Source organism: Oceanobacillus sp. FSL K6-0127, from assembly GCF_037983385.1.
GTDB lineage: Bacteria > Bacillota > Bacilli > Bacillales > Amphibacillaceae > Oceanobacillus > Oceanobacillus profundus.
Map to the genome: position 1 here is coordinate 288,358 of NZ_CP150287.1, position 57,671 is coordinate 346,028.

Annotated in this window: 49 protein-coding genes (2 of these 49 only partly in view); 10 read left to right on the forward strand and 39 right to left on the reverse strand. The window is 39.2% G+C overall.

The window, feature by feature from the left end:
• The 4 genes in view from dcd to MHH64_RS01405 are tightly spaced (at most 20 nt apart) and all read right to left on the reverse strand, a layout consistent with a single transcriptional unit that may run on beyond the window.
• Positions 1-185: the start of a dCTP deaminase gene (gene dcd, locus MHH64_RS01390; RefSeq protein WP_095310363.1), read on the reverse strand. The gene continues 364 nt to the left of window position 1, outside the view; only the first 185 of its 549 coding nucleotides appear in the window; it begins with the start codon at positions 183-185; the stop codon falls past the left edge of the window.
• A 20-nt stretch (positions 186-205) separates the two neighbouring features.
• Positions 206-1,408, reverse strand: a complete 1,203-nt coding sequence (locus MHH64_RS01395) for a GTP-binding protein (RefSeq protein ID WP_340002538.1) — start codon at positions 1,406-1,408, stop codon at positions 206-208.
• An 18-nt stretch (positions 1,409-1,426) separates the two neighbouring features.
• Entirely contained in the window at positions 1,427-3,094 is a 1,668-nt protein-coding gene (locus tag MHH64_RS01400; protein ID WP_340002539.1) for a nucleoside recognition domain-containing protein, read from the reverse strand.
• Complete coding sequence (locus MHH64_RS01405; protein ID WP_340002540.1) at positions 3,084-4,199, reverse strand: NAD(P)/FAD-dependent oxidoreductase; 1,116 nt, start codon at positions 4,197-4,199, stop codon at positions 3,084-3,086. The genes MHH64_RS01400 and MHH64_RS01405 overlap by 11 nt, the downstream gene beginning before the upstream one ends.
• A gap of 536 nt (positions 4,200-4,735) precedes the next feature.
• Between MHH64_RS01405 and MHH64_RS01410 the strand changes: the two genes are divergently transcribed.
• From MHH64_RS01410 to MHH64_RS01420, 3 genes are read left to right on the forward strand one after another with little or no spacing between them, the layout of a single operon-like run.
• A complete protein-coding gene (locus MHH64_RS01410; protein WP_340002541.1) occupies positions 4,736-5,791 on the forward strand; it encodes an ABC transporter substrate-binding protein in 1,056 nt (351 codons plus the stop codon).
• Between the two features lie 9 nt (positions 5,792-5,800).
• On the forward strand, positions 5,801-6,568 hold the full coding sequence (locus MHH64_RS01415) for an ABC transporter ATP-binding protein (RefSeq protein WP_303447014.1): 768 nt from the start codon (positions 5,801-5,803) through the stop codon (positions 6,566-6,568).
• Between the two features lie 6 nt (positions 6,569-6,574).
• Entirely contained in the window at positions 6,575-7,369 is a 795-nt protein-coding gene (locus MHH64_RS01420) for an ABC transporter permease (protein WP_095310351.1), read from the forward strand.
• Positions 7,370-7,427: 58 nt separating this feature from the next.
• Here MHH64_RS01420 and MHH64_RS01425 read toward each other — a convergent pair whose 3' ends face one another.
• Positions 7,428-7,703, reverse strand: coding sequence for an acylphosphatase (locus tag MHH64_RS01425; protein ID WP_118888320.1), 276 nt, complete (start codon positions 7,701-7,703; stop codon positions 7,428-7,430).
• 59 nt (positions 7,704-7,762) lie between these two features.
• Entirely contained in the window at positions 7,763-8,332 is a 570-nt protein-coding gene (locus MHH64_RS01430) for a TetR-like C-terminal domain-containing protein (RefSeq protein ID WP_118888319.1), read from the reverse strand.
• A gap of 147 nt (positions 8,333-8,479) precedes the next feature.
• On the opposite strand from MHH64_RS01430, the gene MHH64_RS01435 reads away from it, so the two are divergent.
• The 3 genes from MHH64_RS01435 to MHH64_RS01445 all read left to right on the forward strand — a co-directional run bounded on the left by MHH64_RS01435 (position 8,480) and on the right by MHH64_RS01445 (position 13,509).
• Positions 8,480-10,555: an MMPL family transporter gene (locus MHH64_RS01435; protein WP_251660150.1), complete on the forward strand. Its 2,076-nt coding sequence runs from the start codon at positions 8,480-8,482 to the stop codon at positions 10,553-10,555.
• Complete coding sequence (locus MHH64_RS01440) at positions 10,539-12,368, forward strand: YhgE/Pip domain-containing protein (RefSeq protein ID WP_340002542.1); 1,830 nt, start codon at positions 10,539-10,541, stop codon at positions 12,366-12,368. Before MHH64_RS01435 ends, MHH64_RS01440 begins: the two co-directional genes overlap by 17 nt.
• A 154-nt stretch (positions 12,369-12,522) precedes the next feature.
• Complete coding sequence (locus MHH64_RS01445; RefSeq protein WP_118888316.1) at positions 12,523-13,509, forward strand: diaminopimelate dehydrogenase; 987 nt, start codon at positions 12,523-12,525, stop codon at positions 13,507-13,509.
• Between the two features lie 356 nt (positions 13,510-13,865).
• Here MHH64_RS01445 and MHH64_RS01450 read toward each other — a convergent pair whose 3' ends face one another.
• The 15 genes from MHH64_RS01450 to MHH64_RS01520 form a co-directional block, all read right to left on the reverse strand.
• On the reverse strand, positions 13,866-14,822 hold the full coding sequence (locus MHH64_RS01450) for a carbohydrate kinase (RefSeq protein ID WP_340002543.1): 957 nt from the start codon (positions 14,820-14,822) through the stop codon (positions 13,866-13,868).
• 23 nt (positions 14,823-14,845) lie between these two features.
• Positions 14,846-15,340, reverse strand: a complete 495-nt coding sequence (locus MHH64_RS01455) for a PTS glucose transporter subunit IIA (RefSeq protein ID WP_118888315.1) — start codon at positions 15,338-15,340, stop codon at positions 14,846-14,848.
• A 15-nt stretch (positions 15,341-15,355) separates the two neighbouring features.
• Positions 15,356-16,819 (reverse strand): glycoside hydrolase family 32 protein, encoded by a 1,464-nt coding sequence (locus MHH64_RS01460; RefSeq protein WP_340002544.1) that lies wholly within the window; start codon positions 16,817-16,819, stop codon positions 15,356-15,358.
• A 12-nt stretch (positions 16,820-16,831) separates the two neighbouring features.
• Positions 16,832-18,232 carry a sucrose-specific PTS transporter subunit IIBC gene (locus MHH64_RS01465; protein ID WP_340002545.1) on the reverse strand — a complete coding sequence of 467 codons (1,401 nt, stop codon included), beginning with the start codon at positions 18,230-18,232 and terminating at the stop codon, positions 16,832-16,834.
• Positions 18,233-18,372: 140 nt separating this feature from the next.
• Positions 18,373-19,356, reverse strand: a complete 984-nt coding sequence (locus MHH64_RS01470) for a LacI family DNA-binding transcriptional regulator (RefSeq protein WP_118888312.1) — start codon at positions 19,354-19,356, stop codon at positions 18,373-18,375.
• 158 nt (positions 19,357-19,514) lie between these two features.
• The gene (locus MHH64_RS01475; protein WP_340002546.1) at positions 19,515-20,495 is read right to left on the reverse strand and encodes a hypothetical protein; all 981 of its coding nucleotides are present in this window, start codon (positions 20,493-20,495) and stop codon (positions 19,515-19,517) included.
• Between the two features lie 127 nt (positions 20,496-20,622).
• On the reverse strand, positions 20,623-21,690 hold the full coding sequence (locus MHH64_RS01480; RefSeq protein WP_340002547.1) for a GntG family PLP-dependent aldolase: 1,068 nt from the start codon (positions 21,688-21,690) through the stop codon (positions 20,623-20,625).
• Between the two features lie 35 nt (positions 21,691-21,725).
• Positions 21,726-23,246, reverse strand: a complete 1,521-nt coding sequence (locus MHH64_RS01485) for a tripartite tricarboxylate transporter permease (protein ID WP_095310337.1) — start codon at positions 23,244-23,246, stop codon at positions 21,726-21,728.
• A gap of 15 nt (positions 23,247-23,261) precedes the next feature.
• On the reverse strand, positions 23,262-23,711 hold the full coding sequence (locus MHH64_RS01490) for a tripartite tricarboxylate transporter TctB family protein (protein WP_118888309.1): 450 nt from the start codon (positions 23,709-23,711) through the stop codon (positions 23,262-23,264).
• 293 nt (positions 23,712-24,004) lie between these two features.
• Positions 24,005-24,997 carry a tripartite tricarboxylate transporter substrate-binding protein gene (locus MHH64_RS01495; protein ID WP_095310335.1) on the reverse strand — a complete coding sequence of 331 codons (993 nt, stop codon included), beginning with the start codon at positions 24,995-24,997 and terminating at the stop codon, positions 24,005-24,007.
• 461 nt (positions 24,998-25,458) lie between these two features.
• Positions 25,459-26,148: a response regulator gene (locus MHH64_RS01500; protein ID WP_340002549.1), complete on the reverse strand. Its 690-nt coding sequence runs from the start codon at positions 26,146-26,148 to the stop codon at positions 25,459-25,461.
• A 170-nt stretch (positions 26,149-26,318) separates the two neighbouring features.
• Positions 26,319-27,905 carry a sensor histidine kinase gene (locus MHH64_RS01505; RefSeq protein ID WP_303447156.1) on the reverse strand — a complete coding sequence of 529 codons (1,587 nt, stop codon included), beginning with the start codon at positions 27,903-27,905 and terminating at the stop codon, positions 26,319-26,321.
• 239 nt (positions 27,906-28,144) lie between these two features.
• Positions 28,145-30,859, reverse strand: coding sequence for an aconitate hydratase AcnA (gene acnA / locus MHH64_RS01510; protein ID WP_340003248.1), 2,715 nt, complete (start codon positions 30,857-30,859; stop codon positions 28,145-28,147).
• Between the two features lie 34 nt (positions 30,860-30,893).
• Positions 30,894-32,033: a PrpF domain-containing protein gene (locus MHH64_RS01515; RefSeq protein ID WP_339315873.1), complete on the reverse strand. Its 1,140-nt coding sequence runs from the start codon at positions 32,031-32,033 to the stop codon at positions 30,894-30,896.
• Positions 32,034-32,197: 164 nt separating this feature from the next.
• Positions 32,198-33,091 carry a LysR family transcriptional regulator gene (locus MHH64_RS01520; RefSeq protein WP_095310328.1) on the reverse strand — a complete coding sequence of 298 codons (894 nt, stop codon included), beginning with the start codon at positions 33,089-33,091 and terminating at the stop codon, positions 32,198-32,200.
• Between the two features lie 140 nt (positions 33,092-33,231).
• Between MHH64_RS01520 and MHH64_RS01525 the strand changes: the two genes are divergently transcribed.
• The 3 genes from MHH64_RS01525 (at position 33,232) to MHH64_RS01535 (ending at position 35,901) form a co-directional block, all read left to right on the forward strand.
• Positions 33,232-33,846, forward strand: a complete 615-nt coding sequence (locus tag MHH64_RS01525; RefSeq protein WP_251660154.1) for an RraA family protein — start codon at positions 33,232-33,234, stop codon at positions 33,844-33,846.
• 309 nt (positions 33,847-34,155) lie between these two features.
• Positions 34,156-34,887, forward strand: coding sequence for a LysM domain-containing protein (locus tag MHH64_RS01530; protein ID WP_118888305.1), 732 nt, complete (start codon positions 34,156-34,158; stop codon positions 34,885-34,887).
• A gap of 180 nt (positions 34,888-35,067) precedes the next feature.
• The gene (locus MHH64_RS01535) at positions 35,068-35,901 is read left to right on the forward strand and encodes a metallophosphoesterase (protein WP_118888304.1); all 834 of its coding nucleotides are present in this window, start codon (positions 35,068-35,070) and stop codon (positions 35,899-35,901) included.
• A gap of 122 nt (positions 35,902-36,023) precedes the next feature.
• On the opposite strand, the gene MHH64_RS01540 is transcribed toward MHH64_RS01535, so the two are convergent.
• From MHH64_RS01540 to MHH64_RS01590, 11 genes are all read right to left on the reverse strand, one after another.
• Positions 36,024-36,857 carry a carbohydrate ABC transporter permease gene (locus MHH64_RS01540; RefSeq protein ID WP_251660155.1) on the reverse strand — a complete coding sequence of 278 codons (834 nt, stop codon included), beginning with the start codon at positions 36,855-36,857 and terminating at the stop codon, positions 36,024-36,026.
• Between the two features lie 6 nt (positions 36,858-36,863).
• Positions 36,864-37,733 (reverse strand): sugar ABC transporter permease, encoded by an 870-nt coding sequence (locus MHH64_RS01545; RefSeq protein ID WP_095310323.1) that lies wholly within the window; start codon positions 37,731-37,733, stop codon positions 36,864-36,866.
• The gene (locus MHH64_RS01550; protein WP_251660156.1) at positions 37,730-38,821 is read right to left on the reverse strand and encodes an ATP-binding cassette domain-containing protein; all 1,092 of its coding nucleotides are present in this window, start codon (positions 38,819-38,821) and stop codon (positions 37,730-37,732) included. Before MHH64_RS01550 ends, MHH64_RS01545 begins: the two co-directional genes overlap by 4 nt.
• A gap of 73 nt (positions 38,822-38,894) precedes the next feature.
• On the reverse strand, positions 38,895-40,199 hold the full coding sequence (locus tag MHH64_RS01555) for an ABC transporter substrate-binding protein (RefSeq protein ID WP_251660157.1): 1,305 nt from the start codon (positions 40,197-40,199) through the stop codon (positions 38,895-38,897).
• Positions 40,200-40,696: 497 nt separating this feature from the next.
• Positions 40,697-41,524 (reverse strand): HAD-IIA family hydrolase, encoded by an 828-nt coding sequence (locus MHH64_RS01560; protein ID WP_095310320.1) that lies wholly within the window; start codon positions 41,522-41,524, stop codon positions 40,697-40,699.
• Between the two features lie 328 nt (positions 41,525-41,852).
• Positions 41,853-42,443: a glycerol-3-phosphate responsive antiterminator gene (locus MHH64_RS01565; protein WP_095310319.1), complete on the reverse strand. Its 591-nt coding sequence runs from the start codon at positions 42,441-42,443 to the stop codon at positions 41,853-41,855.
• Entirely contained in the window at positions 42,436-45,057 is a 2,622-nt protein-coding gene (locus tag MHH64_RS01570; RefSeq protein WP_340002550.1) for a YfhO family protein, read from the reverse strand. The genes MHH64_RS01565 and MHH64_RS01570 overlap by 8 nt, the downstream gene beginning before the upstream one ends.
• On the reverse strand, positions 45,057-45,419 hold the full coding sequence (locus tag MHH64_RS01575; RefSeq protein ID WP_095310317.1) for a GtrA family protein: 363 nt from the start codon (positions 45,417-45,419) through the stop codon (positions 45,057-45,059). Before MHH64_RS01575 ends, MHH64_RS01570 begins: the two co-directional genes overlap by 1 nt.
• A complete protein-coding gene (locus MHH64_RS01580; protein ID WP_340002551.1) occupies positions 45,416-46,435 on the reverse strand; it encodes a glycosyltransferase family 2 protein in 1,020 nt (339 codons plus the stop codon). The genes MHH64_RS01575 and MHH64_RS01580 overlap by 4 nt, the downstream gene beginning before the upstream one ends.
• 295 nt (positions 46,436-46,730) lie before the next feature.
• Complete coding sequence (locus MHH64_RS01585) at positions 46,731-47,459, reverse strand: DUF4386 domain-containing protein (RefSeq protein WP_095310315.1); 729 nt, start codon at positions 47,457-47,459, stop codon at positions 46,731-46,733.
• Between the two features lie 62 nt (positions 47,460-47,521).
• Positions 47,522-48,127, reverse strand: a complete 606-nt coding sequence (locus tag MHH64_RS01590) for a Crp/Fnr family transcriptional regulator (RefSeq protein ID WP_095310314.1) — start codon at positions 48,125-48,127, stop codon at positions 47,522-47,524.
• 338 nt (positions 48,128-48,465) lie between these two features.
• On the opposite strand from MHH64_RS01590, the gene MHH64_RS01595 reads away from it, so the two are divergent.
• Positions 48,466-48,873, forward strand: coding sequence for a hypothetical protein (locus tag MHH64_RS01595; protein WP_340002552.1), 408 nt, complete (start codon positions 48,466-48,468; stop codon positions 48,871-48,873).
• Positions 48,874-49,046: 173 nt separating this feature from the next.
• Here MHH64_RS01595 and MHH64_RS01600 read toward each other — a convergent pair whose 3' ends face one another.
• From MHH64_RS01600 to MHH64_RS01630, 7 genes are all read right to left on the reverse strand, one after another.
• Positions 49,047-50,408, reverse strand: a complete 1,362-nt coding sequence (locus MHH64_RS01600) for a cyclic 2,3-diphosphoglycerate synthase (RefSeq protein ID WP_095310312.1) — start codon at positions 50,406-50,408, stop codon at positions 49,047-49,049.
• 166 nt (positions 50,409-50,574) lie between these two features.
• A complete protein-coding gene (locus MHH64_RS01605) occupies positions 50,575-51,504 on the reverse strand; it encodes a DnaA N-terminal domain-containing protein (protein WP_340002553.1) in 930 nt (309 codons plus the stop codon).
• 283 nt (positions 51,505-51,787) lie between these two features.
• The gene (locus MHH64_RS01610; RefSeq protein WP_340002554.1) at positions 51,788-52,405 is read right to left on the reverse strand and encodes an RraA family protein; all 618 of its coding nucleotides are present in this window, start codon (positions 52,403-52,405) and stop codon (positions 51,788-51,790) included.
• Entirely contained in the window at positions 52,402-53,274 is an 873-nt protein-coding gene (locus MHH64_RS01615; protein ID WP_303447040.1) for a LysR family transcriptional regulator, read from the reverse strand. The genes MHH64_RS01610 and MHH64_RS01615 overlap by 4 nt, the downstream gene beginning before the upstream one ends.
• Before the next feature lie 29 nt (positions 53,275-53,303).
• Complete coding sequence (gene acnA / locus MHH64_RS01620; protein ID WP_340002555.1) at positions 53,304-56,000, reverse strand: aconitate hydratase AcnA; 2,697 nt, start codon at positions 55,998-56,000, stop codon at positions 53,304-53,306.
• 158 nt (positions 56,001-56,158) lie between these two features.
• Complete coding sequence (locus MHH64_RS01625) at positions 56,159-57,031, reverse strand: LysR family transcriptional regulator (protein ID WP_303447042.1); 873 nt, start codon at positions 57,029-57,031, stop codon at positions 56,159-56,161.
• A 172-nt stretch (positions 57,032-57,203) separates the two neighbouring features.
• On the reverse strand, positions 57,204-57,671 hold the 3' portion of the coding sequence (locus MHH64_RS01630) for a DUF421 domain-containing protein (RefSeq protein WP_095310304.1). The gene runs 393 nt beyond the window's last position; the window shows 468 of its 861 coding nt (coding positions 394-861); the start codon falls outside the window, past its right edge; it ends in the stop codon at positions 57,204-57,206.

Sequence of the window (57,671 nt, forward strand, 5' to 3'; positions counted from 1 at the left end):
ATATCACGGTAGGAAGCTCTCTCACCCATGGATAATTTACCTGTGCTATATTCATTTAATGTCATAAAATGGCTGCCAAGCGATAGATCGACGGACGCCGGCTGAAGGTTAGCCTGATTAAAAGGTTCGACAGCTAGCTCATCTTTCTCTAGCTTTTTGAGAATGGTTTGACTCGATAAAATCATTTCTATTCCCCCGTTTTTATTTAATTGTGATTTCTCAACTCCCAAATAAATGGATCTCCCATCTCAGACCATTCCATATCCATCTCTTCTGGTGTAAGCAGACATTTGTCAAGCTCCCGAATAATCGTTCCTTTTTCCAAATCAACGCCAATAAATACAAGATTTGTCTTTCGATCCCCAAATTCCGAATCCCAATCGTTTAGTATGTTAGGATTTTGCTTAATTGTGTGTTCTTTTTGTGCATCTGGAAGTGAAGCTACCCAATAGGAGACTGGTTCAATAGCGACCGAAGGACCAGCTTGGGAGAGAAGGAGTGCCAAATCATTCCTTGTCGCACACCACGCAATTCCTTTCGCACGGACAATTGACATCGGCATTTGCCTAATCCAATCATAAAAACGCTTCGAGTTAAATGGAATTCTTCGACTATACACAAAGGAGTTAATTCCATATTCCTCTGTTTCTGGCGTATGCTCTTCCGGCCCTGCCATTAATTCTTTTAGCCATCCAGCTGCTTGACTAGCCGTTTCAAAATTAAACCGACGGGTGTTTAAAATTTCTGTTGGATTAACCTTGCCAAATGTTGTATGAATAATTTTGGCATCGGGTTGCAAAGTTTGAATAACTTTCGTCAATGAACGAAGTTGTTTTTCCGTCACCATATCGCATTTATTCAATAGAAGAACATCACAAAATTCAATTTGGTCGATTAGTAAATCTGCAAGATTACGATCATCTGCTTCTCCAACTGCTTGCTTTCTATCAAGCAGCCGATCACCAGATTCATAATCATGCCAAAAACGGTATGCATCAACAACAGTAACCATTGTATCAAGGCGGCAAAACTGGGTAAGATCGATACCTAGTTCCTCATCAATATAGGAAAATGTCTGAGCAACTGGTACAGGTTCACTTATTCCAGTAGATTCGATGATGATATAATCGATATTGCCTGCCTTCGCGATTTTTTCAACCTCTATCAGCAGATCCTTCCTTAACGTGCAGCAAATACACCCGTTAGACATCTCAACTAAGTTCTCTTCCGTCCTTGAAAAATGACCCCCCTTCTCTACTAAATCGGCATCGATATTAATTTCACTCATATCGTTTACAATCACAGCCACTTTCAGTCCATTATGATTATTTAATAGATGGTTTAGCAGTGTTGTTTTTCCCGACCCTAAATAGCCACTCAAAACGGTAACAGGTATTTTCTTTTCCATACGCTTCTTCCTCCACATTTAATTAAAATAAGTATATAAAACGATAGCTAATAGCAACGTACTTATGATGGACGTAATCATTTGTTTTCCCAGCAGTTCTACAGCGTGTCTCCCGCCTAATTCTTTGTAAATCGTGAACAGAGTTACTAAACAGGAAGATAAGGTTGAAGCTAAATATACGGTTATAAATAGCTGCCATGTCTCCAAACTCTGAAGCAGGGAACCTTGTCCCTCGTTCAATACCATCATCCCATCTTTTCTAAAAACAGAAAAAATCACACCAGGAGCAACATCCGCTGGTAAGGAAAACAACCCTAATATAGGCGTAATCAAAGCAGATAAGCCCTTCATTACATGCAAATAATCAAAAATAGAAGCGACTAAACAAATTAAGATAAAAATCGGCATCGCTTGTGTAAAGAATTGTTTTAGCATTCCTTTTAAACGAAAAACAGTTCCCCTCCATGTTATAGACTGCAAGTAGGGCAAAGAAGATACTGTAGTTAGCGGTAAAGAGTTCTTATTCCATACCCTTGTATGAATGGCACCTATAATAAACAAAATCAGTATATAAGGGAAAAATAATATTGGTTTTCCTGCAGAACCGAACAAGGATAAAGTTGCCCCAATTTGATAACTACAAGCAGAGCCAAACGAAATCATGGAGATGCATGAAGCCCTCGTACAGCTACTGCAGCTTCTGCTTTGCATAACAGCTACAACATTACAGCCATAGCCAGTTAAAACTGGTATCAAGTCTCTTCCAGTTAGCCCGATTTTCCTCAGCCATGGATCTAATGCATGTGTTATATGTTCCTGTATACCTGTTTCTTCTGTAACTGCAACACTAAGACCGATGAAAAGGACTACTGGAAATGCCCATAAGAAGGAATACCATCCAAGGGTTAATGCGCCATAGTCTCCAATTAATAAAACTTGGAAAAAAGCAGGAAAATGAACGGCGTATTCCTTTAATGGAACTATCATCATCTTTTCTGAAAAGGGTTCTACGTAACTTGAGAACAGGTATGCAAGAAATACCGGAGAAGCAAACATACTTATGATTAGAAGCAGAGCAAATAAAGGTCCAATCACCTTTTGACGCAGTACTGTTTCCAGCCAATTTTTATTTTCTGCTTCATGATCTGAAGGCAGAAAATGGAGTAAACTGCTGTTTAGCTTCCATGTTGAAGCATCTTGTATAGCCTCCCATAATTCATCTTGTTCTGTTTCTTTCATAGAACGGCTATTACACCAGATAACCGGTACATTCAACAGATCCTTTACAAAATGCTTTTCTTCATCACTCGGTTCATAAATATCCTTGTGAGTAGCTATAACTGTAACTTTTTTCCCTCTCAGATGGAGCTGTTCTTCTAATAACAGAAGATCATTCTTTAAATGAGGAGATTTCACAACTATAATAACCTCTTCCAAAAACTTAATTTCCTCCAAGGTCAATTTCGTAGTCATGCTATCATCTTTAAAACGAATCCCCGGTGTATCAACTAGCTCTACTTCAACATTTCGTTTTAACCCTCTGCGCGTAAGAACGACAGTTGACCCTTTTACATTGGTTTCAATTCCTGTTTGATGACCAGTCATATGTCTGAATAATGCAGACTTTCCTACAGATTCAAGACCTACTAAGGCGATCAATTTATCCGTTTTGTTTTTAACACTCACAGCGCTCTCCACAACCTGAAAGATCGTCCAGATAAAAATTTTCCTTCTGATATAATTCAAGAATATCCATATTAAGGTTTAGTCGAGAACCGATTGCTTCAGCAAGTACTGCATATCGTTGTCGAAACTTATATATATAACAAAACACATGACTGCCATGTCGCAATTCAGGTCCACAAAGAAATAATCCTTGGCAGTAAGTCGATTCATCCTGTTCATTAACTAACGGCTTTCCATGTTCCCCAAACTCAAAAAGCTGTGAGATCATGGACGTACTACCTTTATAGCCCGTTGCTAGTACAGGAGGCGTACATGTGGTAAATTGTTCGCCTTCTCGTGTTTCCACATAATAAGAATTACCTTCCTTTCTCACAGAGCTAACAGTCAGGTTCTCATACATCTCGATTCTGTCATCAGCAAGCGCTTCTTTCATCCGACCGTATGTATATGGGGATATAACAATACTCGGGTCACTGCTATCGATTTCCCATGTGGCGGTTTTAGCCAAAAGTCGAGTTTTTTTGTTAAGTCTATTCAGTTGATACAATGCATCAATTCCACTTTCATACCCGCCTATCACAAGATAATCATCTGCTTTCATCTCCTCCCAAGAATGAATTTGACTACTATGAATACAGTGTTCTGCTCCCGGGAAAACGTCAAAATCGGGGTATTGATACTCCCCGGCTGCCCACACAATAAATTTACTGCATAATTTCCCTTTAGAAGTTACTACCTCAAACAATTGGTTGTTGTGCTTCCTTATTTCTTTTACTTCCACTTTAGTTCGTAACGGTAATTGGTAATGATCTGCCAGCACTTCTAGGTATTCTGCATATTCTTCACCAGTAGGGTGTTCTTCATCTAGCGTATAAGCAGGTGAGGTCTTAGGAGCTACAGCGTTAAGGTCTGTCTGGCCAAATCCTTGAGATGGAAAAGAAGGAGTTATAAACCTCATTTCTTTTGGCCACCTGCGAAATGTTTCTCCTATATCCCCCTTGTCTATCACGCAAAAATTTTCACAACCCATCTGCTTTAGCACTATTCCTACCCCAATTCCAGAAGCCCCAGCACCAACTATAAGAACATCAACATGCTTATTCATGGAGTTCTCCTTCCCTAAATCGTAATGATTACGATTAAGATTCAAAAATTTTTTGATTCATGCATATTTACGGAACAGATTAGTAAGTCTCTCTTTTCTCTTTACGAAAGTTCTTCCTTTAGAAACGAAACTAACTATCATTATGATTTACAGATTAAAAGAGCTTACTTCTATTAAATGATTAAAGCGATCTACCACTATCCCCTGCCCTAAATGAATTCACTCTTCCTCTCCTCAATAATTTTTCTATAACACTTAAATCGTAATGATTACGCATTATATCACTTTAGGCAAAAGATGCAACCATAAACCCTTTGCTCCATAAAATTTCAGTACACCATCGACACGTAATCTCCAAATAATCCAATAAACCAACAAAATTTCTATTTTTTCAATAATTATATGGAATGATTGATTTATTTGTGCTATCCTTATAAAAATCTAATTAAACTAGCACGGTGATTAAGTCGGCATTCGCCTGTGCTTTTTTAATTTTCTTTTTATTAAGACATTTACAAACTAAAGGGGGAATAGAATTGAGAAAAAGAACTGTTATTGCACTTATTTCTGTATTATTTTTAGCATGTTTACTAGCTGCATGCGGACAAGAGGAAGCAAACAATTCTTCTGAGGGAGCAGCTGACTCAAATGGCGACCATGCTTCCATTGAAATCGGTATGTTGAAGCTGACGAGCTCCGCACCGTTATTTATCGCACTTGAGAAAGGCTACTTTGAAGAGGAAGGCATTGATGCACAGGCTAGCTGGTTTGAAGCAGCACAGCCAATTGCCGTAGCAACCGCCGGCGGTGACGTTGATGTCGGCGCAACTGGAATTACAGCGAGTCTTTACAATATGGTTGCTGGCGGTGAAGAACTTGTCATTGTTGCGGACAAAGGAAGAGAACAGGAAGGCTATTCCTCAACGGCATTATTAGTACATAGTGACTCAGATATCGAAACAATTGAAGATTTAAAAGATAAGAAGGTTGGTATTACACAAACGGGATCAACCTTCCATTATATGGCTGGTCGATTATTGGAGGAACACGGTCTAACGTCAGCTGACGTAGAGCTTGTCCCTGTTAACAGTATTCCTGGTCTAATGGAAACATTGCAAAGCAAGCAAGTGGATGCTGTTTTATTAAACGAACCAAATATCACAATGGTGTTAGATGAAGGGTATGGCAAGGTGATTAAACAAGTAGGCGATGTGATCGACTATCAAACCTCTGGGATATTCTTCTCAAAATCGTTTGCTGGCGATACAGAAACAGCGACTAAATTTCTTAAAGCATATGCAAAAGCAACACAATACTATTATGACGCTGTCCTGACAAAGGAAAATGGCGAGATTGTACCAGGAGAAAACTATGATGAAGTAATTCAAATTATCGCTGAATACACGGATCAGGAACCAGCTGTTATCGAGCGTGGTCTGCCATACATGGATCGTGATGGTAAGCTTCTCGCATCCGATATCCAAACCCAAATCGATTGGTATGCAAAGGAAGAGCTTATCGGAGCACCGGTTGATGCAGACAAAATCGTGAATACAAACCTTCTCGACCAAGCTTTAAAAGAATTGGAGTAGTGAACAACTATGAGCATCGTCATCGAGAATGTAGAAAAAACCTTTATAGATTCGAAAAAGAATGAAGTAACAGCACTAAAAAATATTAATTTTACGATTCATGAAGAGGAATTTGTTGTCCTTGTTGGTCCAAGTGGATGCGGGAAATCAACGCTGCTTAATATCGTTGGTGGGTTATTGTCCCCTACAAGTGGCAGTGTTTATTTTGATGGAATTAAAGAGAACCCAACCTTAGGAATTGTTTTTCAGGAAATTGCTCTTTTCCCATGGCGTACTGTTTTTGAAAATGTCGTTTATGGTTTGCAAGAAAGAGGCGCCTCCAAAAAGCAACAGCAGGAAATCGGCAATCACTATATTGATATGGTCGGATTAACTGACTTTAAGGACGCATACCCTAAGCAATTATCAGGTGGAATGAAGCAGCGTGCTGGCATTGCAAGAGCATTAGCAGTGGAACCAGATCTATTATTAATGGACGAACCTTTTTCTGCACTGGATGCCCAGACCCGAACCCTCATGCAAGAGGAACTGCTTACCATTTGGAATCGGACGAGATTAAGCACGCTTTATGTGACACATAACATTGAAGAAGCAGTTTATTTGGCTGATCGCGTCATCGTATTATCGAGACATCCAGGTCAAATTAAACAGATCATTAACATTGATTTACCGAAAACGGGCAGAAACGATGAAAAATACCGTGAACAATCAAGCAAGTATGCAGATGAAATTTGGCAGCTTATTCGGCATGATGCCGAAGCGGCACTGAAGGAGTGATAGTAAATGGAAAAACAAAAACAAGTCATTACGAATCGTGTTGCCTTTCTTGATAAAAAAGTTCCATTCTACACTTCCTTTCTAGGTATCGCTGGTATCTTAATCCTGTGGGAAATCGTCTCTCGAATTGGAATTGTTTCTCCATTATTTCTACCGGCACCATCTAACATTGTAATAACAGGTTGGGAGATGCTTGTAAGTGGGGAAATCTACGGGAATCTGACTGCCAGTCTCTACCGAATTGTCCTAGGGTATGCCATTGGTGCGGCCTTCGGTATTTTAATTGGTCTGATTCTGGGATTCTTCCGAGTCGCAGATGCGATCGGAACACCTATTGTTTATTCGATTTATCCAATCCCGAAAATTGCTTTACTGCCTTTATTTATTTTATGGTTAGGGATTGGTGAATTATCAAAGGTAACGATTATCGCATTAGGGGTTTTCTTCCCTGTTGTTATTAATACTTTTTCCGGTGTGAAAAGTGTTGATCCGATGCTTGTGAAAGCTGCCGTCACATTTGGGTCTAATCGAATCAATGTGATTCGCAAGGTAATTTTACCTGGGGCTCTCCCGATGATATTTGCCGGGCTGAAGCTCGCAGCTGGAACATCCCTCCTGTTACTCGTATCGGCAGAAATGATCGCTGCCCAGGAAGGAATAGGTTCCATGGTGCTCCATTACGGGAATTTAATGATTACGTCGAAGCTCATGGTCGGGGTACTTATTCTGTCTCTCCTTGGCTTAATCTTTAATCGAGCTTTAAGGTGGTTGGAGAATAAACTGATTCCGTGGAAAGAATAAACAATTGAAAAAGGATTAGCTATGTGTGTAATACACACATAGCTAATCCTTTATAAATCTAATATTTAATTTTAAAAGCTTTAAATTTCGGACCCTCATCTAAGGTTATGACATCCATATCACGGACGTTAGCGAATCGAGAAGGCCCTTTTTTTATCAGCTCTAAAAACCGGGACATATCTTCTTCGTTGCCTTGGGCTTCTATATGCACACTACCGTCGTTTTCGTTTTTCACCCAGCCCGTAATATTACACTCCACTGCTCTGTGCTGCGTAAAAGAACGAAATCCGACACCTTGTACACGACCATGCACATTGACACTTACGTATTTCATTCATTTCACCTCTTGAGCCTATGTTAACATACAGCTGATGAATTCTCCTACCGTTCTACTTATGTATAGTGTAGCATCCCGTGATTACTGATTTCCGTAATAATTTTTGTCATTTCTTCTGCGGATTCCTGCATGCCACTACTTAGCCATTTTTCAATGATATGGATACTGCCGCTAATAACAAACAACGTAATATAGTTTAAATGATTTTCCCCGATCTGCTGACTCCCCTGTTCCAAGTTTGACCGTATATGAGCTTGCGCCGATTCCATAACACGGTGCTGGAACCCCTTGCTCCCATGATCACCAAAGAGAATGCGCAAATGCTCGCTTCTGCTCACGACGTAATCTAGTAAGTATTTTGTCATTGCAAGCATTTCTTTTTCCTTTTTATAGTCATATTGAAGCAGTGTTTGATCCAACTCTTGAATAATTTCATCCTCGATTTTATTCAATAAATCATACTGATCCGTATAATGACTATAAAAAGTCGAACGATTGATATCTGCAAGCGCACATAGTTCCTTTATTGTTATGGATGAAATTGGTTTATCGTTTAATAGCTCCAATAAGCTTTCCTTTAAAACCATTCGTGTATATTTTTTTCGGCGGTCTAATTTTCCTTCCATTGTAAAACCCTTTCATTACCCGTTTTCCAACAAATTTTCAATATATGTTGCGCAAATAACACGATTTACGCAACTGTTTGTTGTGTAACTAACATGATGTATATATAATAATAAAGTAAAAGCACTAAATCATCAAGATATGGGGAAATGACATTGACAAATATAATCATACGTTTCAAAAAGTCCGTCGTTATTCTTTTTCTAACATTAACGGTACTGTCGGCAATTGCTTTCTTTTTTGTAGATGTAAATTATAACATGCAAGATTATCTACCTGAGAAAGCAGAATCAACAGTTGCCTTAAATATGATGGAGCAGGAATTCTCCAGCGGTGTTCCGAATACACGAGTCATGATTGAGGATGTTACCATTCAAGAGGCAATAACCTATAAGCATGAGCTGGAAGCAATTGATGGTGTTACAGAGGTTCAATGGCTGGATGATGTAGTAGATCTGAGAACTCCTATCGAGTTTGCGGATGAAGCAACCGTTGAAAATTATTTTCAGGATGAAAAGGCACTTTATTCTGTAACAATAGAAAGCGGAAAAGAGGTCGAAGCGACCAATCAGATTTACGCTCTGATCGGAGACGAAAACGCAATTACTGGTGAAGCAGTAAATACAGCTACACAGCAAGAGATGACCGGTCAGGAGACGATGTATGCTGCGGCATTACTAGTCCCGATTATTATTATCATCCTAGTATTATCAACGAATTCATGGGTAGAACCAGTGTTATTCTTGACCGCAATTGGGGTTTCTGTTCTTATTAACCTTGGAACAAATATCTTCATTGGAGAGGTTTCTTTTATTACGCAATCCGTAGCGCCAATTCTCCAGCTGGCCGTCTCGCTGGATTATGCGATCTTCCTGCTTCATAGTTTTCAAGACTACCGAAATAAGGAATACAAGCCCGGAGAAGCTATGAAACTAGCGATAAAAGAATCACTACCAGTAATAAGCTCCAGTGCACTAACTACATTCTTTGGATTTACTGCACTAATGTTTATGGATTTTGAGATTGGTTCGGATTTAGGACTAAATCTAGTTAAAGGGATTGTATTCAGCTTTATTAGTGTTGTTGTATTTTTACCAGCACTGACATTAGTATGCTACAGCTGGATTGACAAAACAAAGCACAAAACACTTATCCCACCAGTATTTAAAGGTGTTGGTGCGAAGCTATTGAAGTTAAAGATACCTGCGATTGCAATTGTACTTCTCTTAACAGTACCGAGCTTTTTGGCACAAAATAGCACCTCCTTTACATATGGTATGGGCGAGCAGCCAGAGGACACTCGATTAGGCATGGATATTAAGCAAATTGAGGAAACGTTTGGTGAGACAACAGCAATCGTATTATTGGTTCCGAATGATGATATAGGAAAAGAGCTGGAAATGACCCAAGAAATAGAAAATATGGATCATGTCTCTTCTGTCATTGGCTATGCTAATATGGTTGGAAGTACGATTCCACAGGATTTCTTAGAAAAAAATGTTACGGAAGAATTCTTGTCGGAAAACTATAGTCGGATTATTATCAATACCGACGCTGGAACAGAAGGAGATATTCCGTTCCAGCTCGTAGACAATATACGTGAACTATCAGCCTCTTATTATGGAGAGGACGCACTGACCCTTGGGGAAAGTGTTGCATTATTTGACATGAGAGAAACCGTGACACAGGATAATCAAATAGTAAACATTCTTACAGTAGCAACGATTGGGCTGGTATTACTGTTTACCTTTCGATCTATTTCTATCCCAGTCATTTTACTGCTTACGATTCAATCAGCGGTTTGGATTAACTTAGCGGTTCCTTACTTTACGGATACATCCTTAGTCTTTGTTGGCTATTTAATAGTTAGTACCGTTCAGCTAGCCGCAACGGTCGACTATGCCATTTTGCTAACCGAAACGTATAAACACCACCGACAGAAAATGACTAAATTACCTGCAATTAAAAAGACAATTGATGAAAAGCTGTTTTCAATTGCAGTATCGGCATCCATTCTTTCAAGTGTTGGGTTTATTCTGTGGCTGACCTCATCGAATCCAATTGTCGGTTCGATCGGATTACTGCTGGGAAGAGGTGCGCTGCTTGCGTTTATACTCGTTATCACCTTCCTGCCAGCTATGCTTGTCACATTAGATAGAATCATTGAGAAGACTTCGTTTCGGATGAAATTTTACAAGGAGGATCACCATGAAGAAGGCAATTAAATGGATATGGTTAACACTAGCAATCTTTTTCTTTCCTGTACTCACAACGTACGCCTCTCCAAATACATCAGAGGAGCGAGCAGATGAAGAGCAGAAAATTGGAGAAATTGCTAGTAAGAATGAAGTTATTTACGCAAATTTGCAATCCGGCGGTAATCTTAAGGGGGTCTACGTTGTCAACTCCTTTGAACTAACCAAGCCGGGCATCATCGATGACTACGGTGATTATACAGAAATTAAAAACTTAACCGATACATCTGCGATTGAACAGGATAACAACAACGTACGTATCAACGCAGAGACCGATAATTTCTTTTATCAAGGTAATCTTGAAGAAAAAAAGGAGTTACCTTGGCAATTTACAATTGACTATTACATCGATGGCAAAGAGGTTAATCCAGATGATATCCCTGGCATGACAGGAGATGTCGAAATAACCATCGATGTGAAACAAAATAAAGACGTTGCCGCAACCTTCTTTGAAAATTATATGCTGCAAATTTCGGTTCCTTTAAATACCGACTATTTTCAAGATATCAAAGCAGAAGATGCGACGATTGCAAATGCTGGGAAGAACAAACAAATCTCCTTTACGATGATGCCAGATGAAGAAAAGAAATTTTCCATTGAAGCAACAACTGATCAATTTGAAATTGACGGTATCGAAATAGCTGCTTTACCACCTTCCATGGCTGTGGATGCACCAGATACCGATGAATTAACAGAGGAATTCCAGTCATTGACAGATGCAATTGGTGAAATTGATAATGGTGTCGGTGAATTACGTGACGGAATGGACGGGTTAGCTTCCGGACTTCATCAGCTGGAAGATGGCTCTGCTCAATATAAAAATGGAATGGACGAATTGAACGGGTCCAGCAGTCAATTGACAGATGCCTCTTCACAGATTAATGATGCACTTGCAACTGTACAAGAAGAGGTTGAAAAGGCAAGTGGCATAACAGCTCTAGAAGAACTAGAAGACTTAGATCTAGCAGTCTCTGAAATGATATCCGGCTTGGAAGAGCTTGCTGATGGAATGGATCAATTTGGTTCAAACTATGAAAAAGCAAACCAAGCATTGCAGGATGCAATGAAGCAAATCCCTGAGCCAAGCATTACGGAAACAGATATTGCGGCATTGTACGAAAGTGATGCAGATCAAGAAGTAATCGAAGAATTAGTAGCTACTTATCAAGCTGCCCAAACGGTTAAAGGTGCATACGATGCTGCATCAGAAGCATTCGGATCAGTTGGACCAAGCCTCCATACCTTTAGTGAGTCGACTCGAGAAGCAGCCAATTATTTACGAGCACTCACAGCTGGTCTTGAAGAGTCCATCAGCCAAATCGATGTGGATGAAAGTGTCAATCAATTAATCACCGGCGTTGAAGAGATGGCCACCAACTACAATCAATTCCACGAAGGATTGATTGCTTATACAAATGGAGTCAATGAATTAGCTACTTCCTATCAAGGGATCCATGATGGAATCGGAGAGTCTGCAGATGGTGCAGACCGACTGACAGATGGAGCTGGTGAGCTTCGTAACGGAACAACACAGCTGCATGATGCTACCTCTAACATTCCAGAAGAAATGCAGGAGGAAATCGATTCCATGCTTTCTCAATACGATAAATCAGACTTCGAGCCTATTTCCTTTGTATCGAAAAAAAATAATGAGCTAACCGATTCGGTACAGTTTGTCATTCGTACCGATAGCTTAAAGCAAGAGCAAGAGACAGAAACAGCAGATGATGCACCTGAAGAAAAAGAAGGATTTTTTGAAAAGCTGAAAAATCTATTTCGTTAAATAACTGCCGGGAAAAGGGGTTACTTCAGTATGAAGTGCCCCTCTTTTCCTGCCCAACTCCCTTTTCGAAATAGTTCAATAAAGTTGTATAGAATAATCAAAAAGGGTAGTATAAAGGGAATAGAAAAACAGTGAAATCATTGGAGTGTGACAAATGGAGAATACGATAAAAATTGGCATTGTAGGCTATGGAAATCTAGGTAGAGGCGCTGAAGCTTCCATTATGCAACAACCAGATATGGAGCTCGTTGCCGTATTTACTAGAAGAAATCCAGAAAGCGTACAGGTCTTAAACAGTAATGTGAAAGTATTACATATTGATGAAGCACCAAATTATAAAGAGGATATCGATGTCATGCTAATTTGTGGTGGCTCTGCAACAGACTTACCAGAGCAGGTCCCATATTTTGCTCAACTTTTTAATACAGTGGATAGCTTTGACACCCATGCAAAAATCCCTGAATTCTTTGCATCCGTTGACAAGCCTGCCAAAGAAAGCGGGAAAACAAGTATCATTTCTGTAGGCTGGGACCCAGGCATGTTTTCCATTAATCGCGTGCTCTCAGAAGCACTATTGCCACAAGGTGAAACATACACATTCTGGGGCAAAGGCTTAAGCCAAGGCCACTCCGATGCTGTTCGCAGAGTCGATGGTGTCAAAAATGGAGTTCAGTATACGATCCCTTCTGAAAAGGTAATCGAACAAGTGCGAAATGGGGAAAATCCAGACGTATCCAAAAACGACCGTCATGTACGCGAATGCTATATTGTCGCCGAGGAAGGCGCAGACAAGCAGAAGATTGAACATGAAATCAAAACAATGCCAAATTACTTTGCAGATTACGATACTACCGTTCATTTTATTTCAGAAGAAGAATTGAAACGCGAGCATTCTGCAATGCCACATGGCGGATTTGTTATTCGCAGTGGTGAAACTGGAGAAGGCAATAAGCAAATCATTGAGTACAGCTTGAAATTGGAAAGCAACCCTGAGTTTACCGCAAGTGTACTAACTGCTTATGCACGTGCTGCACACCGCTTAAATAAAGAAGGACAAACCGGTGCAAAAACAGTTTATGATGTGGCCCCAGGCTATATTTCACCGAAAACGGCTGAAGAATTGCGCAGAGATTATTTATAAAATCCAAAAATGACTTTTCTCGAAATAGTCCACTTAGGAGTAGCAACCAGAGTGGACTACTTTTTGATACAAAGTTCCAACATATTGATTCTAAAATGAATAGCATGAGAACTGAACTAGAATTGAAAATGGTTAACATGAGAACTGATTTAGAAGCCAGAATGGACAGAGGTTTTAATCATTTAGGCAAAAAGATCGATGGAATTTGAGTACATTTAACAGAAACCAAGATACTACTTATCCCAATATATTAAAAGTCCCTCGCTGCACTACTACTGTAATGAACGAGGGACTTTATTATGAATCTATTATCTTTTGAGACATGAATTAACAACCAATCGCTACACTATCATTCACTACTCCATCAACGTTTTAATTTCTTCTATACCAGGTAACGCACTAATCGCGCCTTGCTTTGTCGTAACTAAAGCTGCAGCTGCGTTAGCAAACCGGCCAATTTCAGCCAACTCCCCTATGGTAAGGTCGATAACATCTTTTTCCATTGTAGCGAAATGATATAAAAAAGCACCAATAAAGGAATCCCCTGCACCAGTCGTATCAACAGCTTTCACTTTGAACCCTTCCACAGACACGTCATCCGTATTCGTATAAAAGCTTACGCCATCCTTACCTCGAGTAACGATCACCAATGAAGCAGATCCAGCTAAAAGTGAGCGAATCGCTTTCGTTTCTTCTTCCTCGCCTGTGATAAACGCTAGTTCATCCACACTCACCTTTAGAATATCTGCATAAGGGATAAACTGCTGGATCGTCTTTTGATAAGCATCCAGGTCGTCCCACAAATTTTTCCGGACATTTGGATCGAAACAAACCGTTCCCCCTACATCCTTGATGTTACGAATGACCTCTACATGTGCATACTTCACATCAGCTTCAATTAAATCGACCGAGCAAAAATGCAAAATATCATCTACAGAAAACCCAACTTCCTGCACATCAGCTCTATTTAACAGCATATCAGCACTCGGTTTTCGGTAAAAGACGAATTCCCTTTCTCCCTCTTCCTTCAGTGCGACAAATGCGAGTGCGGTATTGGCTTTATTTGTATGAAGCACATGGCTTACATCCACACCATTTTTAGATAAAATATCCTTTAAATAGTATCCAAAATGGTCCTCACCGACCTGACCAATGAAACTACTGCGACCACCTAGCTTGGCAACGGTGGCAGCAACATTAGCAGGAGCTCCCCCTGGCATCTTCTTAAAACTTGCAACCTCTTCAATAGGGACTCCTATTTCATGTGGAATAAAGTCAATTAACGCTTCCCCAATCGTATAGACCTTTTTCATGTTTTTCAACATCCATTTCTATATTATTTCGTCACTTGTAGAATTTCATCTTGTCCAGCAATTACTTCTTTTATCGTCTTAGCTTCAATATTGCTCATATCATCCGTATTCGTAATGATAATCGGTGTTACAGTACTTTTTGCTTTCTCACGTATAATATCCATATCAAAGTGAATCAGTTTATCCCCTTGCTTCACCTGATCGCCTTCTCCAACATATGAAGTGAATCCTTCTCCATCAAGGCTAACCGTTTCAAGACCAATATGAATTAAAATTTCCGCTCCATTTTCAGCGCGAATTCCAACCGCATGTTTTGTTGGAAACACTTGAATGATTTCCCCGATTACGGGAGAAACAACCTCCCCATTTGTCGGTTTAATCGCGACCCCATCTCCCATCATTTTTTCGGAAAACACGGGATCCGGAACCTCCTCTAATGCTACAACTTCACCGCTAACCGGTGCATTTATAGAAACATCGGTTACTTCTTCTTTTTTCTTAAATAGTTTTCCAAACATAATCAAACCTCCAACTTAATATTCGGTAACTCTCTTGATATTCCATTTCTTTACGTCGATTTTAACATGTCCAGCTTTAGCAATGAAACGGATTTCGTCAACGTCTGGGTTATCAAACACTCTCGAAGTAAAAACTTCTTCACCATTATTGATAAAAATCTCAATGGAAGAGGTATCTTTAAATATCTGGATATTTTGCAAGCTTTCCAATACGCAGTGCCTACCTTCTACACCATTCTTTGAAAATTCCCCTCGTTGAAACGTACAAATTTGTGTTTTAGCATCATAACGGAAGCTGCTCTTCTCACCTATTTCCACGGAAAATTCCGCAGCTGCTAAATCCTTGATAGCTATTTCCAACTCGAACACCTGACCATTTACACGAGGAAGGTCCACAGCCTCCTCCCAAACGACCACGTCAGTATGATGAACGCCATCTTCACGTAACAATTGAAGTTCTTCTACGGGATGTTGATGCAGTTTTCCATCCTTCCATTGAAGTTCTCTCGGTAATGTCAGTGCATGAATCCACTCATGTTTTATAGTTGGGTGGATGGAGTCTCCCTCGTCTGCATTTCCCATCCATCCAACTAAAATTCTTCTTCCTGAGGGGTCCGCTGTCGTTTGTGGGGCATAAAAATCAAATCCCCTATCCAATTCTACAAAATTACCATGGTCAAATAAAATTTTCTCATAATCTACCTTCCCGGCAAAATAGCCTGATTGGAAAATGTTATTATACGCAAAGCCTTTTGGCGACAGTCCTTGTGGACATACAGCCAAAATATCCTGCCCATCCAGTTCAAATAAATCTGGGCATTCCCACATATAACCGAAATCCGAAAGACCATTATGCCCACTTCCTGCTAAGACACCTTGGAAACTCCAATTTGCCAGATTAGCAGACGTATAGATCACGGCCTCGCCCTGCTCATCCTCTGTTTGTGCGCCTAACACCATGTACCACTTACCGTCTTTCTCAAACACTTTGGGATCACGGAAATGCATGGTATAGCCCTGGGGCACATGAATAATTGGCCCTTTTTTTTCAAAATGAATGCCATCTTCCGAAACCGCTAGACATTGATAGGATTCTCTTTTCCCATGTTCATTTTTCACATTGCCTGTATAAAAAACATATAATTTTTCCTGAAAAACGACCGCACTCCCGGAATAACAACCGTTCTTGTCGTACCACTGATCTGGTGCTAATGCTATCGGGGCTTCCTCCCAATGGACCAAATCATCAGATACAGCATGCCCCCAAAATTTAGCTCCATGCTCTGTCTGAAACGGATTCCACTGATAAAACATATGGTACTGTCCTTTGTAAAAGACGAAGCCATTCGGATCATTTAATAACCCAACTAGTGGCATGATATGAAAGTGCAGCCGGTAAGGGTCACGAGCGACAGTCTTTTTCCTATCATCTATGTTTTTGTATGCACGCTGCTTTAATTCACTAAATGATTGTTTCATAAACATCTCCTATTATGCATGTTCCTTTTGTGTGTCTTTATCTGCGTAACCAAACATCCATGTTAAAACGAAAGCAACCGCAATTGCTACAAGATTAACTAAAATATAAAGCAAAAGCTGTCCATCCAAGTATAAGAGCGCACCAGGTATTACAGTAATTGCCATACCAGACCCTGCAAGCTTCAGAATCGCCGCAAGGAAACCACCAGCAGCTCCACCAATTAGCCCCATTAAGAATGGCTTTCCATAGCGCAAGTTGACGCCGAAAATTGCTGGTTCCGTTATTCCTAAGAATGCCGATAAAGATGAAGGCATCGCTAACGCTTTTAGTTTCTTATGCTTTGTTTTTAAACCAACTGCCAGCGCTGCTCCACCTTGTGCTGCAACAGCCGAAGTAATAATAGCGTTATACGGATTATTCCCGAGATTTTCCAGTAACTGAATTTCCAACATGTTAAAAATATGATGCACACCAGTAATAACAATAATTTGATTAAAGAAACCTAGCAGAATTCCAGCTAAACCAAACGGTAATCCCAATACAAACAATGCAGCATCAAGAATATACGTTTCAACAATATGAAAGATTGGTCCGATGATGAATAAGGAAGCAATACTCATGAGTAATAACGTAAGAAAAGGTGTAACAATTAAATCAAACGTCTCCGGTACACGCTTACGTATTGCCTTTTCTAATTTTGCACCTATGATACCAGCGATAAATGCAGGTAGTACTGCACCTTGATATCCGACAACCGGAATAAATCCAAAGAACATCAGTGGCTCTGCACCTGTCGCAACACCCCACGCATTCGGTAATGCAGGGCTAACAAGCATCAGTCCAAGTACAACACCAATAATCGGTGTCCCACCAAACACACGGAAGGTCGACCAAGCTATTAAAGCTGGTAAAAAAATAAACGCCGTATCCGTTAAGATTTCCGTATACAATAGGAAGTTAGCGGATATATCATCTGTGGTCAATCCAAAAAGAGCCAGGATTTCTTCCTGCATGATGAGTCCACGAAGCCCCATAAATAGTCCTGTTGCAACTAGAACCGGAATAATTGGAACAAACACATCTCCAAACGTACGAATAGCTCGTTGTAGCTTGTTGCCTTTCTTACCAGCCTCTTTCGATTGCTCAGACTTTGTAGACGTTTTCAAATCAAATTTAGCTATTTCCTCATATATCCGATTCACCGTACCTGTTCCAAAAATAACTTGGTATTGTCCAGAGTTGAAAAAAGCACCTTTTACCTTGTCAATTTCCTCTACGCCTTCTTTATCAACTTTTTCTTCATCTCGAATAATGAATCGCATTCTCGTCGCACAATGGGTAACGGATTCAATATTTTCAGGACCCCCAACAGACTTAATTAGATCTTCTGCTATTCTTTTATTTTCAGACATAAACTATTCACTCTCCTTTTTCAAATTGTGGAATCGATTCCACATTGTTCATAAAAATAGAAACCATATAAAAACGCATTAAGAAAAAGTATATGGAATCGATTCCACACTAATCAGCGTGAAATCGGTTTCCAAATTAATTATACACTTCCCCGAATAATTAGTCTATAGTCCATCACTAATTTTTCCTGAAACGGTCTGGATTCAATGCTGGCTAAAATTTGCTTAGCCCCTTCCTCACCGGCTTTTTCATTTTGATAATCAACTGTTGTTAAAGGCGGTTCCATATACTGCGACATTTCCGATGCACCAATTCCCGCGATTGCCATGTCTGTTGGAATTTCCAATCCTTGCTCCTTTAAATAGCTCATCGCTCCAATTGCTAAACGATCTGTAACAGCAATAGTTGCAGTCGGCTTGTTCGCATATTTTAGGATTTCCCCCATCGCTTCATGACCAGAGGCAATATCAAAAATCGCTTTTTGAACCCATGTTTTTTCGACAGACAACCCCTGCGCTGCCATTTCATCTAAAAAACCCTTCTTCCGATAATATCCGACTGCCCGATCCGATTCATCTACACCAATAAAGGCAATTTTCTCATGCCCTTTTTGGATGAAAAGCCTTGTCAACTCTCGTACTGCACGATAATCATCATAGGTAACATGTATGACATCCTCTGCTTCCTGTCCAATCACGACTATCGGAATATTGATTTCTTTTATCTTTTTCATCAGCTTCGCATCGGCATTTGTAGCAATCAAGACTATCCCATCTACTTGTCTCACTTTCAACAAATCCAAATACTCCAGTTCCTTTTCTTTATCATGGTCGGTATTTGCCAAAAGAATTTGATAGCCGTGCTTTGAAAGCTCTCGCCCTAAACCAGTCACGATTCTACTCGGCGTTTCCGTTTGAATCGTTGGCAAAATCACCCCAATGACCTTCGTTTTCTTCGTTCTTAGCGACTTCGCATATTCACTCGGTGCATAGCCAGTCTCTTTAACCACACTCTCTACGCGCTTCCTTGCATCCTCACTGACATAACCAGAGTCATTCAGCACTCTGGAAACCGTGGACCGGGAAACATTCGCCATCTCTGCAATATCTTTAATCGTTATCAAATCAAATCCTCCTAAGAGAGATAGACAGATCCTTATCTATCGTTCTTTAGCTCTTCCATTTCGTTAAGGTACATCAAAGCAATCCCTAGATTTCCCATTATACCACGATATATAGATGAGAAATAGGGATGGTTCGTTGAAGTGAAGGCCAATATAAATTATGGAGGAAAGGAGTCCAATGGAGGAGATTTCTTCCTCACTGGCCAATAGCTTCCCGTCTTCTTCTTTCTTCTCATCAAGAAAGCGGCGTAAATTAATAGCAGCGTGAGTACAATTGTAAGTATGTATAAGATCAACGCATTGAAATAGAAAAAGCTATCACTCACCTTAATGCCATCCATATAAACCCGATATGGGTTCTCTTCTGGATAATTGATTTTAACCGAAAAATCGTTATTGTTAAAAATGCTTGGAGACACAGCTTTTGTCAGATGGATCATACTGCCCTCCTGATCTTCAAAGGCAAGTGCAAGATAATAATAACTGCGCCAATAACCTTTATAGCTGTAGCTGTGATCTTCGTATCTATCCGTAATCAATGCAGTTGTCTCCTGCTGGTTACCATGATGAGCCTGAACAGTACTGACGATGTCCTTTGCCATCGAAACATAGGAAAATAAAAGCCCAATACAAAGACTCGCGATAAATATCCCGGAAAATAACCGACTTAACCATTTATCATGGCTGTTTGTCCATCTATTCACTGATGGAATATGAATCAACTGATAGATAATAAAAAAGGTTGGATAGATAAGAGCGATAGCCATCAGTAGAAGATGTTCATAAATTTGGGAACGTATATCCTCCTTGCTAAACGCTGCACCGGTTAAGGTGCCCTTTAGCGTATCACCAATTTCAAGTGCATCAAATTCACTCTTTGGGATCTCTGCATAGTCCCTAGCCTCACTATTATAGATCACATTTTCCTCAGCCCCATCGGTTAACACGGCATAATAGGTTAGTTTTCCAAACAGACCGTTATGTACAGCTTTACCTTGTACAGTTTCTTCCAGCTGTTCATCGCTTTGCTGCTGAATCAATTGATAAAGTTCTTTCGATTCAACAATAAACCCATTCACAAACGCAACGAACACAACGATACCAACCATATACAGACTGATCCGCTTAAGTAATTCCATAACTTTCCCTCATTCGCAGAGACAATTTTGATATAAAATAATTATACCATTCAATCAAATATTTCAACTTGACTTTTTCCGTCTCTTCTAGCTAAAGGCTGGTTATAAGAACCAGCCCTTACTTACTCTATTCTATGTCAGAATCAACTTCCTTTAAATTATGGCAGTACTGATTGAAAATAACCGCTGCTTTTTCTACATTCTCCGTACTTATGCCATGGTATGTTGTCATTCTTATATGGTTATTTGACACGGCTTTCACATATAACCCACGCTCTGCAAGTTCCATTTCAAATTTCGCAGCTGAATAACCACTGTTCGAAACATCTATGATGACAATATTCGTTTGCACATTTTCGAGATTTACCTTTATCTTTGTGTTTCCGACAATCTTGCTAGCAAGTAAATAAGCGTGTTCATGATCTTCTTTTAACCTCTGTGATTGAATTTCTATACCAATAATACCCGCAGCAGCAATAATACCCACTTGCCGCATGCCACCGCCTAGTAGTTTTCTCGTTGATCTTGCCTGCTTTATAAATGCTTTACTTCCACAAAGCAGTGATCCAATTGGTGCACCTAAACCTTTTGATACGGAGAACATAACGGAATCAACTGGAGCCACTAGATCGCTTACTGGCAGATCATAATATGCTGCGACATTGAATATTCTCGCCCCATCTAAATGGACTGAAACGCTATATTCGTTTGCAAGTTCACAAATTGCTTTCGTCTCTTTAGCCGACATACATGCACCGCCGAAAAAGTTATTGGAATTCTCCAGGCATAATAGGTTCGTATTTCTTTTTCTAAAAAGAGATGCTAGGCTATCCACCCTTGGAACGCCTCGATTATCTGCCTCATACAGAACCGGATCGAGACCAAAGTAAGATTCCATGAAGGGAGATTTTTCGCTTTTGTATAAATGGCTGTTTGCTCCTACAGCTACAAGGTCCCCTCTCGTACAATGCGTCATTAAAGCAATTATATTTCCGATTGTACCGCTGTTACAAAACATCGCATCTTCTTTTCCCGTTACTTTTGCAGCCAGATCTTCAAGCCGATTGACGGTAGGATCCTCACCTTTTCCATCCCGACTAGTTCTTCCGTCATCTCCAACTACCGCATCAAACATGGCTTGCCTCATTGAATCGATAGGTTTTGTCAGCGTATCACTCCGTAAATCAATTAGCATTGCTCTCCTACTTTCATCATTCACAATTTGCCGTGTCACATCGAATTATATTTTTGGTCTACTGAATCTTCATCAATTTTTTTCCTGTTTCTATTCCTTAAGATAGGAACAATGAATGACAGAAATGCGATGACAATTAATGTCAAAGCGATTGGTTTTTCCACAAAAATAAACAGGCTGCCGTTCGATATGGTTAAGGACTGACGCAACGATTGTTCCATCATCCCACCTAATATAAAAGCTAGCAGCATGGGAGCAGCAGGAAATTTGAACCGTGCCATAAAGAAACCAACAATACCAAATAATACCAACAAATATAAATCGAACGTGTTATAACTTACTCCGAAAACACCGATGATACAGAAGACGATGACGAGTGATATAAGTAATGGACGAGGTACTTTAAGTATTTTTGATATATATGGTATTAATGGTAGGTTCAGAACGAGCAAAATAACATTTCCTATATACATACTTGCAATCACTCCCCAGAATATATCCGGGTGCTCAGTCATCAGTAATGGTCCGGGCTGGACACCTAATACAATCAAAGCACCTAACATCACCGCAGTTGTTCCGGATCCCGGGATACCTAAACTTAATAATGGAACAAAAGAACCACTGGAAGCACTGTTATTTGCTGCTTCTGGTGCAGCAAGTCCAGCAATCGATCCTTTACCGAACTCCTCGGGTTTTTTGGATAACTTCTTCTCCGAAATATATGCTAAGAAAGAAGCGATGGTACCACCTGCGCCAGGAAGAATACCGATTAAAAAACCAATTAGGGATTGTCTCCCCGTTGGGCCTGCCATTTCTTTGACTTCATTTTTTGACAACTGCAAGCTTCCTAATTTTTTCCCGAAGACGCTCTTTTCTTTTCGCTCAAAAATTAATGAACTAACCTCGGCCAAAGCAAATAAACCAAGGGCGATAACAAGAAAGTCAACACCTTCAAGTAAATTGGCATTACCAAAGGTATATCTCGTCGTCCCTGTTTGTCCATCAATACCAACGGTTGCAATCATAAATCCAATTGTAGCTGATATTAAAGCTTTTACCGTGGACCCATCAGCGAAACTCGACACTGCGAGCAACCCGAACAACATCAAGGCAAAATATTCAGCAGGACCAAAAGATACCGCCACACTTGCAAGCACGGGTGCAAAAAGTGTTAGAAGAATGACACTTATGGTACCTCCCACAAACGAAGCTATGGCTGAAATCGCTAGAGCTTTACCAGCTTTCCCTTGTTTTGCCATTGGGTATCCATCGAAGGTAGTCGGAACAGACATCGATTCACCTGGTGCGTTCAGCAGAATGGAGGAAGCCGCTCCACCATATGCTGCTCCGTAATAAACCCCAGCCATTAACAATAGCGCCATAGCAGGATCCATTCCATACGTGATTGGGATCATAACAGCAATAGCAGTGATGGGTCCTAATCCCGGAATCATTCCAATTAACGTCCCAGTTACCGCACCAATAAATACAATTAATAGCCCTTGGAAACTTAATGCTACCTGAAATCCAGTTATTATTCCGTCAAAAATATCCACATTATTCCCTCCCCTCTAAAATGGTAATATTCCACTAGGTAATGAGATTTGCAAAAACGAATCGAATAAAAAATAAATACTAAGCGGTAAAGCTAAAGATACAATGACATTGGGAAGCCATTTTTTAAATCCAAGGAATAATGAATTAAAAAATATAAATAATGCGGTTGTTAATACAAAACCTATTATTTCAAAAAAGAAAACATACAGAATTACGAAACCTAATACAGATAAAATCACCTGCGTTTCGCCCTTTGGCAGTCTTCTTTCCTCTTTTTTACTCTCATCCTTACTGAAATATAGAAAGATTGATAAGAGCAAAAGAATGAATCCAAGTGTAATTGGCACGGCATCAGAATCTACTGGAACGTACGGATAATCCGGCAAACGAAAACTGAATAGTAAATAGCAAGCAGCAAGGATTGCTAATAAAAGAGCTAATTTTTTATTTAGTGTATTTAACATATCTGCACCACCTTTGGGAAAGAGCCAGTGAATCGTTATTCTGCCGGCTCTTTGTCCATATTTAATTGTTTAAGAGGATGTTCAAAAAGTCCGGTGAAAATGACACATCGAAAGCAGAAGATCTTCGACTAAGTACCGACACGTCCTGTGTCGAACGTCGAAATCACCACATCCTGTAGAAGCTCGTTGGCTTGCTTTTCCGTTCCTCACGTATTAGTTGCATACTTTCCGGTACGGGGAGCTACACCGCCTCGAACTTCTCGGTCCTTTTCATCCTCCTTTTGAACAGTATTTTAATTACCTAATCCTAATTCATCTAATAATGCCTTCATTTCTTTCTCTTGTTCTGTCAAGAAATCCACGTACTCTTCATGATCCATATACATTTCAGACCAACCATATTGTTCGCGAACTCCTGCCCAGCCTTCCGAATCATTTAACTCCTTAAACTTCTGCTCGTAATAATCCAGTGCTGCCTGGTCCATATCTGCTGGTCCAAAAAAGCCCCTCCAGTTAATGAATGAAGCATCGATTCCTTGCTCTATTGCTGTTGGGAAGTCTTCTAATACTTCACCAGTTAATCTCTCTTCCGATGTGATACCCAGAACCTTTATGTTTCCAGCTCTTACTTGTTCAACCGTTTCCGCTACACCTGTAGAAAATACTTCTACACTGCCATTAAGAAGCTGTGTCAGCGCTCCTCCATCTTGATCTGAAACATATTTAATCTTTGTAATATCAACCCCAGCAGCTTTGGCTACATGAACGAATTGAATGTGGTCCATGCTCCCTGGTGATGACGCTCCAACAACGGAAATGCTTTCCGGGTCCTTTTTCATGTCTTCAAACAACTCATTTAAATTATCCCATTCCGCATCTGCACTCACAGCAATCGCTGCATAATCAGCAATAAGGTTAGAAATAGGTGTAAAATCATTAAATGTATACTCAGATTGTCCATTAAGCGGGACTAATAGCAATGGTGGTGAGTTTACGAATAAATTATACGGGCTATCTTTACCGTGAATGTATGCCCAAGCAACTGCCCCGCCGCCACCTGGTTTGTTCACGACACCTAAGCCTTGATCGATAATTTCTTCCTCTTCAAAGATTTTAGCAGCCATACGTGCTGTTGTATCCCAACCACCGCCTGGACCTGCTGGTGCAACGATCTCAATCGTCTTCTCAGGTTCCCACGTGTCATCCCCCGATGCAGTAGAATCATTTGAGCATGCCGCGACAAATAATAAAATAAATACAGACATAACTGATAAAAACTTCTTCAATACGTTTCCCCCCTAGTTTTCGTTTATGAAAGAATATTAATTCTTTTCTGAATGAAATTATAACGCGCTCACAATAATAATGTAATCGTTTTCAAAATAATAAAATTAAAATATATTAAATTTATTCTGTTCATAAAGTTCACGGTGATTTATAAAAGACTTTTCGATGAGACGAGTAAGCACAGTCCCAAAGGTGTTGTTAATTTTACTGACCTCTTCCTTTTCATCCACCCTTTAGAATACGAACTTAAAATTCAGCTGTAGGTAAATGCTCCAAGTGAAATAAAGTTACTGCAATCCTAATTTTATCCCGTCTTAGTAAAATAAAAAGCCCCTTTTCCAAGAGGCGATTATTTTAAAAATTTGTATTCACTTATCTCTAGCGAATGTGTTAGCTTTTCTTATCCTTCGAACTTTGACTTTAGATTTTAATTGCGACGGATTCACGTCTTGCTAAAATTTTATACCTTCTTTACCTGCAAGATATTATATTTTCTTTCTGGTCTCCCAACAATTCCATACTCATGCTCTGCCGTTCCTTCCCCAGTAGAAATAATATATTCCAAATACCTTCTCGCAGTCGTTCGTGATGCTCCCATTCTCTCTCCCATTTCTTCAGCAGATATTCCACCTTCGATTGATTGCATGATTTTTTTTACCCGTTTTAATGTTAGTGGGTCAATTCCTTTAGGTATAACTTCACGTTGTTTCGTAGCTGACTTGGTAAAACCAATTAGCTGGTCAACTTCCTTCTGACTAATGTCTGTTTTATTATCTAATATCTGTCGTCGTTTTTTATATTCCTCTATTGTTGCTGTAAATCGTTCTAATGATACGGGTTTAATAATATAATCAATAACTCCATTTCTTATCGATATTTCGACAAGCTCCTTATCTGTTGCCGCAGTAATCATAATCACATCAACACGAGGGAATTCTTTTCTTAGTTCCTGCAAAAGATCGGTGCCAAGTTGATCCTGCATGTAAATATCAAGTAACAATAAATCAACAGGCTTGTCCTTTAATAATTGGAGTGTCTCTTTCCCATTTAACGCTTTACCAACAATTTCTATTTCTTCTATTCTTAAAAGAAATTTCTCATGAATGGATGCGACCCTAAAATCATCCTCCGCAATGGCAACTCGAATCATCTTTATGCCCCCTTAAATTAAGTGTTCAAAAGGAGGATGAAAAGGACCAAGAAGTTCGAGGCGGCGTAGCTTTGAGCAACGGAACGTATGCAATTAATACGTGAGTAGCGGAAAAGCAAGCCAACGAAGAAATTCGATGTGTCATTTTCACCGGACTTTTTGAACAATCCTTAAACAACATTTTTTACTTCCTTTGGAATAAAGATAGTAAAGGCAACCCCACCACTATTCTGAATTTGCAATTCGATTGTCCCATTTAATTCATCAACAATCTGTTTAACAATGGCCAAACCAAATCCTCTATTTTGTTCACCTTTTGTCGAGACTCCTCTTTTAAAAATATCCTTTCGAACCTCATCATTCATCCCAATTCCCGTATCAGCAACTTCAAATACAATATCATTTCCAATATCTGTTGCAAAGAAAGTGACTTCCTTACGCTCACTTTCAGACACTGCTTCAAAAGCATTGTCAAGAACATTACCTAATATGGTGATTAGTTTTGAAATATCAATACGCTTTGGCAGCGCTCTCAAATAACTGCTACGATCAATCGAAAATGTGATTCTCATTTCAGATGCTTTTCCTAATTTCCCAAGTAAAATAGCTTGGACTTTATGGTCATGAATCTGTTCGAACAATATTCGATTTTGATTACGATTGATGGCTGATTCCGCATGAATTAATTTAATCGCTTCGTCGTATTCCTTTAGCTGCAGCAATCCAGAAATCGCATAAAGCTTATTCGTATACTCATGTGTTTGTGCACGCAAATCCTCTGAGTACTTTCTAACCTCTGATAGTGTGTTAACCATTTCTGTCATCTCTGTTTTATCACGAAAACTTGAAACAACACCAACGATTTTTCCCTTTTCCATTATTGGCGTTCGATTAACGATGATGATTCTATCCTTTAATAAGAGCTCTTGATCATTTTCAATGATTCCGGATTCTAATACCTTGTACATTTGTGAATTTGGTATAACTGTTTCTATTGGTTGATGCTTGGATTCATCGGTAATTCCAAGAATTTTTTGTGCAGTGGTATTCATCATTGTGATTCTTCCATCTTCATCAATCGCGATTACGCCTTCTTTAATCGAATCGAGAATCGCATTTCGTTCTCGATATAGAGAACCAATTTCATGCGGTTCTAACCCTAAGGTATCCTTCCGAATGTTTCTGGCAAGGAATACACCACCAACGATTCCCAGTAGTAAAACGAATAATGCAGCTTGACTGTATTTAATTAAATTTTCAATTGTTGCTTCTCTAATATCTTCCAGCATAAAACCGACAGAAACAATCCCGATAATATTGCCATCATTATCAAAAATCGGTGCTTTCCCACGAAGAGATGGACCTAAAGATCCTACTGCTTCAGAAATGTAATACTCTCCGTCAATTAATGCCTGGTCATTGTCTCCGCCCACCATTTTTTGACCAATTTTCCATTCCTGGGGGTGTGAAAAGCGGATACTCTCCTTGTTTCCTACAATGATAAACTCCGCCCCCATTTCTTTCCGTATTTGTTCTACAATTGGCTGAATAACTTGTGAGGGATTCTCATCATCAAATGCTTCTACTACCATTGGCATAAAAGAGACGGTTGTTGCAACTTGTAAGGCAAGCTGTCCCATATGTTCCTCTGTTTGCTCCGCTTCAAAATAGGAATAGATTCCTGTTAATGAAATGAAAATAAATAATAGCAGCGAAATAATAAGGGTAAGTAGTTTTGTTTGTAATGAGACTCTTATTTTCCGCTCAACTCCCTTCTACTATATAGCCAAAATTAATCGTTACTGTATTCCCATTTTACGCAGACACAGTAAAGAAAATCAAGCAGATTTCTGACTATTCAAAAGTCGATAAACAAATAAAAAATGCACTGTTCCCCTGGGGGATTAGTGCATTTTGATAGGCGAACCACAGATTTAAGACGCCCGAAGGCTTATTCTATATTCCTTATAAGCGGGGAATGAAAAATAACAACGGATTAAAGATTCACTTTATCACGCAACACCATTGGAAGTACGCCGCCATGCTGATAATACTTCATTTCCATGTCACTATCCAAACGAACAATAACTTGAAATTCCTTTTTATACCCATCCATACCTGTTGCCGTGACATAAATATGCTGACCTGGCTTTACATCGTCCCTTATATCAATATCGTATAGCTCATTGCCTGTTAATCCTAGTGTTTCGGCATTTTCATTTGGTTTAAATTGAAGCGGCAGCACCCCCATTAACGCAAGATTGCTTCGATGAATGCGTTCAAAGCCCTCCACTAATACTGCTTTTATACCAAGAAGCTGGGTTGCCTTTGCAGCCCAATCACGTGAGCTTCCCATTCCGTATTCAATTCCCGCAATAACGAATAAGCCAATTCCATCTTGCTTATAGTTCATGGCAGCATCATACGCTGGCATTACATCACCAGTAGGAAAGTATGTCGTATAGCCGCCTTCCTTCCCTGGGGCTAGCTGGTTTCTAAGTCGAATGTTGGAAAAGCCGCCACGAATCATTACTTCATGATTACCTCTCCTTGCTCCATATGAGCTAAAGTGATGGCGATCAACATTTTTGCCCAATAAGTATTTTCCAGCTATACTTTGTATCGGAATCCGACCTCCCGCAGGAGAAATGTGATCGGTGGTAATGGAATCACCAAGCTTAAGTAAAACGCGAAGACCTTGAAGTGGACGAATCCCGTTTGGTTCTCTTGATATATTTTCAAAGAATGGTGGATTTCTTAAGTATGTGGAGTCTTCGTCCCAGTTATAGAGCAGCCCTTCGCTTGTTTCCAGCTTATTCCACGCATCACTTCCAGTAAATATGTTCTTATGGTGGTTCTCAAATAAATCAGGTGTAATCGTCTCCCTAATCTTTTGCTCGATTTCGAAATCGGTTGGCCAGATATCTTTCAAAAAAACATCATTGCCCAACTTGTCTTTGCCAAGTGAATCCGTAGTTAAATTTATATCCATTGTACCCGCTAATGCATAGGCAACAACGAGCGGCGGCGATGCAAGAAAATTCGCTTTTATAAGTGGATGAATACGTCCCTCGAAGTTCCGATTTCCCGATAGAACCCCAGCTACAATCAAATCCTTGTCTTCTATTACTTTTTCAACTTCTTCCGGTAGTGGACCAGAATTACCTACACAAGTTGTGCAACCAAAACCGACAAGATAAAAACCTAGTTTCTCTAGGGAATCTAATAAACCTGCTTTACGTAAATAATCAGGAACAACCTGTGATCCCGGTGCCAGACTTGTTTTGACGTAAGGTGGAACGATAAGCCCTTTTTCAACTGCCTTTTTTGCAAGTAATCCAGCTGCCATCATCACATGCGGATTCGATGTGTTCGTACAGCTTGTAATCGCTGCAAGGACAATTGCTCCTGTTTTTAAGATAGATGTTTGCCCTTCTTTATGATTGATCTTTGCCTCTCTATGAATCTCTGTTTCATTTAGCCCATACCCGTGATTACCAACCTCATGGACGAGCGCCTTTCTAAATGAATCTTTTACTTCGGATAATCGGTTTAAATCTTGAGGACGTTTTGGACCAGCTACATATGTCTCTATGCTTGACAGGCCAAGCTCAATAACCTCTGTATAACTAGGGGAATTGGCATCATTCGTATAAAAAAGCCCATTCGCTTTACAGTATGCCTCTACAAGTTCCACTTGTTCCTCGGTTCTGCCAGACAATCGCAAATAATCAAGCGTTTTATTATCTACTGGAAAATAGGTAATGGTCGCCCCATTTTCCGGTGACATATTGGCAACCGTTGCCCTATCCGCTACGGACAAACTGTTAAGCCCTTCCCCAAAAAATTCAACAAATTTGCCAACTACGTTTTTCTGACGAAGCAGATTTGTAATATAAAGCGCTAAATCCGTTCCCGTCGTCCCAGGTGATAACTTACCTTTTAAACGAATACCGATTACTTCTGGCAATGGGAAAAAGGATGGCTGACCTAACATCGCTGCTTCTGCTTCAATTCCGCCAACACCCCAGCCAACAACACCAATCCCGTTAATCATCGGTGTATGGGAATCTGTACCTAAACACGTGTCTGGATATGCAAGATGCCCATCCCCTTCTTCTAAAGAATGGACAACCGATGCAAGGTGCTCCAGATTTGCCTGATGAATAATTGCTGTTGATGGTGGGATAGCACGAAAGTTGTTTATCGCGTGTGTGGCCCACTTAAAAAATTTATAACGCTCCAAATTTAATTCAAACCCACGGTTCACATTGTATTGCAGTGACCCCCTTGTACCAAATCTATCCACCTGCTCCGCATGGTCAATGACAAGGTCGACTGGTATTTCAGGATTTATCTTTTCCGGATCTCCTCCTATCTCTTTCACCGCTTTTCTCAACGAAGCGAGATCAACAATGACCGGAACGCCGGTAAAATCCTGCAATACGATTCTCGATGGCATAAAAGGGACAACGGCATTTCTCTGACTGTCCCTTTCTCCCCAATTGGCTAGATTTTCAATATGTTCTTGTTGAATAACCTTCCCATCATATTTCCGTAAAACAGACTCCAGTAAAATTTTAATTGCATAAGGCAGTTTGGAAATATTGCCAATACCAGCCTCTTCCAGCGCTTGCAAACGATAATAATGATAGTTCTTTCCATTAGCAGTAAAGGACGATTTTGCCTTGTAAATATCATTGTCTTTCAGCTCCAGCATGCTGTTACCTCCACTTCTTTCTTCATTATTCAGGAATGTACAAATCCCCTTTAATAATTCTCCTCGCGGTTCGTTCTAGTCCAACATAAGCGATATCCAGTTTATCTTTATACCTGGCAACTTTTACGTTGGCGACTCCCTCGGGGTGTCCAATACGAATAATTCGTTCATGATTATTGTCTGGCTCCCTCGTAAAACGATTGACAATGGTTCCTGGCAACATAGCTGCAGCAGCGATACAATAAAGTCCACTTCCTGCAAACGTACGATGAAAAGCACCCATGGAAAGCATTTTTGCAACTAGGTCAACATCATCTGCCTTGATAAGCTCCCCCTCCTGTGTCACATAATCCTGTGGCTCTGTTACGATAGCTATTTTCGGTACAGATGGGGCTTGTTTTGCAATAGCAATAGTCGCTGCCATTCCAGATACTACTGCCATTTTGGAGCGAATGGTCTCTATTTCATCTAACAACGCTTTGTTACTCGCCAATTCACGATTCGGCTCTACTCCGGTTATTCCTAGATCCTTCGCTTGTACAAATACAAATGGATTGACTGCATCAGCAAAGGTTACATCGTAGCTTTTCTCCTCTGTTTTTAATGCGTATACTGATCCAAGTGGCAATGTTCTTCCTGTCTTTCCTCCACCAGGGTCAAGGATGCTTATTACGAATTTTGCTCCTGGCTGGCTTAATCCAGGAACCATGTAATCTCCAGCTACCTTTGCCTTTCCATTTATTACAGGAACATTTATGGTGAGTACGCGCTTAATATTTGTGTTAAATACCTTCACATCTATCTGATTAGCATGAGGCTCCACATCAACTAAACCTTCATCAACAGCATAGGCACCGACAGCAGCCATCAGGTTCCCACATGTCCCTTTGTCATCTACAAGCTCTTCACCAATCCCAATCTGGTAAAAAGTATAATCTACATCAATCTCATTATGATTTGACTTGGAAATAACACATACTTTGCTTGAATGCGATGTCCCACTTCCTAGCCCATTAATCTGCGAAGGATTATAGGCATCAATTCCAGACATAAATATTTTATATTGAAGCTTTCTCTCCTCTGGTAAATCCTCCTTGTTAAAAAATATCCCTCGACTTGTTCCACCACGATAAACCGCACAAGATACCCGAAACTGAGAAATCATGACCACTCCTATCAATGTTTGATAATTCAATCTATGTTTATATTAATTTAAACTCAGTAATAATTAAAATACTGATATTTTATGGATAGCTATTTGTTTTTTGGATAGCTGTTACAAATACTTTCCTAAAAAAATGAACCAAACTCGTCCACTATAAGTCTGGTTCATCTTTCTTCATATATTTTTCCATTCATATCTTGGGTATCAAGATCTTCTATAAATGCAACAAATGCTTTGATCACATTTAATTCTAGTGATTCATCATGGTAAAGCATCCATGTTTTCCTTAATAAAGCTTCTCCTTCTTTATCTGTTAAGCTAATCTTATAGATATCTTCCATTCCGTTCAGTATCATGCTAGGCATGATGGCATACCCTAGGCCATTTGCTACCATTTCCTTACACGTATCAACTTGGTCAACCTCCATCGTAATGAATGGCGGTTTTAAATATGTTTTTGTCCACCATTCTTCAATCAAAGACTTGAGCAAGCTATCTGTTTTATAATCAATTCTTGGTAGATTAGGTAGATCAGCAATATCTAATTCCTTCGCTGAAGCAATACATAACTGTTCTTCAAATAATAGCTGTTTCCGACCAAGCCACGGATAATCGCCTCTTACAAACGCAATATGTACATCCTTGTTATATAACGCATGAAACATGTCCCGACTCCACCCTGTCGTTACTTGAAAATCAACGTTTGGGTACCTGTCTTTAAAAAGTTTCAGCAGCCTTGGAAGCTTGTACTTTGTAAAAAAATTGGATACACCGAATTTAATGGTGCCCACTACCTCACGATCCATGTTTGCTATATTTTCCTTTATCTCCTGTATCTTCAGCAGCATTTCTTCTGCGCTCTTTGCTAAATACTCTCCTTGAGGGGTAAAATTCACGCCCCTTCTTTCTCTAGTTACAATTTTGATGCCAAATTCCTTTTCGAGCTGTTTTAACCGACTAGAAAATGCCGGCTGTGAAATATATAAACGCTGTGCCGCTTTGGTAATATTTTTCGTTGCATAAAGATGCCTTAAAATTAACCAATCTTGACTCCGCATATCGCAACTCCTCCACCTTTTTTGCTATTCATTTTTATTATGGTTGATAATACGATTTTAGTATTTTACGAACTATTGCTAGTATACTATATTTTAAGAAAGTGATTAATTTCAAGTCTGCATTATCAGGAGGTAATCGGGTGGAGAGTATTCTTGAACAATTTAGCCGTATTCCAACAACTTGTATATCTGACGCAATGAATGGACTTAATAATCTACATTCATCAATTAAACCGTTAAAAACAAATGATAAATTAATTGGCAGGGCATACACTGTGAAGATGCCTGTCGGTGATAATGTTGCCGTTTTAAAAGCAATTAGAACAGCAAAAGCTGGAAATGTCCTCGTAGTCGACGCCAAGGGTGACACGTACCGCGGAATTGCTGGTGACTTTGTAATCGGTATGGCAAAAACCCTTAGCCTTGGTGGATTAGTGGCTGATGGGGTTATTCGCGATTTAGAAGGCAGTAAAAACCTGGAGTTTCCTGTCTTCTGTAAAGGAACGACCGTTGCAGCATGCGGTAAAGCAGGCGGAGGGACAATTAATGTACCCATCTCGTGTGGTGGAACAGCCATTAATCCTGGTGATATTATCGCAGGTGATGCTGATGGTGTCGTTGTTATTCCAAGACCAATAGAACAAGACGTATTAAAAGAGGCGTTAAAAAAGCTGGAGTTAGATAATGAACGTGCTAAGAATATTTTAGGAAATCCAGAAGCTGTAAAAAAATATTTAAATGACGTATTATCTTAGAGTACATGGAGGCAGGTGAACTGCACCCAATTGGGGTCACTGTTAGAAGCCCTTTAAAAGCATCCTATATACAGATAAGTATTATTTATTGTCCTATTCAAGAATTGATTGAATTTTATTATTGACCCTAAACTTGGTGCTATACAATTAGCACCAAGTTTTTTCATCACCATAAGTGAGCGACCATAAAATTCCCCATCATTTTTCCTCGCATCTCCAAGCACCCACCCACACAATTTGAATAAACTATAATCACACCTAATTCAATTTTATTACAGTTGAATATAAACAAAGGAGTGAACGTGTAAGATGAATAATCTTTTTTACCATACCGTTCAACCAGGCGATAATTACTGGTTATTGGCATATCGATATCAAACAACTGCAGAAGAAATTTTTGCTGTTAATCCTGGAATAAACCCCAACTATCTGCATACCGGACAAAAAATTTCGATACCAGTCGCACACTCGCCCAACCAGCAAGTACGACCAGATCATTGTATAAGCCAGGCAGAGGTTGATTATCGAAATGATATGCGAAGTCTTTGGGAGGAACATGTCGCATGGACGAGAATGGCCATTATTAGTCTTACATTTAATTTGCCAGATATCGATTTTGTCCTCACACGTCTGCTGAGAAATGCGACAGACATGGGTAATATGATTCGCCGCCTATACGGGGATGTTGTTGCGGAAACGTATGGCAACTTAATTAAAGAGCATCTTCTAATTGCGGCAGACCTTGTCAAGGCAGCAATAGCCGGTGATGAGCAAGCAGCAATGACAGCAGAACAAAAATGGTACGCAAACGCAGATGAAATTGCTGTATTCCTAAACAGCATTAATCCTTATTTAACAGAAGAGGCAGTCCGCGAAATGTTTTATCACCATTTAGACTTAACAAAACAAGAAGCGGTAGCGATGATTAACAAAGACTATCAAAAGGATATCGAAGTATATGATGAAATTGAGAAACAAGCAAGACATATGGCGGATACAATCTCCGATGCGATGGTGAAAGCTTATCCAAGTGTGTTTTAGATGTTTACAAACCATCTTAGATAGAGTAAGCAGATAATATAATCCTCTTACTCTATTATGGATGATACTGTTTCAGAACAATGCTTTGCTATTTATTTTAAGCAATCTTAACAGTCTCTCCAATCTCCGTTAATATTTCACTGGCATAATGGAGTTATTAACAATAAGGAGAGGATACATTTGAGAATTGCTTTTATTGGAGATTTACATTATCCATCTATGATTGGCAAAAATGAGAAAGTAAAAGAAGCTAGGGATGCATTCTATGCTAAATTTCTTCATACTTTTTTTGAAATAGAAGCTGACTACTATGTTTCCATTGGTGATTTAACCAACTTTGGCAGAGAAGATGAACTGCGCGAAGTCTATGAAATCATTCGTAAATACGATAAACCTTTTATTCACACATTTGGCAACCATGACCTATACGGCGTCTCAAGAGATGAAGTTCTAAACATTTCTAACAGCGAACAAAATATTTCAATTGCAACAGATGAAGTAAACATTATCTCCTTGGAAACTGCCCGGGACCATGATCACGAAGATTATAGTGGTTACGTAAACGATAAGCAATTACAATGGCTGGAAGCCGAAATTGCAGAGAGTGAGGATAAGCTTGTGATAATCTTTGCTCACCATCCGGTTTACGATACAACAGCAAATTCTAATTTCCCTTACTTATCCATTCAACCTGAAGTACCAATTCTTGACGTTTTGCGTAAGAAGAAAGGAAACGGTATTTACATAAACGGCCATAATCACAAAGATTCCATTGAAACAATAGATAACTGGACATTTGTTCAAGCAAATGCTGTACTCGATGATCAAAGTATCCGCATATTAGAAATAAATGATAACGAAATTTCGATTCAATCGCCTCATGTCGCAAGTCCAGAATTAAGAGGTATGGCACAACTAATTGGTTCCAATATTAATCATTTCCAATTGAATCCACTAGGTATGGGTACTACACCTAACCGTGAAAAGTTGATTAAAAGAAATTTATATGTTTAAGAATACGAAACAAGGGCCTTTACTGGAGGGTCCTTTTTTTCTGGAATGGAGACTTATATTTAGCACCTCCTTTCTTCTTCTCCCCAAACGAAAAAAGAATGAGCCACAAGCCCATCCTCCATTCATTTAACTCCCGTATACGTAAATGCTCTAATAATATGGCGTTGTGCAAAGAAGAAGATTATTAAAATCGGGATGACGAGAATAACGTTACCCGCCATTAAAATATTCCACGCAACACCGCCATCCACCTGCCGCAGTTGTGCAATTCCAACAGGAAGGGTACGTGCACTCTCTGTAGTTGTCATAACAAGCGGCCAGAAATAATCGTTCCAATGCGTAATGAAATTGAATAAGCCCAATGTAATCAACGTTGGTTTTGCCATTGGCACCATAATCTTCATCATAATCTTGAAATCAGTTGAATTGTCCAAACGTGCAGCCTCTAATAATTCTTCTGGGACTTGTTTAAACGTTTGCCGCAGCATGAAAATCCCGAACGCGCTTGTAGCAAATGGCAGAATCAAGCCCCATAAGGTATCAAGAAGACCCCAGTCACTTAAATTTAAAAACACTGGCAAGAAAATAAGCTGGGCCGGAATCATCATGGTCACCATGACTAAGCTAAACAGCACATTTTTGAAGCGAAATTCATACCTTGCAAATGCATATGCTGCAGGAATAACGGTAATAAACTGAAAGATTAAAATTCCAACCGATACAAGGACACTATTCATAAAGTATTGTAAAAATGGTCCAGAATTCCATGCTGATACAAAGTTCTCCCAAATGAGTTCATCTGGAACCCACTTTGGCGGGAACACCATTGTTTCTCCCAATGTTTTTAAACTCGTGGAAATCATCCAAATAAAAGGCATAGCGAAGATTGCAACCATTATAATTAAACCAATCACATTTAGTATTTTTAAAGGCAAGGATGTTTTCAAAGTACGCATTCCCTTCTATTGATAGTGAACTCTTTTACTTAGAACTTTAAAATAAAGCAACGTTAAAATACTTAAAATGACTAATAAAATAACACCGGCTGCTGATGCATAGCCAATTTTAAAGAATATAAAGCCGTTTTCATATATGTAGTAGACAAGCGTGTTTGTCGAATTAAGTGGCCCACCCTTTGTAATAATGCTGATCGTTTCAAAAACCTTAATGGAGTCCAAAATCCCTATAATCGTTAAGAAAAATAAGCTAGGCGATAACATCGGAAAAGTGATCTTTGCAAATCGCCGCCAGGGTGGTGTACGATCTAAGGCAGCTGCTTCATATAAATGCTTTGGAATACTTTGCAGGCCAGCTATAATGATTAACGTAAAATAACCGATGTTTTTCCACACTGCTATAATAATTAGCGAAGACAAGGCCGTGTTGGGATCTGTAAGCCACGGAACCTTTTCTAATCCGACTAAACTTAAAACCCAATTTAATAAACCATAGTCAGCATCCATTATCCACATCCATAGCATCGCAATGGATACAAGCGAAATAATATGCGGACTGAATACAGCCCCTTGGACAAAGCTGTACATCCAGCCTTGCTTATTCAACCAAATAGACATTAGCAGCGCAAGGCTAATTGAAAATAAAACGGTAAAAAATGTATACATCAGCGTATTGCGAATTACCTCTAAAAACATAGGGTCGGACAGCAAATCTTTAAAATTCCCGAGACCAACAAATGTTTTATCGGGGCTAATAAAGTTCCAATCATGAAAACTTAAGTAAATCATATAAAAAATTGGTTGAATGAAGAATACTAGAAAAACAATAATGGCGGGCGCAACAAAAAAATATGGGCGCCACTTCGCTGATCTCATACGAGCACCTCTCCTCTTACCTCTCGGACAGGAGTCTGAAAAGGAATATCCTCTACAAAAACCCGATTACCTTGCGTATCAAAGTAATACAATTTATCCATTGGAATGGTGATATCAACTTTTTTCGTTTCTACTAATGGGGCTTGGAAGCTTTTCACTTGAAACTGCCCTGCATCACTATTCACCAAATATAGTGTTTCCGAACCCAGTGTTTCCATTGTAATTATTTCACATGAGAGATTTATTCCAGAAGCAGCTAGCTTCTCCACTTGCATAGCTGCATGCTCTGGGCGAAAACCTACATAGGAAATACGCTCATCTGTAATCGTTCCAGTTTTTTCTTCTACCATTGACTTTGACAGAATGTTCATCGATGGTGTACCGATAAAATTCGCTACAAATTGATTCGCCGGGTTATGATATACTTCCATCGGTGCTGCCTGCTGCATAATATGACCTTTATCTAAAATGACAATTTCATCTCCCATCGACATTGCTTCTACCTGATCATGGGTTACATAGATAAAAGTTGTTCCCAAGCGTTTATGTAACTGGATTAATTCCGTTCGCATTTGCCCGCGTAATTTCGCATCTAAATTGGATAATGGTTCATCAAATATAAAAACATCTGGTTTTTTTACCATTGCTCGTGCTAACGCTACACGTTGACGCTGCCCACCAGATAAGTTTTGCGGCTTCTTATCCAAGTATTCGGTAAGGTCCACAATCACAGCTATTTCCTCTACCATCTTTTTTCGTTCCGCTTTTGGTATTTTCATATTTTCCAAGCCAAATTCAATATTGCCTCTTACAGACATCGTTGGATACAACGCATAGTTTTGGAAGACCATAGAAATGCCTCTTTTTCCAGGTGCCACATCATTAACTAATTGATCTCCAATCCATATTTCCCCTGCGGAAACGTCTTCTAGACCGGCGATAATTCGGAGTGTCGTCGATTTACCACATCCAGAAGGACCAACCAAAACCGTAAATGAGCCATCCTGGATATCCAAATTCATATCCTCAATCACCTTTTTATTATTACCATACGCTTTCGATACATTTTTCAATTGAATTTTAGCCATGATATAACTCCTTAAAGTTAAAATTAATTCATAGGAACGTGACAGGAAACACCACGTTCCTATGTAAAAACACTTATTTAATCACATTTGCTGAACGTTCTGCAGCTTGATCTAACACATCCCCAGCTTCCAAACTTGGATCAAGCATTAAACGTTGAATTTCTTCGATAAGAATTTTTACTACCTCAGGATATCCTTCAATCATTGGACGAGCATTTCCATATTGCAATTGATCTACCGCAACCTTAAATTGTGGCTTTTCTTCATAAAGCTCTTGCATCGTGTCTGACTCCACTGCAGAAAGTCGACTTGGCAAATATCCAGTATACTCACTTGCATAAGCAGTTTGTTCTGGAGCAGTCATAAATTTAATGAACTCCCATGCAGCTTGTTGTTTTTCTTCATCTAATCCAGTAGTCATTACTAAATTCGCCCCACCAGTTGGGACACTGCGTTGTTCATTTTCAGGGAACATAATTGTTTCCAATTCATAACCATTTTCCTCCGCTAACTGCAACATTAATGTTAAGTCAGCTGTAGAAGAGAAATACATTCCCGCACGACCAGTAGCAAAATCTTGTCTCGCCATATCTGCTGCTTGCAGTGGTTCTCCACCTGGAACACGCATTGTTCCAGCTTCAACCATTTCCTTCCAAAGGTTAAGAGCTTCCACTCCACCTTCTCCGTTAAATGCAATTTCGCCATTCTCATTAACCATTTCTCCACCAGCTTGAGCAACAAATGCTTCATAGAACCAAATATCTACCGGCATTGAAATTCCAACATGCTCGTCATCTGTTAAGTTTTCAGCTGCTGATTGAAAATCTTCCCACGTTTGGATAGATGCTGGATCAATCCCTTTTTCTTCAAACATTGTCTTATTAATATATACAATTGGTGTACTTCTTAAGTAAGGTAGGCCATAAAGCTTGTCATCAACATAGGAGTTCCCCATTAAACCAGGATTAAAGTCATCCATATCAACTTCATCTGCATCTTCTTCAACAAAGGCTGTTAAATCTTGGGTCATACCAGATTTTGCAAATGTTTCAATCGAAGCAATTTCATTTTGTGTTACTTCCGGAGCGTTACCAGCTGCAAACGCTGCTTGCGTCTTTGAATGCAGCTCATCATAGCTACCTTGGAATTCAGCAGTAACGTGTATTTCGTCCTGCATTTCATTAAATTGTTCTACTAGATTTTCATTGTTTTCTCCAATCTTATCTCCCCATGCATACCAATACGTAATCTCAATTGGATCATTACCTTCAGAATCTGACTCTGAGTTCCCACTCGAACCCGTGGCCTCACTATTACCACAAGCTGCAAGTACAAGTATCATTACTGTAAACATTAATAAATAAGATAGCTTCTTCATTTTTCATTCCTCCATGTTTTAAATTGGAATTCTATTTACCTATTAGAGGTTGTTCAAAAAGTCCGGTAAAAATGACACATCGAAAGCAGAAGATCGTTGGCTTGCTTTTCCGTTCCTCGCAAAAGAAAAACACTTTTCCTGCGTGCAAGAACGTCTGCTCACGTATTAAACCCATACGTTCCGCTGCTCAAAGCTACGCCGCCTCGAACTTCGACGCATAGGACGTGCTAGTGTCGGCGTTGCAACAGGACGTTGCGACCTTAGCCGACCTCGGTCCTTTTCATCCTCCTTTTTGTACACGCACTATTAGTGATACTTATTTCTTCCATGACCCCCTCCACTTCTTATACTAAAAAAGACCCCAAAATAGATATATATGCATACCCACATATATCCTATTTTGAGGTCTCTCTAATCGCACCATGAATGTATTCACTTTACAATTTTAACTATATCAAACTACTATTAATTAGATTTGAAGCGAATGTTAACTTTTATTAAAGATGTTGTTCAAAAAGATGGCTTTTTTCTAAAGGTAATTCGAATGCAAACAGCTCAGATAGGTTCTCTATCACATAATCAGGTTTGATTCTCGATTTAGGAATATCCTGTTTACTTACTACCCCGGTTAGCACAAGACATGTCGCAAACCCGTGAGCTTGTCCAAGCATAATATCTGTCTCCAACCTATCTCCAACAATCAAAATCCGATTGGGGTCTGTCTCACTTATCTCCAGCAATCTGTCTGCATAATAATGAGTTGGCTTTCCAATAATTTGGTCGATCGCTCTACCGCTAGCGACCTCAATTGCCTTTGCAAAGGTCATCGTATCCGGTATATATCCATTCGGGACGGGGCAAATCGGATCGGGATTTATCACAATAAGCTTAGCTCCTTGATAAATTGCATTCATTGCATGTTGAATTCTATCATAGGAAAAAGCTCGGTCATGTCCAACTAAAACATGGGTTGCTTTAGCTGGGTCATCGATTGTTTCAATACATTGACGATGCAACTCCGCCTTCACCTGATCATCGCCAACAACGTAAACCCTCGCTGCTGGATACTGTTCCTTAAAATATAGACCCGCTAAATAAAGAGCAGTTACTACTTCCTCCAGCTGAATGGTGAGGCCGAGTCTTTCTAAACGCTCCTTACATTCCTCTCTTGATAGGTTCGAGGAATTTGTAATAAAGCGAACCTTCTTTCCGTTGCTTCGTATGTATTCGAGTGTTTCCACAGCTCCCGGCAATAGCCTATCTCCAACGTAAATCGTACCGTCTAAATCAAAACTATACACATCATAATCTTCAATTTTAATCACATGTTCTCTCCTTTTTTGGCAAGTAGGAAAGTATATAACTTTTCTGCTTGCATAAGTGCAACTAAGGCAATCGCCTAAGAGCTTGGCGACTGCCAAGTTTTCTAAGATTTTGAATGAAGAAATTTTGTTTCCTAACACCTCCATAAAAAAGAGACCACAAATAATATAAATGCCTTAGACAGCATTCAATATTTGTGGTCTCTCTTCATTTGCACCAATAAACTATTCACTTTACACCCAATTGTAACGTATAAATACTAAATCATTGTGAAGAAGAAGTTAATTTTGCGTATAGTTTGGAGTGAACAGCCTTTTCTTTGGCTCAATTTTATAATTGGTTCAAGTCCACCTTCCACATTTCCGGGTTAGACGTTGATACAGCAGCAGCTCCATGATCAAATGCACTTTTGGCATGTTCCGGTAAGGACAGAAGCCCTCCAGTAATGATAGGAACAGGTGATATTTTAGATAGTTTTTCAATAAAGTCCGGTGCCCTGCTCGGCATTAATTCAATTATATCAGCTTGAATATTACGAGGGTCCTGAACAAGGTGGAGGTAGACATCAGTATCGATTAGAAATACACGCTGAACAACGAATAACCCTGCCTTTTTGGCTCGTTTAATAATTCCCTGATTCGTTGAAACAATTGCAGTTGGCTTTACATATTTTTTCACAAAGTCGATCCCATCCTTGTCCATTTCAAGACCACCTATTCGTTCTACATGTAAAATAACAGGGAGTCCGTTTTTTTGAAGAAAATCGACATAGCGCTTCACGGTTAAAATTGTACCTGTCATTAATAATGCCGCGCCTAAATTATGTTTGTATTTTACTACTTTTTCTATATACTTTGGCTCTTTTAAGGCAGCAACCATTTTTTTCTTTTGTAAGTTCTCGAGTAAGATAGTTTCATTCATGTGTGTCGATTTCTCCTTTATCATTGTTGCTGTAATCTACCGGTTCCCTTTTCTCCCTATAAAAGAGAAAGCCAAGCACTCCAACCCCTAAAACAGTCATTCCGACTGTCCAGCCAAAATACGGAGGATAGTAGGTCATCTCAATCTCATTACCTCCAACTTCTAATGGAATGCCGATAAACGCATAGTTAACTTTTTCGATTGGCACTTTGTCACCATTTATTTTCAAGCTCCAACCCTTCTCATATGGAATAGGAGTTACAATCATTTCAGCTTTCTCTTCGCTAGTAACTTCTCCCTTCACAAGGCCATTTTCCCATTTTAAAGGTAAGGCTTCCTCCTCGTCGTATCGTTCATGAACTTCACGCAACACCATATAATCCTCATGGAAAATCTGCAAATTCTTTAAGCTGTAATTCCCCTTTGGAAGCTTTAATTTAATGGTGTCATCCGCTTCAACTCGAATCGTAAGGTCATTGATATTCGTCTGATAAATGGAATCAGACTCTTTCCTTAACGTTTGGTAGTCACTCACCTCTAATAGAAACTCATCTTGTTTTCGAATCCCGTCAATATAAAAGGACACATATAGATCTCCATTTTTTATTGGATGATCGAGGGAAATATCGAGCTCACCACCATCTTCCACTACACGAAGCTTCTCTTCATCATAAGTTGCATTTACTGCTTGAATCGAGTAATCATCAATCTCGGTAGCCTCTAATTGTTCAGCTGAATTATTATTGCCCTCTTCCACAATTACTCCTGAGAGCATCGCGTGTTCCCGTTTTAACACAGGCTCCTCCAGCAATTCATTTGCATCATACCTTACATTGGTTTTCCGAAAAGATGGAAGCAGTAATTGATTTTCGTAAGCTGCGTAATGCTCACTATCCAACAATGGCATGAATCCATATGGCACAGTCTTTGTTTCTTTTCCTCTCATATAAAACTGTCCATCAAATAGGCTCATAAGGTTAGCTCTATCTCCAAGTGTTGCATATCTGCTCACACTTTCCCGGTCCATACTAATCTCAGCATAGTGATAATAGAAAAAAAGCAGATTATCATTTAATATACTCGAATATACGCTCATCCCATCATAGTCTTGGACAATTGGTGTATTGTTTCGCATCGGTACCATCCAATCAATTCGACTATGCTCGGTATCTTTATTTTTCTTCATTTCTTCAATGAGCTGTCGTTGTTCTGAAGAATTGTAGATGTCCGAGTTTAACAAAACCGATTCACTAGCCAATTCCCCATCTTTGGGAGGAGTCATTAATCTTACTGCTTGAAACAAATTTGCTGAAATGACCATAATCAAGATAATACTAATAGAAATCGCCGTTTTATTCCTTCGTAAAAAGAAGATAATAATGAAACAAACAGATGCAATCGGGATTATCCAATCAAACTTTTGATCAAATGAATACGTATCATATTCGATAAAGGCAATAGCCAAAAGGGTATAAGCAACAACACCAATCGCAACATCTTTTGCTTTTACTTCCTTGATATGTTGCAAAACAAACGCTGCTACTCCTCCAAAAGCGAGGCAAACGATATATTCCCAGCGATTCTGTGGTGCCGAAAAACCGTTAAACATACTTCCAACATAAGGAACAAAGTGGAGAAACGTTCCCATTATTGATATAGCAGCAAAAAAGCGAAAAATAGGGTATTTATAAAAACGAATAAAACAAACCATCATGACAATAAAAACTGGCAAAAAAAGCACTCGGCTGTCAAATAAAATATTATCGGTAAAATCCAATAACGGAATTATATCCGTATATTCCGGACGATAATTTCCCAAATATGCAGCGATACTCGGAATAAATGCGAACCCACTAATTAGAAATCCAATCAACCCTAAATAACAATATTGTATGATTTGCTTTACTGGACTCTCTTCATTTTTATGAAACTTGATTACAAATCGAAGCAAAATATAAAAGAATGCTAAAAGGAAGTTTACATAAGCAAAATAGAAATTGGTAATGAGATTTGCTGCTACACCAACTACAAAAACTCCCTTGGATTCTTTCTGTATTATTTTCTCCACACCGATTAGTAATAAAATCAACCAAAACATCGCGTCAGTGAAGAAATCCCAATACATTGCATGCCTGAAATACAGAACATTTGTCGCGTAAACAATCGCGCCTAACAATGCAGGTGCAAGTCGAAAATTTATTTTTTTAAAATAGATAGTAGTGATAACGATGATTGCCGCAAGCTTCGCAATACTCATTGGTAAAATTGCTGAAGCCCAGAATGCTAAATCTGGATGATTAATAATATGTAACGTTTCCAATATAAAAATAAAAGCAATATGAAAAATGAAAAAAATATTAGTCGTGTAATAGTAGCTGAGTTGGGAATAAAATCCACCCCCAAGACCAAACGAATCCGAATAAAAGAAATTACCGCTCGTATATTCATCATAAATAAATTTTTTGAATGGAAGCATCTGGGAAAGCCCATCATTATAGCCTGTCATAAGAATGCCTTCTTCTTTTTGAACGATAAAAAATAGATGGCATACTATTGAAATAATTAAAGCAGCGACGACAATAATCATCCATTGCTTCCTATTTTGCTTTTGCATTAATGTAAAATTCTCCTCGTAACGAAAAATGTAACTGGTACTGTGAAAACGACCGCAAAAATTGGCGCAAATGTATTTGGGATATTCCATAGCTCAACTAAAATAAGGAGTAATAACGCTTGTACACCGATGTTAACAACTTGAGTAAGCGGGAACATCAAAAATGATTTTAATGACGGCTTCACTTTATATGTAAAATAAACGTTCAAGAAATAGGAAATGTACATACTGATGATCGTTGCTGCAATATGACTTGATAAATAATGCACACCCAATATCTGTATTAAAATTAAATAGATAACATAATAATGGATTGTATTCATTATCCCCACAAAGACAAAACGGACAAATTCTTTATTCATGAACTCACTTTCTCTTTTTCCTGTTTTTCTGATAAACCCCACGTTCGTGTTGATGGCATAATAGCTCTTACTTCTAAATCCGATCTCCGTGCATTACTTTCATCAATAATATAGTGTGGGCGTTTTTTCGTTTCATTGTAAATCCGACCAATATATTCCCCAATAATTCCCAAACAGAATAATTGAACACCGCCGAGAAAAAGAATTGCAGAAATCGTTGTAAAATATCCCGGCACATCCACACCATTCCATACAATAGAAACAAACGTTATAAGAATATATATAAATGAGATCAAAATCGTAAAGAGTCCTAAATAACAACACAATCTTAATGGTTTCGTGTTAAATGAAAGCATGCCATCCAATGCATATGTAATGAGTGAAGACAGCTTCCATTTGCTTTCTCCTTTTTTGCGGATTACATTTTCATACGTAACAGTGGTTTGGGATAAGCCTATCCAAGAATAGAGACCTTTCGAAAAACGATTCCCTTCACTCAACTTCAGAAGCGCGTCTACCGCTTTCCTACTTAACAAACGGAAATCTCCTTCCCCATCTTGGAGATTGACTGCACTCCATTTATTCATCATCTGGTAGAAGCTTCCCGTGAGGAATTGGCTAAACTTTGATTCGCCTTTTCGATTGCGCTTCGCAATTACCTGGTGGTAGCCTGCCTCGTGCCCTTTTATTAAAGATGAGATCAAATGGGTTGGGTGTTGTAAATCAGTATCCATAATAATGACAGCTTCCCCCCTCGCATGCTCTAAACCAGCATACATTGCCGCCTCTTTACCAAAGTTCCGAGAGAAAGAAACATATCGTACATTATCAGCGCAATATGTAAGATGTTTGATTTTTTCTAACGTGTCATCCGTACTGCCATCATCAATAAATAAAAACTCAAAGGAGTAACATAAATTCTTCGTTTCTGAGGTCAACTGGTCATACAACTCATGAATATTTTCCCCCTCATTATACGCAGGGAGTAAAAATGTAACTAACGGCTTTCCCTTCACTTTACAAATCCCCTTTAGAATTGGATCCTCACAAGAATCATCCAACATACTTTATCTTCAAATTGTACAGGTTAAATATTGAGGAAATATATAGTTAGTTTAAATTATTTGTAAATGACTTCAAGCGAACAGCGTCAGGGGCATCTTGCTATCCTATTACGATCATTAGTTTGATAGATCTTCTTAGATCCGTGCAGTAAATTCATATTTTGTTCCACCTTTCCCTCATAAGAAAGAACCGAGCAAAATCCCCTCGGTTCTTTTTATAACTAGTAAATTCCTCTTCCATCAATTACTACATAACATCCTTATCCCGAACGTCTGAACTTTTACCACCTTTCATAAGCAGCCAAATCCCTAACCCCAATTCACCAAAAACCATTGGAATTGTTAACACCGCCTCCAAAACAGATGTGAAAGCATTCCAGTGGGGGAGAAAGAAATAAAAAGCATGTATCAGCATATATGCCAAGGCCGCTATCCATAACAAGATACTAACCAGTTTTGGAATGAAGTCCGATTGAAAGGCTAAATAACCGACAATTAATAAATGCGCTCCAAAAATAATTAAACCAATCCACCAGGTCATCTCAAACGCTATAAGAAATACATTTGCCATTACAGGAAAACTATCTGTCGTCAAAAAAGAAGCCCTGTTGTTTATAAGGATCGTCACAATAATTAGATTAAGAATTGCTATCCCCAAGATCCCAGCATATGCAAAACGGAGCAACATAGCGAGCAATGATAGATTTTTATGAAGTGGTTGAAGAACAATATAAAGACTCCAAGCTACGACAATATCACATAGAAGAATCACGAGCCATCCTGCGATTCCAGCAATAAATAGCCCTTCGGAAGAAAGCAGGTTTTGAAATGTAGCATCGGTATCACCTTGAATTGCAATCTGCTCCAAAACAAAGCCATAGGAAAATCCTGCAGCAAGCGCCATGATAATAATAGCTATCCCACCTGCTATAGCCACAGTCCGTTGATTAGAACGCTCTTTTTCTAAATTGGTCATACAAAAGCTCCTTTTTTTACCTTTAGTTTAGGAGCTAATGGAGAACCTGTCATTGACTTAAGTTAAGATTCCAGATCTTTTACCAATTCATTGTTCATTCGTCTTTTAATTCTACTTAATGACTCCGGCGTCATACCGAGATAGCTTGCAAGTTGATGTTGAGGAACTCGATTAACGAGGTGAGGGCGTTTCTGTACCATGATTTTATAGCGTTCTTCAGGTTTAGAGTGAATAAAGACGGCGCGTTCTTCTTGGGCTTCACTTAGATAAATTTCCATCATCTTTCTAGTCATTGTCTCTAATTGAGTATACTTGTGGAACATCTTTTCTTCATTATCCAGATCACCAACAACAAGTACACAATCCTCCATGCAAATTAACGAGAAGTCGGACGTATGGTCGTCTTTTGCTAACGTATTAAATCCCAAAATCGCCTGTTCCTCGGTGTAAAAATTGGATGTTACCTCTTTCCCTGCCTCATCTACATAAAACTGTCTTACACACCCTTGCAATGTAAAATAACATTTAGACGTAGGCTTATCCCCTTGTTTCATAAGATAAGATCCCTTCGGATACTCTTCTAAAACAATCGTGTCGACAATTTCCTGTTGCTCCCTTTCGCTTAGTGAGGTAAATGTATCCATATACTTTAAAAGTAACTCCTTCATTGAAATTCATCCTCCTACTTGAACAATCGGATTAATTTATATCAATATTAGCAATCTCACATTCTAAGTTTACTATATTTTCGGTTAATAATACCCATTAATTAAGGTTCCAATCCATACAGACCACACCGTATAGCAATGTTGTTTTATTGTTTGAAACTACAAAAGATTAACACAGATAAAATTGTTTTCGTGTTATCATAAATTGGAACTTCATCCTAACCATCAATACGAAGGGAAGTCAGCATCTTGAAGAGAGAAATTCGTGTTCAGGAAAAGTTTTTAATTGCTGGATACGGTTTGATTTTACTGTTTATGTTTGTTCAGAATTGGGTACTTTGGGTCCATTAAATGACATTCAAGCAATCGCCCAAGAGAACTCTACTAGGGAATTGATTGTTGTCACGTTTATTGGTGTGGTGCAAATTGTCATTTTAATGGTTCTCATCCTATGTTTTATTGGGAGAAGATACCCGATTTGGGCAAAGATTGGGCTCATTATTCATCCTTCATGTATTTTTACAGGGGTACTAATGGCTTGGTGGATACCATATTTCTTTGGGCTTGGCGCGGAGGAAAAGGCGGAAAGATACCAGACGATGTTCGGAAACACACATTCCTTTTTACCTGTAATGCATGGAATTGTTCCGAACACACTTCATACGATATTCCATGTGACACTTTTTCTTTGTATTCTGCTGACGATTTATATCAGTTTTAGAGACCGTAAACGTACTCGTAGCTAGTTTCTATTCAACCCTGAGACTGGTCTGCAGCATTTCCCCTAACATTAGAAAGCTTGGTCTTTGCCATGCCTTTAGGCAAATGCACTAGTTGACTTATGCAGATAGATATTTTATACTTTCTTATCTACCAATAAAAGACTAGCAACATTTGTCGCTAGTCTTTACCCATCTGTCTAATACGCCGATTGTTTATCATTCACTAGTTTATGTTCTTCAATAAAATCTTCTAATACATCATTCAAATTCGGCCCTTCCACTTCGTCTAAATCGTAATATACACGGGTAGACGGCTTGTTAATGGAAATAACACGTGTTAAATCGATTGGGGTTCCGATAATTACTGCATCACAGTCAGCATTATTAATCGTTTTTTCCAGATCCTTTAATTGCTGGTCACCATACCCCATCGCCGGAAGTACGTTTTCAACATGCTGATATTTCTTAAATGTGTCTTGCAGTGTACCAACAGCAAATGGACGTGGATCAATGATTTCAGCAGCACCTAAACGCTCTGCTGCAACTGTTCCTGCACCAAGCTTCATTTCCCCATGCGTAAGTGTTGGGCCATCTTCCACGACCAACACACGTTTTCCAGCAATAAGTTCTGGTTTATCAACCGTAATTGTCGATTCAGCTTTAATAATCGTGCTGTTTGGACTTGCAGCTTTGATATTATTTTCTACAATTTCAATAGCTTCTTCTGATGCACTATCCACTTTGTTAATGATGGACACATCAGTTGTTCGCAGACACACTTCACCTGGATAATACTTCAGCTCATGTCCCGGGCGATGTGGGTCCAAGACTGTAACAGCTAAATCAGGCTCAAAAAAGGAAAAGTCATTATTTCCCCCATCCCATAAAATCACATCACAGCCATCAGGGTCATTTTCTGCCGCTGCCAATATTTCTGCATAATCAACGCCGGCATACACAATGTTTCCACGTGAAACATGTGGTTCATATTCTTCCATTTCTTCAATTGTACAATGATGTTTCTTCAAGTCTTCAACAGACGCAAAGCGTTGCACACGCTGTGCATTTAAATCACCGTAAGGCATTGGATGTCTCACCGCAATAACTTTTAAGCCCTGTTCTAATAATGTTTCAATAATTTTTCTGGACGTTTGACTTTTTCCAGTTCCTGTTCGTACAGCACAAACTGAAATGACCGGCTTTTTACTTTTTAACATCGTGTTATTCGGACCGAGCAATTTGAAATCAGCACCTGCTGCATTTACAATCGCTCCGATGCCCATCACTTCTTCGTAACTAATATCACTAAATGCAAACACACACTCGTTTACCTTTAACTCTTCAATCAACGCTGGTAATTGGTCCTGTGAATAAATCGGAATCCCATTGGGATAGAATTTGCCCGCTAATTCACTCGGATACTTTCGTCCATCAATGTCTGGAATCTGCGCTGCTGTAAAAGCAACAACGTTATATGCTTCATTATCACGGTAATACGTATTAAAATTATGAAAATCTCTTCCGGCCGCACCTATAATAATTATATTCTTAGTTTCCATAGCAATCTCTCCTATAATTACATCAAGTTGTTATAATTATAACTAATAATGAATATTTATACAATGGTGTTTATAAAAATTGTTAGATAGCTTTTTACTGCAATTAAAAAATCCCCTTATAGAAGAGATGGTTTCTATAAGGGAACTTGTATAGAAAACTCTAGGGTTAGACTCTTTTTTCTAACTGACGAACTCTAGCTTCTAATTGTTCGATTCTCTTTTGTAATCTATTCACAATGGGATCTTGCACGGAGTGATTGCTATTCATATAAGGTAGACGTGTGTATGTGTATTCCTCTTTATTTTGAAGATCAAAGTAAGTAAAGGTATAGGTTTTACCAGTGATTTCCTTCACTGTCTCAGCTATTAATTCTTCATATGTCTCCGCAAGTTTATTCGCTGTGGTCCAATCAGGTGTTATTACGTGAATCGTATCATTTTCGACTTCTATCATTGTATTTGAAAACCACGCATTAACCTCTAATTTAAGTATCCTTTTACCAAGTTTGTTTATTACCTCATCCCAGAGCTCAAACCCATCCCCTTCGCCCTTTACTACTTCGGGAGGACAGGTGAACTTGATATTATATTGTTTTCCAGTTACTTCTTCAACTGTTTCAGATAATAATGTATGAGCGTTGTGCTCAAGCCATTTCCTAGCAAATGATGTTCCTGCATGCACCGTAATCGTTTCACTTTCCATTTCAATTGTTGTATTTGAAAACCAGGTATCAAAACTTTTCAAACTTACCTTAGTAGTAATTCTGTTTAGCACCTCTAACCAAAGTTCAAATGGTTCAAGTTCTCTTTTCTGTCTGGAGTTAGAAGTTTCAGCCCAAGAGCTATAGGCATACTTATTTACTTTCTCAGAGCAAGCGTATTCGAACTTATAAGATTTTCCAGTTACCAACTCTACTATTTCAGAAATTAAATCATTATGCTGCGTTTCAATCCAGTCTCTTCCAAATTCATTTGGCGCATATACGGTAATGGTGTCATCTTTCACTTCAATCGAAGTATCCTTAATCCAGGTATCAAAACTAGGTTTCGAGATTTTTTCACGAATTCTGTCTAAGACCTCTGGCCAAATTTCCACTGAGCAGCATCCCCTTATCATCTATTCTTCTTGAATTGTAGTATATTTATTTTACCATCTGACAGGGGAAAGCGTTATAGATATATTAATCTTATATACTACTCTGAACATAATGAGAGCACCTCTGTCAACCAAGCGAAGCAGACAGTAGCATAATCAATCCGTAAACAAGAATTATGAAAGTCCGACAAGTAACAACACATAGCTTTTCATGACAAATTCATCTCTTATTTTCGTAAAATATGTTTCTCCTTTAATATTAATAACCGGAAAATTCGGTCTACTACCCCAAAATCCCATCAATGTGCTTATAAATAGCCTCTATATCGCCTGCCACTCTCGATTCTCTTTCCTCATCCTTTCTCATCTTTTTTTGTGCTTGTTCCAATACTTCTTTCTCCTTTTCTTTTGGAACGACGACAACACCGTCACGATCACCTACGATAATATCCCCTTGTCTGACAACTACACCGCCACAACTGATTGCTATGTTGGAATACCCTGCATCCGACTTACTGCCAGCGACGGTTGTTGTCCCCCGGCAGAACACAGGAAAATCCAACTCCAGAATTCCTTCCACATCCCGAACCACCCCGTTGGTGACCACTCCTTTAATACCTAATGTTTTGGCCATTCCTAATATAAAATCCCCTGCAATTGCTTTTGACGTGTCGTCCTCAGCATCAACGACAAGTACATCCCCAGCATTCGCTTCTCTTATTGCCTTTAGGAATTCCTTGTTCTGTCCTTTTGGGATTTTTACCGTATGTGCTCTACCCGCAATCTTATATTGTTGATCTAATGGTTTTATCGCAAAATCCATCGCATTTTGTCCTGCTAACCCATCCGAAACACAGGTGGATGGAAGCTTAGCAAACTCCTCTACATAATTCACTGTCATCTTACTACCCCTCTCGTTTTATTGTTATGTTTTTTTACGAAATCAACAAACTCCGAAACAATCTTTGTATCTAACAATGCTTCTGAATAATACATCCATGTATGAATATCCACCTGAGTTTGATGCCTATCAAAAAGATCAACGCGAAAGATATCCGTGTTCCCTTCCAGCATCGACGCAGGTAAAAGCGCATACCCCAAGCCTTTAATAACCATTTCTTTACATGCTTCCACACTGTCCACTACCATGCCAATGGTTGGGGCTATTTCATAATGGTCACTCCACCACGATTCAATCAGCGAATTGACAACTGTACCTGTTTGATAATCAATTCTAGGGTAATCAGGAAGTGCATGTAGATCAATCTCATTTCTTGAAAATAAACACATTGGATCTTTAAATAATAAATATTTACTTCCTGCCCATTCATAATCTCCTCGAATAAATCCAACATGAATGTTCTCCGTGTTGATGAGATGTGAGATCTCCTTCCCCCAGCCACTTCGAATATTAAATTCCACTTCCGGATAAGCCGATTGGAAGTCGCGCAAAATGGATGGGAGGTGATATTTAGCAAAATGATTTGTGACACCAATATTTAATTTGCCTTTCATATGTGCATTCATCTTTTCGGTATTCTCTTTAATCCGATTTAATCTGGCATCTATCTCTATTGCCTTTTGCGCCAAATACTCCCCCTCTTTTGTAAATACGATTCCTCTGCTTTTTCTTTTATAAATCGTAATAGTAAACTCCTTCTCGATCTTCTTAATTTTCTTTGTTAATGAAGGCTGGGATATAAAAAATTCCTCAGCTGTTCGTGTGATATTTTTATGTCGATATAACCCTTTAATGATTTTCCAATCCATATCATCCAAGGTAAATCCCTCACTTTCATTCAGATCGTTAATTTATCCGAATACGTCTGAACAATGCTTGGTAATATCCCACCATTATTGTAGTAGTCAACTTCTACGCGGTTATCTAAGCGAGCGGTGGTGTCGAAATAAAACAACTCACCAGTTTCGCGCACTGCCTTTACTTGAATGGTTTTACCTGGGTATAAATCTTCCAGCTGGTTACCGAAATAAAAGGTTTCCGTGCCTATTAGCTGTAATGTTTCTTTATTGGTTCCTTCCATAAATTGCAATGGCAGGACACCCATTCCAAGTAGGTTACTCCGATGAATCCGCTCAAAGCTTTCTGCAATTACCGTTTTCACCCCTAATAGCAATGCCCCCTTTGCAGCCCAGTCTCTGGAACTTCCTGTTCCATATTCTTTTCCTGCAACGACTGTAAGCGGCGTACCGTCTTGTTCATAACGTTTTGCAGCTTCATAAACCGTCATAACCTCATTTGTAGGAAAATACGTTGTATACCCACCTTCCATATCGGGTAAAAGCTGGTTGCGTATTCTTACATTGGCAAAGGCTCCTCTCTGCATTACTTCATAATTGCCGCGCCTTGATGGATAGGAATTAAATTTTCTAGGAGTCACCCCATGCTCCATTAAGTATGTTGCGGCTGGACCATCCGTTTTAATCCTGCCTGCAGGAGAGATGTGATCCGTTGTTATGGAATCACCAAGCATTAATAGAATTCTCGTTCTATCCAGGTTTGACTTCTGAATGACCGCCTGATTAAGAAATGGAGGTTTTCTAATATAAGTCGATTCTGGATCCCATTGGTAGATTTGCCCACTCGGTATCTCCAATTCATTCCAATCCTCGTTACGCGTGAAAATTTGATCGTAATTTTTCTTAAACATACTGGATTCTAATGACGCCTTACGAACTGCTTCAATCTCTTTTGATGTTGGCCAGATATCCTTTAAATACACGGGGCTATTGTTTGTATCATAGCCTAGTGGCTCGCCGTCAAATTCAATATCGACCGTTCCTGCTAATGCATATGCAACAACTAATGGCGGCGATGCAAGATAATTTGCCTTTACCTTCGGATGGATTCTTCCTTCAAAATTCCGGTTGCCAGACAATACGGATGCGACCGTTAAATTATTGTTGCTAACCACTTCATCAACGGCATCGAATAATTCCCCAGAGTTACCAATACATGTCGCGCATCCATAGCCTGCAATGTTAAACCCTAGTTGCTCTAGATAGGCAAGCAATCCAGACTTTTCCAAATATTCGGTAACGACCTTTGAGCCAGGTGTTAAGGATGCTTTCACATAGCTTGGTTTCACCAGATTTCTTTCAATAGCCTTTTTGGCAACTAATCCAGCTCCAATCATCACATTCGGATTCGATGTATTCGTACAGCTTGTGATTGCCGCAATAACAACACTCCCTGCCTTCACTACCTCGTCCTCTATCGCAGCTTCCTTTGCTACTTCATCCTCTGTGAGCCCATATCCACCGGCAGTGACTGGTTTTCGTAAACTGTCTCGAAATCGTTGTTTTAATTCAGATAAATCAACTCGGTCCTGTGGTCGCTTCGGTCCAGCCAGAGATGTAACGACCAAGGAAAGGTCAAGTTCAATCGTATCGGAATAAGCAGGATAAGCTTCATGCTCCTCACGAAAAAGCCGCTGTTTTTGATAATACGTCTGAATGAGGTGTATATCTTCCTCACTGCGCCCTAGCATTCGTAAATAGTCTAATGTTTCATAATCAACCGGGAAGTAGGACATTGTTGCACCAGATTCAGGCGCCATATTGGAAATCGTTGAACGATCAAAAACCGTCAGTGATTTCACACCGTCACCATAAAACTCTACAATTTTTCCAATTACATTTTTCTCCCGCAGCATATTCGTTACAGTAAGAGCAAGATCTGTCGCTGTTGTTCCCTCTGATAATGAGCCGGTTAGCTTAAAACCAATAACTTCCGGACTAATAAAGTACAGGGGATCACCGAGCATCGCTGCTTCCGCCTCGATTCCCCCAACCCCGTAGCCAACAATACCAAGACCGTTAATCATCGTTGTATGGGAATCTGCACCAACAAGTGAATCTGGAAAAATATGAATCTCGTTACCTATCTCTTCCACAACCGCAACTTTAGTCAAATACTCCATGTTGATCTGATGCATAATTCCTGACGAAGGCGGAAACACACGGAATTTATCAAAATTGGACTGGGCCCATTTGAGAAACTGAAATCTTTCTCTATTTCTTTCAAACTCACGCCTCTCATTCATCCTTCTCGCATTCTCAGACCCTGCAAAATCAACCATAACAGAATGGTCTACAACTAAATCTACTGGAATCTTCGGGTTAACCTTGCTTACATCTCCCCCTAATTCAGCAACAGCATCTCTTAATAAAGCAAGATCCACAATCACAGGAATACCTGTAGTGTCGTGCAATAACACACGATACGGTTTGAATGGCATTTCCTTTTTTGAACTTTTGTCGCTAGCCCTGTTTGCTAAATGGTACACATGATCTTCCGTTATTTTCTTACCATCCATATTTCGCAGGGCTGCTTCCAAGAAAACTTTAATCGTATAAGGCAATTGGGAAAAATCCTGGCCGATTTCCTTTTCCAGCTTATGTAATGCATAGTAATAATAGCTAGTTCCATTCAACGTAAAGCTATCTTTTGTATTGGAAAGCTGCTGATTATTCATCGAACATACCCCTTTATGATTTCTTTCATTTGATTATCATTAGTTTAATGTAAACGTAATCATAAATGAAGTATCGATTTTTTATAAATATGCATAAAGAAAAGGCATAACACGAATACGTATAAATACAATGCAGCAGATTCGATCCAAAAAGAGATTTAAATCGATTCCTGAAAATCTACTTCATTGATAAACTCCACAAACGCCCTTACGATATTCAATTCAAACGACTCCTCTTTGTAAAGCATCCAAGAAGAGCGACCAATCGGGGCATCATTTTTATCAATCAAGTCTACTTTATAAAGATCAGGAATATCCTGCACTACCAGCTTTGGCAAAATAGCGTATCCCAACCCTTGCTTCAGCATTTCTCTGCATATATCGGTTTGTCCAACAACCATATGAATATGGGCTCCTGCCGTATAATTTTCCATCCACCACGTATCAATCAATTCTTTTAGCTTATAATCGGTTTTATATTCAATCCGAGGCAGGTTTGGGAGATCTTCTAAACGAATTTCATCCATCGATGCGATACATACTGGTTCCTCAAATAGTAAATGCTTGATCCCCTTCCACGCATAATCCCCTCTGACAAAACTAATATGGACATCTCCTTCCTGCATCATTTTGAAGACATCGCGACTAAACCCACTCGTGACATTAAATTGGACAAGTGGATGCTTTTCCTTGAATTGCTGTAAGAGTTCTGGAAGCTTATACCTTGTCATAAAATTTGCAACACCAAGCTTTAACGTACCAACAATTGGTTCCCGCATACTCGATAAAACGTTCTTCACTTCTTCTACTTGTTTCAAGTATTCGATTCCTTGCTCTGCTAGATACTCTCCCTGCGGTGTTAACTGCGCCCCGCGATTCATTCGGTAGATAATATTGACGTTTAATTCCTTTTCCATTTTTTTAATTCTTACTGTTACTGCTGGCTGAGTCATAAATAATTTCTTTGCGGCGTTTGAAATATTCCCCTCCGTTTTGATCATCGATAGAATATTCCAGTCTTTTTGATTCAAGTAGTTTCCCTCCCCTTTTGCCTTTTAGATAATTTTACCGTATTCTGACATTATTAAAAACATCCTGGAATTTATCACAGCTAAAGACTTATACGCCAACAGTATATAGAACGGAGAAACCAGTACTAGTCCCGCTATGTATCGTGCACCTGCCTTCTATAAACAGTCCCTCCTACTTCAAATAAGGCAAAATCGTATCCAAGGTTTTTTTTAGCTCTGATGCCTGTTGAGCGTATAGCTTCTTCGCTTCAGGATTATCTGTTTCCAGAGAAAAGCTCTCCAAATCTGCCTGGATCTTTTTGAGCGTTGCAGCCACAAGCGGCCTCTCTTCTACAACAGGTCTTCTATATTGATCCTCATATAAATCCACATACATATTGCCCCGCGAATCTATTTGAGCTAAAAAGACATCCTTAATACTTTTGGCTCCTTGCTTCTGTACTTCTCCTTCTAACCATTCCTTTGAATAGCCAAGATTCTCCAAGCTCTTTTTTAATATCTTTCCATCCATTATCAAGATGGTGGGACCATGCTCCTTTTCCAGTGGAATTCCTAGTATTTGGGGTGTAACTGGCTGTTGGTTTGTTTTCAACAATACACTTAGCTGACCATTTGTTTCAAAAACTGCCATCTCTACATC

Coding starts and splice junctions, on each gene's coding strand:
- MHH64_RS01555 (WP_251660157.1), bottom strand. CDS start 40,199: ATGAAGAAGCTATCTTATTTATTAATGTTTACAGTAATGATACTTGTA.
- MHH64_RS01540 (WP_251660155.1), bottom strand. CDS start 36,857: ATGCGTACTTTGAAAACATCCTTGCCTTTAAAAATACTAAATGTGATT.
- acnA (WP_340002555.1), bottom strand. CDS start 56,000: ATGAATAATCAGCAGCTTTCCAATACAAAAGATAGCTTTACGTTGAAT.
- MHH64_RS01475 (WP_340002546.1), bottom strand. CDS start 20,495: ATGGAATTACTTAAGCGGATCAGTCTGTATATGGTTGGTATCGTTGTG.
- MHH64_RS01585 (WP_095310315.1), bottom strand. CDS start 47,459: ATGACCAATTTAGAAAAAGAGCGTTCTAATCAACGGACTGTGGCTATA.
- MHH64_RS01575 (WP_095310317.1), bottom strand. CDS start 45,419: ATGAATAAAGAATTTGTCCGTTTTGTCTTTGTGGGGATAATGAATACA.
- MHH64_RS01460 (WP_340002544.1), bottom strand. CDS start 16,819: ATGAAACAATCATTTAGTGAATTAAAGCAGCGTGCATACAAAAACATA.
- MHH64_RS01600 (WP_095310312.1), bottom strand. CDS start 50,408: ATGGAAACTAAGAATATAATTATTATAGGTGCGGCCGGAAGAGATTTT.
- MHH64_RS01530 (WP_118888305.1), top strand. CDS start 34,156: ATGAATAATCTTTTTTACCATACCGTTCAACCAGGCGATAATTACTGG.
- MHH64_RS01590 (WP_095310314.1), bottom strand. CDS start 48,127: ATGAAGGAGTTACTTTTAAAGTATATGGATACATTTACCTCACTAAGC.
- MHH64_RS01420 (WP_095310351.1), top strand. CDS start 6,575: ATGGAAAAACAAAAACAAGTCATTACGAATCGTGTTGCCTTTCTTGAT.
- MHH64_RS01455 (WP_118888315.1), bottom strand. CDS start 15,340: ATGTTTGGAAAACTATTTAAGAAAAAAGAAGAAGTAACCGATGTTTCT.
- MHH64_RS01405 (WP_340002540.1), bottom strand. CDS start 4,199: ATGAATAAGCATGTTGATGTTCTTATAGTTGGTGCTGGGGCTTCTGGA.
- MHH64_RS01570 (WP_340002550.1), bottom strand. CDS start 45,057: ATGCAAAAGCAAAATAGGAAGCAATGGATGATTATTGTCGTCGCTGCT.
- MHH64_RS01545 (WP_095310323.1), bottom strand. CDS start 37,733: ATGAGATCAGCGAAGTGGCGCCCATATTTTTTTGTTGCGCCCGCCATT.
- MHH64_RS01415 (WP_303447014.1), top strand. CDS start 5,801: ATGAGCATCGTCATCGAGAATGTAGAAAAAACCTTTATAGATTCGAAA.
- MHH64_RS01550 (WP_251660156.1), bottom strand. CDS start 38,821: ATGGCTAAAATTCAATTGAAAAATGTATCGAAAGCGTATGGTAATAAT.
- MHH64_RS01465 (WP_340002545.1), bottom strand. CDS start 18,232: ATGTCTGAAAATAAAAGAATAGCAGAAGATCTAATTAAGTCTGTTGGG.
- MHH64_RS01435 (WP_251660150.1), top strand. CDS start 8,480: ATGACATTGACAAATATAATCATACGTTTCAAAAAGTCCGTCGTTATT.
- MHH64_RS01490 (WP_118888309.1), bottom strand. CDS start 23,711: ATGTTAAATACACTAAATAAAAAATTAGCTCTTTTATTAGCAATCCTT.
- MHH64_RS01520 (WP_095310328.1), bottom strand. CDS start 33,091: ATGCGGAGTCAAGATTGGTTAATTTTAAGGCATCTTTATGCAACGAAA.
- MHH64_RS01565 (WP_095310319.1), bottom strand. CDS start 42,443: ATGAATGAAACTATCTTACTCGAGAACTTACAAAAGAAAAAAATGGTT.
- MHH64_RS01425 (WP_118888320.1), bottom strand. CDS start 7,703: ATGAAATACGTAAGTGTCAATGTGCATGGTCGTGTACAAGGTGTCGGA.
- MHH64_RS01440 (WP_340002542.1), top strand. CDS start 10,539: ATGAAGAAGGCAATTAAATGGATATGGTTAACACTAGCAATCTTTTTC.
- MHH64_RS01500 (WP_340002549.1), bottom strand. CDS start 26,148: ATGATTCGAGTTGCCATTGCGGAGGATGATTTTAGGGTCGCATCCATT.
- MHH64_RS01445 (WP_118888316.1), top strand. CDS start 12,523: ATGGAGAATACGATAAAAATTGGCATTGTAGGCTATGGAAATCTAGGT.
- MHH64_RS01515 (WP_339315873.1), bottom strand. CDS start 32,033: ATGATTTCTCAGTTTCGGGTATCTTGTGCGGTTTATCGTGGTGGAACA.
- MHH64_RS01615 (WP_303447040.1), bottom strand. CDS start 53,274: ATGGATTGGAAAATCATTAAAGGGTTATATCGACATAAAAATATCACA.
- MHH64_RS01430 (WP_118888319.1), bottom strand. CDS start 8,332: ATGGAAGGAAAATTAGACCGCCGAAAAAAATATACACGAATGGTTTTA.
- MHH64_RS01395 (WP_340002538.1), bottom strand. CDS start 1,408: ATGGAAAAGAAAATACCTGTTACCGTTTTGAGTGGCTATTTAGGGTCG.
- MHH64_RS01450 (WP_340002543.1), bottom strand. CDS start 14,822: ATGAAAAAGGTCTATACGATTGGGGAAGCGTTAATTGACTTTATTCCA.
- MHH64_RS01480 (WP_340002547.1), bottom strand. CDS start 21,690: ATGCTAATTGATTTACGGAGTGATACGCTGACAAAACCTATCGATTCA.
- MHH64_RS01610 (WP_340002554.1), bottom strand. CDS start 52,405: ATGACAGTGAATTATGTAGAGGAGTTTGCTAAGCTTCCATCCACCTGT.